Consider the following 57,671-nt stretch of genomic DNA (forward strand, 5'->3'; position numbering starts at 1 on the left):
CACGGCTCACCGACGCAGAAGCCGCTCATGTTGCCTATCTTCATGTTCATCACCATCTGCGGCGGTGGCACAACCACAGTGCGTACCTCCTCAAACGGGTTGATGCCGGCATTGGCCAGCCAGTAATAGAGCCACATGGCGTGGGTGCTGGTGGGAAAAGTGTGGGCGAAGGTGAAGTGGCCTTTGGCCTGGCTGTCGACCGCCTTTTTCAGGCTGGCCGCATCTGTCACGCCGCTGGCTTTTAGCTGGTTCGACAGAGTGATCGCCTGGCCGTTATGGTTGAGCGTCATCAGATTAGCCATGTCGTGCTGCGGACCGGCCACCCCGAGTTGCAGGGCGTAGATCATGCCGTACAACACGTGCGCGGCATCCAGCTCGCCAGAGGTCAGTTTGTCGCGTACCGCCGCCCAGCTCGCCTCTTTACTGACCTGTAGCGTCAGGCCATATTTTTTATCAAATCCTTTAACTGACGCCATCACCACGGGTGCACAGTCGGTGAGCGGAATAAAGCCGACCCGCACGGTGTTTTTCTCAGGCGCATCCGATCCCGCCGCCCATACGGCATTGCGTAATCCCGGAACAACCCAGGCCCCGCCCAGCGCGGCACCGGACAGCAGTAACTGACGTCGTGAAAGGGAAAATGGCGTTTTGCTCATCATATTGCCCCTGAACAGGAATAAAAAAAGGCGTCCTCCGACATGCCGAAGCATGCGGATGGACGCCTTTATCCAAAGCACTGGCCCCACCGCCGTTGGCGGGAACAATGCGCACTGTCTGTACTATCAAGCAAGCAGCGTGCCAGAATTACTGACCGCTTTAACGCCGGGTTTTCGCCCTGCTCCGGGTGAAAAAGCAACCGTTTTTGCACTTCTCTGACGCAGGCTGCGCACAAGCGTTGTGCAGCTAACGCTTTCGGGTTAAGTGTTGAGGGTCGCGGCGACGGCCAGCACCGCCTGCGCGATCTCCAGTACCCGTTTGTTCTGGTTCATGGCGCTTTTACGCAGTGCCTGCCAGGCCGCCTGCTCGCTGAAACCGTGCTGCTGCATCAGCCAGTGCTTGGCCTGTTCAATGATCCGGCGCTCATCCAGTGAAGCGCGCATGGCGGCCAGTTCATCGGCTTGTTGCTGCAAGCGCTGCGACTGTTCACCAATCAGCGACAGTACTGAGCGCCCAAGCTGCGGCGCCAGGCCGTCGCTGTCCAGCGTGGCCGCGCCGGGCAGCCAGTCGGCACCCGAAACATAGAGCGCAAAACTGCTCTCTCCCTGCACCGGGGTCAATGGCAGCGCCGCCTGCTGTTCGGCCAGTTCAATCGCGGTCCGGCAACGCAGCATCAGCGTGGCGGAGAGACCGTCTTCGACCTGTTTCATCTGATCGAGCCGTGCGGAAAGCAGTGAAAACCAGTGCAGCGCGCCGGACGCTTCGCCGCTGCCGCCGGTGCAGGCGATGCGCCGCAACCGCTCGATATCCCGGCTGGCCTGCGCCAGCGGCTGCCATCGGGCACGCGCCTGGTCATCGGCAAACTGGTGAAAGGTGGTGAAACTCTGCTCCTGGGCCGCAATCAGCGCGACCATCTGGCTGCGCTGATCGGTGCTGAACTGCCCGGCCGCAAAGCCAGCGGAACCAATGGCGCGCTCCTGTCCGGCCAGCTCTTTGCCCTGCATAAAGCTGAACAGCGCAATCAGGGCGCGGGAGATATCGGGATGGCTGGCGGTGTCAGCGGCTTCAAATACCAGGTTGAGTAAGGTGCGTATCACCTGGTTAAACGCCGCCATCGCCGCTGGCTGATTAAGCGTCCCCTCCGCGATCTGCTGTCGCAGTGCGGGCAGTTCACTCAGCGCCTGTAATGCGGCGGCGATCAGGTGACAGAAGCGGCTGTAGCCCGGTTGCGCTACCGCTGGCGGTAGCGCCTGATAAACCTGCTGCAGGCAGGCGCTGACCTCCTGCTGACGGGCGACCCGCTCAGCGCTGAACAGCCGGCCGTGGGAACAGATCCAGATATTGCTGGCACCGCGCTCCCGCTGCAGTTGGTGGACCAGCTCACTGACCGCCGTTAGCAGTTGTCCGGTCTGCAGTAGCCGTTGCAGGCTGGCAATATCGCTTTCCCGTGATGCCTGCAACCAGCTCAGGGCGTCCCTCATGGTTCACCTCTCATCGGCGTAAAACCATTATTAAGCAAAAGCCGTGCCGTTTTGACAGTAAAAAGCGTGGCCGGCGCGCCCGGAAATTCCGATTTTGATGAGTTTCTTAAGGCAAATGGATAAAAATTTCTGACAATGAGTGATTAGAAAAACTTAATAGTTTCCCATTGAATCCTTTGCGTGGCAGAATGCGCGACAACGTTCTCAACCAGTTTGCCGTCGCGATAATTCAGTTAGCTTTAACTATCGTAAAGCATGGCGCTTTTCCCGCGCCCTGGCTTGCCAGAAAAGCGCCTGCTATCACGCATCGGCAGCCGGTGCAATGGTTTGAATTCTCAAAAGTCTTAGGTAGACTGAACGCATTACTATCCTGATGTAATCTGACCTTTTTTTGAATGTCAGAACTTTGGCCTGCTGCGGCGCCCTTGTCGGCGCCCTCCTGCGTTGGGCCAGGTAATATGCAGATACTTTGATGAGATCACGAGGAACATGGTGAAAAAGAGTCTTGCGTTAACACTGCTGGCGGTCCTTACCCTGGCAGGCTGTAAGGCCCCGCCGCCGCCCGTCACTGATGACACGCTGGTGACCAGCGAAATCAACGGCGTCAAGCTGGTTCATCGGCATGCCGTTGCGGCGCCGACCGAATTCGAACCGGTCAATCAGACCTGGCGAGCGTTGTATGGCGCGTCAGTGATGACGACGCCCGATTACGGCGGCAAAGTGGTTCGCTATCTCGAAACGGGTAAACCGTTTGAAGTATTAGGCAATGTGGAAAATCACTGGCTGGCGATTGCCGATCAGGCTGACGGCCCGATGATTGGTTACGTTCCGCTAAAAGCGGGTGTGGAAAGCAGCCGCTATGACGCCACTGTCCAGAGCGATCGCCCCCGTCCTCGCAAGACGAAACAGGTCTGTGTCGCCGTTGGCGGTGCCAGTAAAGCGTGCCGCACTAACGATACCGCGACCTGGATCTTAGACTAAACATGAAATCCGGCGCATATTGCCCGCAGCACCGTCCTGGGCTGCGGGTTCAGGGATTTGCCATTGGCTGGAAGATCACGAATTAATGACTGTGGAATCCCCTGCGCGTGAGGTCACCCCCTCAGGCAATGAGAATCTATTACTTCAGGCTGCAGCGCCACTGCTGAACGCGGTGGTGCAAATTCGTCAGTCAGCCACCCATGACGACCCCGCGGGCTTACGCCAGTCGCTTATTGATGAGATCCGCCAGTTCGAACAGCGTTGTAAACAGGCCGGCCTGCCGTTTGAGATGATTATCGGCGCGCGTTACTGCGTCTGTAGCGCGCTGGATGAAGCGGCGGCGCAAACGCCCTGGGGCACGCGCGGCGTCTGGTCTGGCAACGGTATGCTGGTGACCTTTCACAATGAAAGCTGGGGCGGTGAAAAATTCTTTCAGTTGCTGTCACGTATTTCACAGAGCCCGCAACAGCACCTCTGGTTACTGGAGGTGGTGCATTACTGTCTGCTGCTCGGCTATGAAGGCCGTTATCGCGGCAGTGAACAGGGCCACGCCCAGTGCGACGGTATCCGTAAACGACTGAAAAAGCTGATTGAAGAGACGCGTGCTCAGCGTCAGACGCCACAACCGCCGCTGGTGGAAGTGCATCCGCTGGTCAGCACCCTGGCGCGGCCGATGGTCCCGCTGTGGGCCTGCGCGATGCTGGTGGCGCTGATCGGCTGCCTGATTTACAGCGGCCTGAACTGGCGGCTGGGCAATGCGGCCGAACCGCTGCTGCGCGCTATCTATCAGACGCCGCTGCCGCAGATAACCGCCGGTCGTCGTCCCTCTTCTCCTCAGGCGCTGCTCGACCTGCGACAGCGGCTGAATGATGTGATTGCCGCAGGCCAGCTTGAAGTCAGTGACGGTGCCTTCGGCAGCAAAGTTATTATCCCGGCGGATAAGCTGTTCGCCGAACAGGGCACGGTCATCAACCCGGTGGGGCGCGCCCTGCTGGCTCGCGTCTCGACCGCCATGAAAAATGTCAAAGGCACGATTCTGGTGTCGGTGTTTACCGACGATCACCCGGTTGATAACAGCCGGTTCGCCTCCAGCTACGAATTCTCGTTCGCCCGCGCCCGCGCGGTGACGCAGTTGTTGCAGGTCCAGCTGGCCGACGGCCATACCGTACGTTCTGAAGGCCGCGGTGACAGCGACCCGCTGCTGCCGAACGACAGTAGCGAAAACCGTACCCGCAACCGCCGCGTTGAAATCACCCTGTTTGCCGCGCCCGAAACGCTCAGTAATCATCAAGGAGCACAATAATAATGCGCGCTTCCCTTCGACTGCTTCTGACACATCGATTGTTATGGAGTTTTATCGGCGTTACGGCGCTGAGCTGTCTGGTGTGGATGCTCGGTCCGCTCTGGACGTGGGGCGAATCGCGACCGCTGGAGCCGATCCTGCCGCGCCAGCTCACCGTCAGCGCCTTCTATTTTTTATGGGTCCTGTTCCAGCTGATGCCGTCGCTCTATCGTGCCTGGTTTAATAGCCGGTTACTGAATCAGCTACAGGCCGCAGGCAGCGACGATCCCGCCGAACGTCAGGTGACCGAAGAACTGCTCAACCAGCGCTTCAGCGATGCGGCGATGCAGCTCAGGCGCACCCAGTTTGGTCGCCGCCATTCCGGTGGTCTGCTGTCGCGCTTTAATTCCAATTACCTTTATCAGCTGCCGTGGTATCTGGTGATGGGCGCGCCGGGAGCCGGTAAAACCACGGCGCTGTTGAATGCCGGACTGAATTTTCCCCTGACCGATACGCTGGGCAAAAATGCGATTCGCGGCGTGGGCGGCACCCGCAACTGCGACTGGTGGTTCACCGACAGCGCGGTGCTGATTGATACCGCCGGCCGCTACGCGCTGCAGGAGAGCCAGCGCGCGCGCGACGCCGCTGAATGGCACAGCTTCATCAACCTGCTTAAACGCTACCGCACCCGCCAGCCGATTAACGGCGTGATCATGACCATTAGCATCGCCGATCTGCTGAGTGACTCCGCCGAGGCGCGGTTTGCGCAGGCCAGCGCGCTGCGTGAGCGTATGGCGGAACTGCACCAGCAGACCGGCATCCATTTTCCGGTCTATGTCATGGTGACCAAAACCGACTTGCTGAAAGGTTTTATGAGCTATTTCGGCTCGGTCGACAAAGCGAAGCGTGATGCTATCTGGGGCTTTACCTTTAACTGGGACCTCGGTAAGCCACATAAAGGCGACTGGCATCGCCATTTCGGCCAGCAGTTTCAGCGGCTGGAGCTGGAGTTACAGCAGAAGCTGGCTGACCAGATGACTCAGGAGCGCGATCTTAATGAGCGCGCCGAATGTTTCCTGTTCCCGCAGGAGTTTGCCTCGCTGCGTCCGCTGCTGAATGAATACCTCGATATCGTCTTCTCTGACCATCAGGATGCGGTTGCCTGGAGTCCGCGCGGCCTATTCTTCACCAGCGGCACCCAGGAAGGTCTGCCTTTTGACCGGGTGATGGGCGAGCTGAGCCGTAAACTGCAGCTGCGCCAGGCCGGTGATCATTCGATCGCCGCGTGGGACAGCGTTAACCGCAACAGCCCGATTCCGGGTAACAAAGGTCAGAGCTTTTTTATTCGCGACCTGCTCAACGATCTGATCTTTAAAGAGAGCGGCCTGGCCGGCAGCAACCGGCGCTGGGAATACCGCAATCAGCTGTTTCACTGGATCGGTTACGGCGTGCTGGCTGGCGGCCTGCTGATTATGTCAAGCCTGTGGGGCCTCAGTTATTACCAGAATCAGCACTATCTGCATCAGGTTGAAGCGCGGGTACCGGCTATTCGTGAGCAGAGTCAGCAGGTGATTCATCAGCCTGCTGATAATATTTTTGATCTGCTACCCTTTCTCAATAGCCTGGTGAAATTGCCGCTGTCCGATCGTTTTTCTCTCGATAATCCGCCGCTTACTATGCGGGTGGGCTTATATCGCGGGACGCAGGTCAGCGATGCGGCCTGGGCGCTTTATCAAAATGCGCTTAAGTCTTTACTGCTGCCGCGCGTCGCCCAGCAGATCACCAATATTCTGCGCAATGACCCGGGCGATGATAACGCGTACAGCCGCAATGCCCTGCGCGCCTATCAGATGCTGTATCAACCGCGTAATTACGATGGCGAATTTCTGCGTGCCTGGCTGCTGCAAAACCTGCAGCGCTCGCTGCCCGACTCGGTCAGCACCCGCGATCTTCAGCAGCTCGACTGGCACCTGAGCCAGCTGCTGGATCAGCAAATTCAGTCATCGCCCTATGCACGTGATAATGCGCTGATGATGCGTAAGCTTGCGGAAAATCTGAAAATTGCAGGGCAGTCCGGCCCTATGCTGGCGGTGACGCCCTCCCGCTCTGCACAACGATTGACCCTGCATAGCGAGTAATGGTGAGGTGTACATGGCTGCTTATACTGCCCCCGGCTGGTATGGCAAGCTGCCGTCAACCGGCGACTTTCTGCATCACCGGCTGAGCGAGCAACAGATCACCCCCTGGAATCACTGGTTCCAGCAGGGTTTGATGCACTGGCATCAGCAGGATGATGCGGTAACCGCGAACTTTTTACGCGCACCGGTATGGAATTTTGTCCTGCCGATTACCCCAACCCGACAGCAGGTGCAGATGGGCTGTTTACTGCCCTCCTGTGACCGCGTCGGCCGTGCCTGGCCGCTGCTGGCGCTGCACAGTTTTCCGCTCAGCCAGTGGCATCCGGCTCAGTTGACCATTTCAGGCGACTGGTTTCAGGATCTCGGTGCGACGCTGCTGCGGGCGGTACAGACGCCGCTTAACGGCGCGCAACTGGAGCAGCAGATTCAGACGCTGCCGCCGCTGCTGGTGCCGGCCCGACAGCCTTCCGAAATCATGGAGGTGATCGGTTATCAGGATTTGCCCTGCACGCTGAGCTGGCGTGAAGTGGCTGAACGCTTCGATCCCCAGCAGCATATGAGCTACTGGTGGAGTAACCGCAGTGATGGTTTTGCCCATGCCACCCACAAGCACAGCGGCAACCTCACGGCACAACTGTTTTCGTTACTGTTTAACCCGGCGGCAGGTGCACAGCCGGGACGTAATGGCCTTTACCCACCGATGTTTGAGTAAGGCCGGTTGCGTTTGCCGTTCAATCTGGGATAACTCATGCAATTTACCATTGTGCAATGCACTACGGATGTTCCGGTTAAAACCGTTGCGTTTCAACCGCCTGGCGGCACCATTGGCCGTAGTCAGGATAACGATCTGGTGCTGCCAGATGAGTCGCGCGCGATTTCGCGCCTGCAGGCGCTGGTTCATCTGTCGCATGACGGCGAATGCCGCCTGACCAATCAGGGCAGCGTGACGCCGGTTGAGCATAACGGCATCGCGCTCGGTCGCGGCATGCAGGTGTTGCTAAAGCATGGTGACGCGTTGCGTATCGGCGATTATGCGCTGGAAGTGCGCGATCCCGCCTGTCAGAGCGACCAGAACGATCCCCTCGCGCTGTTTGCCGGCAACAGCGATCAGCCTGCCAATCCGTTAGGCATTCATGAACACCACGAGCACGAGGTTGAAGACCGCCTGCTGGTAAACGATGCGTCTCCGGTGCGCCACGAACGCCATAATGATGCGCGGCTGGCGATTGAGCCTCAGGCGGACGAGCCGCGCCGCGCCCTGTCGTCCCAGCCGCAGGATCAGGACAAGCTGATCGCCGCGCTGCTGGACGGGATGGGGCTGAGCAACGGCCACGCAACGCCGATTGATGAAGAGCAGATGCGCATCACCGGTCGGATGCTTAGCCTGTTTTCGCAGGGTACGGTGGCGCTATTGTCGTCGCGCTCCATCCTCAAGCGCGGCGTGAAAGCGGACATGACGATGATCCTGAATGAGGCCAACAACCCTTTTAAGATCCTGCCGTCCGGTAAAACCGTGCTGATGCAGATGTATCAGAGCCAGATGCCCGGCTTTATGCCACCTGAGCAGGCGGTACGCGATGCGCTGGTTGATCTGCAGGCGCATCAGCTGGGGATGATTGCCGGTATCCGCGCCATCATTGCAGCGATGCTGCAGTCGTTTAATCCGGCGCGACTGGAAGAGCAGGCACGCGCCGACGGCGTGCTGCCGAAGCTGCCGTTCTCCAGCACCAAAAAGGCGGCGCTGTGGGATTACTTTACCCGCAACTATCAGCGCACCGCCGGCGAAATTGAAGATGATTTCCATACCCTGTTTGGCGAAGCGTTCCTGCATGCCTATGACATGGAGGTTAATCAGTACAAAGATTCCCAGACGCGGGTAGATGAAGCATGAAAATCGTTTTTGCCAGCCGCTGCCAGCAAGGCCTGCGCGATGATAATCAGGACCGCACCGGTGCCGCGCTGGACGATCGCCGGGCCTGTTTCGTGGTCTGTGACGGCGTCGCCGGTCTGCCAGGTGGCGAGATGGCGGCGCAGCTGGTGCGTGACAGTCTGCTGAGCCAGCTGGAGAACTGTGAACACTTTACGCCCGACTTTACCCGTCAGGCGATCGAACAGTGCCGTTTTGCGCTGCATGAGGCACAGGGAAAGAATCCGAAATTTGCACGGATGAGTACCACCCTTGCGGCGCTGTTTATTGACCGTCAAAAACAGCGTGCATGGTGGGCCCACGCAGGTGATAGCCGGGTTTATCACTTCCGGCGCGGGGTGCTGCATGAGGTCACCCGCGACCACAGCCTGGCCCAGCAGTTGAAAGAAGCGGGCTATGAAAATACCGGCATTAACAGTAATTTACTCTATAATGCGCTCGGCGCTGAACCGCCGCGTGCAGTCAGTTTTTCGCACCAGATTGCGCTGGAAGATGGCGACGCGTTTCTGGTCTGTACCGATGGATTCTGGCTCAACCTGACCACCGGTGAAATGGAACAGGCGCTGCGCATGGTGAACGCCTGCGAAGAGTGGCTGGCACTGATGGAACAGGCAGTGAGCCGCAACGTGAAAAAAGATAATCTCAGCGCACTGGCGGTCTGGATTGGTGAGCCGGAAGAAGCGACATTGCTCTATTCACTGGCTGATTCGGCGCGCTTTCTGCCGCCTCGTTTTTGATTCCAAGGATCCTTATGAAACTGTGGTTGCCCGGCATCGCCACCTTACTGATAGCCTTTTACGCCCAGGCCGAAAATTATCGTGTGGTCTATTCCCCCAGCCTGGCGCTGGAGGTCTACATCGATAACGTGGTGAGCAAAGCGCCCGACGACTGGTGCAAAGAGACGTTGCCGCTGCGCATTGTCTCCGGAAAAAGTAAGGATTCGGCGGTGCTGACCACCTTTTTACCGCGCGTCGGTACCCTGCTCGCCAACCAGTGTGGTTTGCTGGATGTCATGCCGTGGCAGATGACCGACAAAGACGGCGGCGTACTAGCCAGCGGCAGCGCCAGCAAGCTACAGAACTGGCGGCCGATTGTGATGGCGGACGCCACGGCCAGCGCCAGCGAAAGTAACGCCGCGCCGCTGGATCTGTCGCGCCCGGCCAACAGCACACCGCTGCAGCACTTTGATCTGCCGAGCGGCTGCCATTTTCGTACCGCCTGGGATGAGAATGCCCGGACGATGTTTATCCCGGACGTCAGCAAGCAGCAGTGCTCACCCGACGGCTGGGCCGAAGGCAAAAGTGAACTGACGCTGGCGACACCGGATCATCCGACGCCGGTGGCGGTGACCTTTTATCAGGGTTATCCGATCGCTAACCTGACCATCCCGGACAGCAAACTGGAAGTCATTGCGGCGAACAATCAGCGCATGATTGTGACCCGCGCCGATACCGCCGATAGCTGGCTGGTTCTGCCGTTCGATAGCCAGCAACACGTCTGGCGTTTTAATGGAACCCTGTTGATTAAGATGGATAAGAATGCTGCGCAGCAGGATGCTGACGCTGTGAAATCGCGAGTTGATACTTTGCGCGGCCAATGGGCGCCGCATTTCATGCCACAGCAAAAAGTGAATGTGTTACTCATCGACACCCTGCACGCGGATCTGGTTGATCCTGCCATTGGTGCCTGGCGTAACATCAATTAATTACCGCGCAGCCTGGCGAGCAGGCCGTGTTCAGAGAGTTCACTATGTCGGCAAATGATAATCAGAAAACGGTTCCGAATGCCCTGCCGGACGGATACCGCTTCAACGAGTTTGAGATCAAGGAAGTGATTGGCGGTGGCGGTTTCGGCATTGTCTATCGCGCATGGGATCACCAGCTGGAACGCACTATCGCCATCAAAGAGTACATGCCGGTTTCGCTGGCGGTACGCGCGGCGGACTTGACGCTGGAACTGCGTGGCGAACGCTTCCAGAAACTGTTTAACGCCGGCCTGAATAGTTTTATTCAGGAAGCGCGGCTGCTGGCCCGCTTTAACCATCCGGGCCTGCTGCACGTGCTGCGCTTCTGGGAGCAGAACGGCACCGCCTATATGGGTACGCTCTACTACAGCGGCATGACGCTAAAAGAGTGGCAGATCACCAGCCCGGAGTCGATTTCCGAAGCCTGGATCCGTCGTCTGCTGCCGCCGCTGCTGGGAGCCATCAGTACCATTCATCAGGCCGGTTATCTGCATCGCGATATCTCGCTGGATAATATTCAGATTCAGGAAAACCAGCTGCCGGTGCTGCTGGATTTCGGCTCTGCGCGTAAGGAGATCGGCAATCTCTCCGATGAAACCGAAATCATGCTCAAGCCGGGCTTTGCGCCGATTGAGCAGTACAGCGAAGAGGGTGAGGTCGAACAGGGTCCGTGGACCGATATCTACGCCCTGGGTGCCGTGCTGCATAGCCTGATCACCGGCAACCCGCCGCCGGTCAGCGTGGTGCGCTGCATTGAAGATAATTACCAGCCGCTGGCCGAGCGTCAGCCGGCAGGCTATTCCCTGCCGCTGCTGCATGCGATTGACCGCGCGCTGGCGATGAAACCCGGCGATCGTCCGCAATCGATTGATGCGTTTGCTGCGTTAATCGACCTGCCGGTGAGCGATGTTGAAGCGGTGGTGAATAGTTTTCCGGTGCCGGGCGAGAGTGTCGCCGCAGTGGAAGAGGAGCCGGTCGACGCAGCGGCTCCAATCATGATGGCGGTGAATCACGGTGCTGCCGCCGCCGAGCCGGTTACACCGCGTACCGTGCGTCGGCTGTCGCCGGGACTGATCGGTGCCTCTGCCGTGGCTCTGCTGGCGGTGGTTGCTGCGGTATGGCTGGCGAATCGTCACAGCGCCGCGCCGGAGCAGGTGACGCAATCACCGGTAGCGGCCAGCGCGCCCGCTCCGACAACCCCAGTGGCGGCTGCGCCAGCCATGCTGGCAACGGTCTATCTCAAGCTGGAAAGCGGTGAGAATGTGGTGCTCAATGGACAGCCGCTGGAGGTCAAACCGGGCAGCAGCGGTTTCGCTGCACTGAATCTGGCGGCCGGACAGTATCGTATTGAAGTCCACAATGGCAGCGTGACGCACGCGCAATCGTTGACGATTGACAAACCTGGCACCTGGCTGATTAATCCGGATAACTGACTGGCGAGGTAACGGGCTGGAGCAGTCTCCGACTGTGCTGCCCGACTGGCTGACCTCACCGCCGGGCGGTGGTGAGGGTTGTTGTTCCTGAGAGAGATCAGGCCTGCTTCAGGCAGTGACTCTGCTGTAAAGTCCGCACCTGATGCGCCAGCCGGCTCAGGCTCTCCTCTTCCATGCCGCGTTTAGTCAGTTCCTCTTCGAGTGAAAAAAGATACTGGGCATTCGAGCCAAGCGGGCCGCTGGCGGCGGCAATCAGTGGGGCGATCGCTTCCGGGCAGGAATCTGACTCATACAGCGGATGACGCGGGTCCATGATAAAAGTCAGCGCCGTTACGCTGCGACCATCATCCAGTTGCAGTTCACACCAGGTCGGCAGATAGCAGCCGGTAATCATCTCGCGTTTCCACAGCAGTGCCAGCTCTTCATGCAGCCGCGCCTCGGGCAGACGAAAAGCCAGACCGCTGGTCCGGCCGCCCTGTTTCAGCGCCAGCATCCGGCCAGGATGGGTGGCGGTACCCCGTCCGGCAATCAGCCGCAGACAGAAAGCGCGATGCCAGCCTTCCAGCGAGCCGGACGCTACCTCATCCGCTTCAAAGATCGGGTTCCACATCAGAGAGCCGTAACCAAAGATCCATACCGGGCTGTGATCGGGACGGCAGGCCAGCGTAGCAGCCAGCGACGCCGCGCGCTGCTCGCAACTCCAGAGCAGCGTCTCTTCGATATCACCAAACGACGTTTTACAATCCGCTTTTAAAAGAAATTCCCGGGTAAGCAATGCGACCTCCTCGACTTTCACGGCGTCCTGTCCAGATGGCTCCTCTGTAGCGATCACCAAAACGGCTTCGCGTTTCGTTCACAAAATTGACATTAATCCATTTACTGGTGGGGTTTCAAGCGTGAGGCGGGTCGCAGGATAAAAAAAACCAGATAAACCTGATAGCAGAGGCAGAAAAAAGGGCCGGATATTTCTGGCCCTTTGATGAAAGCAGGCTACGCAAATAGATTAGCGCTTAGGATGCCACTTATCGTCATCGCCTTTTTCATACTCTTTTTTCACCGCCGCCCAGGCCACTTTATGTGCCACCTCTTCGCGGGAATCATCGCCGCGGCGATCTTCGGCCTCTTTATACTGCGACCAGGCACTGTTAAACGCCTGCTGGTAAATATCCTGCGCGTGCGCCGGGAGTACGTGTTTAACGTTGTCAGGTAAATCGGCTCGGCTATCGTAAGGCATACTTCCTCCTCGGTTTACAGGGTCATAATAAGTCTGGCTCAGGACAGCAAAAATACAAATAACGATTTATGCTCAGTTTAGACAAAAATCCTTATAATCACCCTGTAAATTCATTTAATCCAACCATTTTATCGTTATAAACAGCGAAGTCATCGGGGATTAACGATTCTTTATTACCTGATTATTAATGCAATATTCTGGATAACACCCGGTTAACCGGCTTCCGATATTTTATAGTACTTAAGTAAAAAGCAGTAAATTTTTCCCGCTCAGGCGGTTGAAAAGATAAACTGCGCGCTGCCCTAAAACTGATTATATTTTAACAGCAGCGCCGCTGCCCTTATGATCATTAACCAGAGAGGATGGTGAATGCCTTCACATGAAAAAACACGTCACAAGGAATTCTCGCTGATATTTCCCATCGTTACGCTGGGTGTACTCTATTTTTTTGGCGCACAAACCTCGTTTCCGATCGTCGTCGGTATCAACATACTGGCGCTGATTGCCATTCTTAGCAGCGCGTTCAGCGTGGTGCGCCATGCCGATGTGCTGGCACACCGGCTGGGCGAGCCCTACGGATCGCTGATACTGAGTTTATCGGTAGTGATCCTTGAAGTGAGCCTGATCTCGGCGCTGATGGCCACCGGCGATGCCGCGCCCGGCCTGATGCGTGACACGCTCTACTCGATTGTGATGATTGTCACTGGCGGGCTGGTCGGTTTCGCCCTGCTGCTCGGCGGCAATAAGTTCGCCACGCAGTACGTTAATCTGGCGGGCGTGAAGCAATATCTGATCGCTATCTTTCCGCTGGCGATTCTGGTGCTGGTGTTTCCTAACGCCCTGCCCGGCGGCAACTTTTCTACCGAGCAGGCGCTGTTGATTGCCGCGATTTCAGCCGCCATGTATGGCGTTTTCCTGCTGATCCAGACCAAAACCCACCAGAGCCTGTTTGTCTATGAGCATGAGGATGAGAGCGATGATGGCGATCCCCATCACGGTAAGCCCTCGGCACACAGCAGCGTCTGGCACACCGTCTGGTTGATTGTGCATCTGGTGGCGGTGATTGCGGTGACCAAAATGAATGCCAACACGCTGGAAAGCTTGTTGACCGAATTGAATGCACCGGTACAGTTCACCGGCTTCCTGGTGGCGCTGCTGATCCTGTCGCCGGAAGGATTGGGGGCAATTAAAGCGGTGCTGATGAACCAGGTGCAGCGCGCGATGAACCTGTTCTTCGGTTCGGTGCTGGCGACGATTTCGTTAACCGTACCGGCCGTGACCCTGATCGCTACCCTGACTGGTCAGGAGCTGATCTTTGGCCTTGAGCCGCCGCAGATGGTGATTATGATGGCGTCGCTGATCCTGTGTCAGCTCTCCTTCTCTACCGGCCGCACCAATGTGCTGAACGGTGCGGCACATCTGGCGTTGTTTGCCGGTTATCTGGTCACCATTATGCTGTAAGGCCCGCCGCCTGCAGACGAAAAAAAAGAGCGATTTCTCGCTCTTTTTTTTTGCCTTGCTGCAGCAGAATTACTTGCTGGTATCCAGCTCAGGGAAGCTTTTAACCAGATCGTCAATCGCCTTCATCTGCACCAGGAACGGCTCCAGCTTGTCGAGCGGCAGCGCCGAAGGACCATCACACAGCGCGTGATCCGGGTCCGGATGCGCTTCAATGAACAGGCCCGCAATGCCCACTGCCATACCGGCACGTGCCAGTTCGCCCACCTGCGCACGACGACCGCCAGAAGCCGCGCCAAACGGATCGCGGGTTTGCAGCGCATGGGTGACGTCGAAAATCACCGGGCTGTTGTGGGTGACCTTCTTCATCACGTTAAAGCCGAGCATGTCGACCACCAGGTTGTCATAACCGAAGTTGCTGCCACGGTCGCACAGGATCACCTGCTCGTTGCCGCCTTCAGCGAACTTATCAACGATGTTGCCCATCTGGCCAGGACTGACGAACTGTGGCTTCTTGACGTTGATCACCGCGCCGGTTTTCGCCATCGCTTCCACCAGGTCGGTCTGACGCGCCAGGAAGGCTGGCAGCTGGATGACGTCAACCACATCCGCCACCGGCTGCGCCTGTGACGCTTCGTGCACGTCAGTGATAATTTTCACGCCGAAAGCCTGCTTCAGCTCCTGGAAAATCTTCATGCCCTCTTCCAGGCCCGGACCGCGATAGGAGTGAATAGATGAACGGTTAGCTTTATCAAACGACGCTTTAAACACGTAAGGGATACCGAGCTTGTCGGTCACTCTGACGTAATGTTCGCAGATGCGCATCGCCAGGTCGCGCGACTCCAGCACGTTCATCCCGCCGAACAGTACAAACGGCAGATCGTTTGCTACCTTGATGTCACCAATACTCACGACTTTCTGTGTCATGCCCTTTCCTTTTCAGTGGGTACGCTTAGTGCAGCGTGACCTGTTTTTGTTCGATTGCGTGAATCTGAACTTTGATCATCTCGCTGACCGGGTCCTCAGGACACTGCTCAACGAAATAAGTGAGATCATTCAGCGCGATATGTTCGCACTCCAGCTGCGCATAGATCAAACCGCGATCGCGGATTTCGTACGGATCGTCAGGATCGATTCGCAACAGCACCTGGCTGACGTTCAGCGCCAGTTCCATCTTCTTCTCTTCCATCAACGCCGCTTTTAACGTGTCGAGCATTTTACGCATCACGGTGACGGTTTTGGCTTCATCAAGATCGTCATCGTACAGACGCGCGGTCGGGCTGATGTTGCCCTTGAGCCACACTTCCAGCGTATGCATGTCGAGCGTTTCGCCATTGAACGGATTAATCAGCCATTTCTCGCCGTCAATCCAGTCGGCGCGCAGGATCAGCTGAGTCGGGAAGATGACCGGCATCAGCGGCAACTCCAGCTCGGCAGCAATGTGCAGCAGGATCACGCCCAGTGAGACGGCCGTGCCCTGGCGGGTTCTCAAAACGTTGTCGAGCCAGAGCGCGTCAGAAAGATTATATACCCCGCTGGCGCCGCCAAATCCCCATTGGCGATAGAACAGCTCCAGCAGTTTTTCGAGTTTCAGATCGGCATCGCCGGCCTGGCTGACATAATCACGCGCTTCGGCCACCAGGGCCGCAAGTTGTGCTTCCACCGACACGGCCGGAAAATCGGCGCGGATGGCAAGCGTAGCGCCAATCACCGCTTCACATAACGGTGTCTGGCTAAAATCTAATTGTTCGGTAGAGGTCATACTATCCCCATAACGGCATTTTGCTCAGCGCCAGCTTAATGACCATCACCAGCGCGATTAACGCCACCAGAAACGCGATCCAGCGGGTACGGTCAGTGCGTGGTCGGCGGCTCAATGCCACAAATCCTAAGGCGATGTAGATAATAACCCCTAATAGCTTCTCAGTCAGCCAGCTTCCTTGCGGAGTGAAGGGATAGAAGTGAGTAATCATCACCAATGAGATACCGGTCAACAGTAACAGCGTGTCGTTGGCGTGCGGCAGAATGCGCACCCAGCGCCGCGATAGCATCGCCGATCCGGTGCGCAGCCAGAAAAAGCGCAGCACAAACATCGAAATGGTGACGATGACCGTTAACAGGTGGAGATTTTTGATCAGTGGATACCAGGCGTACATAGTGAGTCCTTTTTCGTCCGCTTTCAGGTTGAAGATTGCCCGAGGGTAACGCGGGGATTGCCACCGTAGTCATTGACGGTTTCTACCGCGCGGTAGCCGTGCTGGCGCATCATGTCACGCACCGCCTGATCCTGCTGCCAGCCGTGCTCCAGCAGCAACCAGCCGCCGGGCTGCAGCCAGTCAGCCGCCTGTTCAATCAGCGTGCGCAAATCTGCCAGGCCCGCGTCTGCTGCCACCAGCGCGCTGCGCGGCTCAAACCGCACGTCGCCCTGCTCCAGGTGGTGATCGCTGGCGTCAATATAAGGCGGGTTGCTGACGATAATGTCAAAACGCTGCGGAGTGAGTTGCTGAAACCAGTGGCTGAGCGCAAAACGGGCATTCGGCAGATTGAGCTGCTGCGCATTGCTGCGTGCCAGTTCCACCGCCTCAGCGATACGATCCACGCCGATGACCTGACAGTCGGGCCGTTCGCTGGCCAGCGCCAGCGCAATCGCGCCGGTGCCGGTACCGAGATCAAGAATGGTGGCTGCGGACACCGGCAGATGCGCCAGCGCCTGCTCAACCAGCAGTTCGGTGTCCGGTCGCGGGATCAGCGTGGCATCCGTGACGCGCAGCGGCAGCGACCAGAATTCACGTTCGCCGACCAGATGCGCCACCGGCTCACCGCGGGCGCGACGGCTCAGTAAAGCATCAAGCTGGCTAAGCTGCTGATCGCTGAGCAGGGTTTCATCAAAAGCGATTAACCAGCTGCGCGACTTGCCGGTCACGAAGCTCAACAGGATTTCGGCGTCGCGCTTCGGGCTGTCGCCGCCATTCAGGATCGCAATGGCCTGTTTCAGCCAGTGACGAATATCCATTAATCCTGGCCAGCCAGCGCCGCCAGCTGATCCGCCTGATATTCCTGCACAATCGGCTCAATCAGGCTGTCGATTTTCCCTTCCATCGTTTCATCCAGACGGTAAAGCGTCAGGTTGATGCGATGGTCGGTGACGCGGCCCTGCGGGAAGTTATAGGTACGGATACGGTCAGAACGATCGCCGCTGCCTAGCAGGTTACGACGGGTGCTGGCTTCGGCGGCGTGACGACGGGCCATTTCGGCGGCGTGAATACGCGCGCCCAGCACCGCCAGCGCTTTGGCTTTGTTTTTATGCTGCGAACGCTCGTCCTGACACTCCACCACAATGCCGGTTGGCAGGTGGGTAATACGGATCGCGGAGTCGGTGGTGTTAACGTGCTGACCGCCGGCACCTGATGAACGGAAAGTATCGATTTTCAAATCACCGGCGTTGATTTCCGGCAATTCTGCCTCCGGTATTTCCGGCATTACCGCCACGGTGCAGGCGGAAGTGTGGATTCGTCCCTGAGATTCGGTCTCGGGCACGCGCTGAACCCGGTGTCCGCCCGATTCAAACTTCAGGCGGCCATAGGCACCCTCACCGGTCACCCTTGCGATCACCTCTTTATAACCGCCATGCTCGCCTTCGTTGGCGCTGACGATCTCAACCCGCCAGCGGCGCGCTTCGGCATAACGGCTGTACATGCGGAACAGATCACCGGCAAAAATTGCGGCCTCATCACCGCCGGTACCGGCGCGCACTTCAATGAAGCAGGCACGCTCATCATCGGGATCTTTTGGTAACAGCAGCACCTGTAACTGTTGCTCCAGCGCTTCGCTCTGCTCGCGTGCCGCCTGCAGCTCTTCCTGCGCCATGTCGCGCATCTCAGGGTCGTCGAGCATCTGCTGCGCCGTCTCAATATCTTCCTGAACCTGCTGCCAGTCGCGGAAGCAACGGGTGACATCGGTCAGCTGGGCATATTCGCGCGACAGCGCACGGAAGCGTTCCTGGTCGGCGATCACGCCGGCATCGCCCAGCATCGCTTCCACTTCTTCGTGGCGCTCCTGCAGGGCTTCCAGTTTGGCAACAATAGAGGTTTTCATTTAAATGTGGGATTCCCGTAACAGGTAGCAGCAGCCTGGTGCCTACTCGAGACCCAGGCTGTCGCGTAGAATCTGCAGGCGTTCATTATCGCCGTCGCGGGCGGCCTGCTGAAGCGATTTGGTTGGAGCGTGAATTAAACGGTTGGTCAGCTTGTGCGCCAGTTCCTGCATCACTTTCTGCGGATCGGCACCCTGTTGCAGCGCCTGTAGCGCGCGGCCTTCCAGCTCAGCACGGATTTCATCCGCCTGAGAACGGTATTCACGGATGGTGTTAACTGCGCCCTGAGAACGCAACCATGCCATGAACTCACCGCTTTCCTGCACCACGATGCTCTCGGCCTGCACTGCCGCCGCTTTGCGCTGCGCCAGGTTCTGCTCGATAATCGCCTGCAGGTCATCGACGCTGTAGAGATAAGCATTGGGCAGTTTGCCGACTTCCGGCTCGACATCGCGTGGAACCGCAATATCCACCAGCAGCATCGGCTTATTACGACGCGCTTTCAGTGCGCGCTCCATCATGCCTTTGCCAATAATCGGCAGCGGACTGGCGGTAGAAGAGATGATAATGTCGGCTTCCGCCAGCCGGGCATCGATCTCCGCCAGGCTGATCACCTCAGCACCAACTTCGGTGGCCAGCGCTTCAGCACGCTCACGGGTGCGGTTGGCAATAATGAGTTTTTTAACCTGATGCTCGCGCAGATGGCGCGCCACCAGCTCAATGGTTTCACCGGCACCGACCAGCAGCACGTTGACGGAAGAGAGCGATTCAAAAATCTGACGCGCCAGGGTACAGGCAGCAAACGCCACCGAAACGGCATTGGCACCGATATCAGTTTCGGTACGGACCCGTTTGGCGACGGAGAAGGTTTTCTGGAACATGCGTTCCAGTTCGCTGCTCAGCGCCTGGCTACGCGAGGAGTCGGCGAAGGCTTTCTTCACCTGTCCAAGAATCTGTGGTTCACCCAGCACCAGCGAATCCAGACCGCTGGCAACCCGCATCAGGTGGCTGACCGCCTCATTATCCTGATGCCAGTAAAGGCTGTTGCGCACATCCTCTTCATCGAGCTGATGATAGTCGCACAACCAGCGTACCAGACGCGCCTGCAAATCGGCCTGCTGCTCTACACTGAGGTAGAGTTCGGTCCGGTTACAGGTCGACAGCACCACGCCGCTCTGCACCATTGGCTGTGATAACAGGCTGTTCAGCGCCTGCTCAAGCGTCTCCGGCCCGAACGATACACGTTCGCGCAGAGCAATGGGGGCAGTTTTGTGATTGATTCCGAGAGCGAGCAGCGTCATGGTGGTTTCGGTTGGGATGTCCCAATAATGTCAGGGTTTTGTGAGGCGCATTCTACAAGATGCGGCAGATCAAGAAAAGCCATACAAAGCCTATGACTGTAATAAGATTAACCTGATCGTGCTCAATTTGCTGCATAACAGCATTGACGGCTTAAATACGGATGGTTAGCGTTATCCGTTACGAATTATAAACGTGTCTGAGGAGATGACCACTTGATGCTTTATTCACCACGCACTCTGTTGCGCATTTTGCCCCTGGCCAGCGTATTGCTGGCCGCCTGTAGCGTTAACAAACCGCAAGGCCCGGGCCCCAGCGTGACCGCGCCACAGTGGCAACAGCATCAGCAGGCGGTCTCACACGTCACCCACTATCAGACGCGCGGCGCTTTTGCTTACCTGTCTGATAAACAGAAGGTCTACGCGCGCTTTAACTGGCAGCAAACTGCCCCTGACCGCTATCGCCTGTTACTGACCAATCCGCTTGGCAGCACCGAACTGCAGCTGGATGCGCAGGGTTCAGTGGTGCAGATCGTTGACAACAAGGGCAAACGCTACGTCAGCAATGATGCGCAGAAAATGATTTCGCAACTGACCGGTATGAACATTCCGCTGGCGAATCTGCGTCAGTGGATGATGGGCCTGCCCGGCGATGCCACCGATTTTCAGCTTAATGAGAACTATCAGCTGCGCAGCCTGAATTACAGCCGTGACGGCCAGAACTGGCAGGTGTCGATTGCCGGTTACGACAGCAACGTCACGCCGCCGCTGCCTGCCAGCCTGGAGCTGAAAGAAGGCGATCAGCGGATTAAACTGCGCATGGACAGCTGGACCGTTCAATGATAAGTCACTGGCCGTCACCGGCAAAACTGAACCTCTTTCTCTACATCACCGGCCGTCGTCCTGACGGCTATCACAACCTGCAGACGCTGTTTCAGTTTCTGGATTATGGCGATACGTTGCAGATCAGCACCGATCACAGCGATCGCATCCAGCTGCTGACGCCGGTGGCGGGCGTCGCGGAGGCGGATAACCTGATTGTGCGCGCCGCCGAACGGTTAAAACAGGCGGCACTGGCGAAGCAGACCCTGCCGCCAAAGGCAGGCGCGCAGATTGCCATCGACAAGCGGCTGCCGATGGGTGGCGGTCTCGGAGGCGGCTCATCCAACGCGGCGACCGTGCTGGTGGCGCTGAATCACCTGTGGCAAACCGGCCTGACGCCGGACGAGCTGGCGGCGATCGGCGTGCAGCTCGGTGCTGACGTTCCGGTGTTCGTAAAAGGCTTCGCCGCCTTTGCTCAGGGTGTAGGTGAACAACTTCAGCCCGCAGAGCCGGAAGAAAAGTGGTATCTTGTCGCCCATCCCGGCGTGAGTATCAGCACCCCGGCAGTCTTCAACGACCCCGCGCTAACGCGAGATACGCCGGTGCGCACTTTAGCGACGCTTTTATCCTCACCCTTCGCTAATGATTGTGAAGCAGTGGTAAGAAAACGTTTTCGCGAGGTTGATGAGCTTGTTTCCTGGCTGCTAGAATACGCGCCGTCGCGCCTGACTGGCACTGGCGCTTGTGTGTTTGCTGAATTTGACACCGAGTCTGCTGCTCGTCAGGTGCTGGAACTTGCCCCGAATGGGGTGCGCGGATTTGTAGCCCGAGGCGTAAATGTTTCGCCGTTACAGCGTGCCCTGCGAGGCGATTAGCGATTGCGTGACAGTGTCACCCCGTTCCAGACACTGCACGTTTCGCATCAACACACCCGTGTGAACGCCCATGACCGTATTCGCCGGTTACTGTCGTGCCGTTCATTCTCTGGACGCAAAGCCTGAGGTTCTTCTCGTGCCTGATATGAAGCTATTTGCTGGTAACGCCACCCCGGAACTAGCACAACGTATTGCCAACCGCCTTTACACCAGTCTGGGAGACGCCGCCGTTGGGCGTTTCAGTGATGGTGAAGTGAGCGTACAGATTAACGAAAATGTACGCGGTGGTGATATTTTCATCATCCAGTCCACCTGTGCTCCCACCAACGATAATCTGATGGAACTGGTTGTGATGGTCGACGCGCTGCGTCGTGCTTCTGCTGGTCGTATTACCGCAGTCATCCCCTACTTTGGTTATGCCCGTCAGGATCGCCGCGTGCGCTCCGCGCGTGTACCGATTACCGCTAAAGTAGTGGCAGACTTCCTTTCCAGCGTCGGTGTTGACCGTGTTCTGACGGTTGACCTGCACGCCGAGCAGATCCAGGGCTTCTTCGACGTCCCGGTTGATAACGTATTTGGCAGCCCGATTCTGCTGGAAGACATGCTGCAGATCGGTCTGGAAAACCCGATTGTTGTTTCTCCCGATATTGGTGGCGTAGTACGTGCCCGTGCTATCGCTAAACTGCTGAACGACACCGATATGGCCATCATTGATAAACGCCGCCCGCGCGCGAACGTTTCTCAGGTGATGCACATTATTGGTGACGTTGCTGGCCGCGACTGCGTGCTGGTCGACGACATGATCGACACCGGCGGCACGCTGTGCAAAGCGGCTGAAGCGTTGAAAGAACGGGGCGCCAAGCGCGTATTTGCTTACGCAACCCATCCGATCTTCTCTGGTAACGCCGTTGAAAATCTGCGTAAGTCAGTGATCGATCAGGTGATTGTCTGCGATACCATTCCGCTGTCTGAAGAGATGAAGTCACTGCCGAACGTGCGCACCCTGACCTTGTCTGGCATGCTGGCTGAAGCGATTCGCCGCATCAGTAACGAAGAGTCAATCTCGGCCATGTTCGAGCATTAATCTTCGCCAAACCGGGCCACGCGCCCGGTTTTTTTCATGCCGCTGATGATCCGATTAACTCGCTTCCTTTTCTGATATTCCCGCGATAAATTTCCCCAAAATCGACTATTTTCAACGCCACCCACTCTTTTAGTAAAACGCCGCGTTCCGCACTTCTGCCCCAGACGCTTAAGTGATAATTTGCTGCGCACTTTTCATAACAATCCCAACCACCATGACTCTGGATATCTATACCTTATTTATTTGTGAGCTTTACGTGTTGGGATTTTTAAGCATCATCATGGTATTTGCCTGGATGGGATCGCAATACGATCGCGTGCTGGGTTTTACCTGTCTGTCGCTGATTTTCACCCTGGTGGCGGTATTTTTCAGCAGCCTGCGCAGCAGCGGCCTGCAGTTTTTGCCGGTTGCTGCCGGCAATGTACTGGTGATGCTGGCCTACGGCGGATTACTGAATGCTTTTCGATTATTTTGCGGCAAAAAGATCGGCACCGGCTGGCTACTCGGCGCTTTACTGTGGGCGATCCTCTGCTGTTTCCCGAGCTTCTATCACAGCTTGCCCAGGCGGGTACTGGTGCTGTGCATCGCCTGTATTGCCTACACTGCGGCGCTGATCCAGCTGTTATGGCTGGCGCGCGACGCGCTGAAAGTCACCTTCTGGCCCGCGCAGCTGCTGCTGTGGATCCATCTGCTGTTTCATCTGGTGCGCATCTGGCTGGACAATGCGATACCGACCCGGCTGCACGGTGCGATTGGCGGTTCAGGCTTTTCGGTGTTCGTAATTCTGGAGTCGATTCTGTTTGTCATCGGCCTGACCTTCACTATTCTGGCGATGGTCAATGAACGTACCCAGATTGCCTATAAATACGCATCGCTGCACGATCCGCTGACCAGCGTCTGGAACCGGCGGGCACTGTTTAGTGAGGCGGAAAAAATGGTGGTGCATTGCCGTCGTCATAACCGCCCTTTCAGCGCCGTGCTGTTCGATCTGGACCACTTCAAAACGATTAATGACCGGTTTGGCCATCATCAGGGCGACCTGGTTCTGATCGACTTTTGCCGCCTGGTCAGTGGATTGATGCCGCCTGAGGGACGTTTTGCCCGGCTGGGCGGAGAGGAGTTTGCCGCGATTGTTGCGCTCGGTGAGCAGGATGCGCAAGCGTGGTGTGAAGCGATCCGCATGGCGGTCTGTCAGTCACAGCCCAGTGCTGTTGGCTACACGGTCAGCATTGGATTTGCTACTGCCAGCCACCGCCATCAGAACTTCGAGGATTTACTGGCGCTGGCAGATGAGGCGCTTTATCGCGCCAAAGCCAGCGGCAGAAACCGCACGGAACAGCAGCCGGTACCGGCGCTGATCATTTAGTGGTGGGTGTGATGCGACCGGCGGCAGCGTTTGTCGTAATGACGCAGCCAGTAATAACGGTCTTCCACTTTTTCTCGCCCGCTAACGCGTGCACCCACTAACCACAGCAGCGCGCCAATAAAAATGCTGAACATCGCGCCGTGCGCCAGAAACTGTGGCAGATGAAGCGAAGGCAGCTGATTAATAATGGAATAGCCGACGCCCAGCACCATGGTGAGTAATCCCAGTACCATCAAACTATTACCCGCTACGCGACAATGTTGATGTTTCATCCTGCACCTCCATCCTTATGAGCCAATGTAAAACCGCACACAATGTTAAGTTGCCATAAGTTTAGGCAATGGCTGACGGCGACGTTGCGGGACGGATCACACAACCGGTATAAACTTCAGGCTGGATCTGTGGGCAGCTTGTTGATTTAGATGAAAAATGATTAATCACCGGCCTGAATCAATTTAGTCCTATGCGCTTTGTCATCTCGCCTGAGCCGAAGTAAACTAACGCCCTTTGGCAATAACAGCAGGATATTCATTGTGAGCAGCATTAAACTGATTGTGGGCCTTGCCAATCCAGGCGCTGAATATGCCGCCACGCGCCACAATGCCGGTGCCTGGTATCTGGATTTACTGGCCGAGCGCCACAATCAGTCACTGAAAGAAGAAGGCAAATTCTTCGGCTATACCGCCCGACTGGCGATCGCCGGAGAAGATGTGCGCTTGCTGGTGCCGACCACCTTTATGAACCTGAGCGGTAAAGCAGTGGCCGCAATGGCGACCTTCTATCGCATTGCGCCGGAAGAGATTCTGGTGGCGCACGATGAACTCGATTTGCCGCCGGGCGTGGCGAAGTTTAAGCAAGGCGGCGGACACGGTGGCCACAACGGGCTGAAGGACATCATCAGTAAACTGGGCAACAACAACAATTTTCACCGTCTGCGCATCGGAATCGGCCATCCTGGCGATCGCAATAAGGTGACCCGTTTTGTGCTGGGTAAACCGCCCGCCAGCGAGCAGAAGCTGATTGATGATGCCATTGATGAAGCGGCGCGCTGCACTGAACTGTGGCTGAAAGAGGATCGCATCAAGGCGATGAACCGGCTGCACGCTTTCAAGCCTGCTTAATCGCCCGAATCGTCGCGATTCTGTGTATAATGCGCGAAATTTTTCATTTCGTCTCCGACAGTCCGCCGCCGGGCGAGCTGTCCATCCAGTTATAAAGGGTATCAAACCATGGGATTCAAATGCGGTATCGTGGGCCTGCCGAACGTCGGTAAATCCACTCTGTTCAACGCGCTGACTAAAGCGGGTATCGAAGCGGCTAACTTCCCCTTCTGCACCATTGAGCCCAACACTGGCGTGGTGCCGATGCCTGACCTGCGTCTCGACCAGCTGTCTGAGATTGTTAAACCGCAGCGCGTGGTGCCGACTACCATGGAATTTGTCGACATCGCCGGTCTGGTAAAGGGCGCGTCAAAAGGTGAAGGTCTGGGTAACCAGTTCCTGACCAACATCCGTGAAACCGAAGCGATCGGCCATGTGGTCCGCTGCTTTGAGAACGACAACATCATTCACGTTGCGGGCAAAGTTAACCCGGCTGAAGATATTGACGTGATCAACACCGAACTGGCGCTGTCCGATCTCGATACCTGTGAACGTGCGATTCAGCGCGTGCAGAAGAAAGCCAAAGGCGGCGATAAAGACGCTAAAGCCGAGCTGGCCGCGCTGGAGAAGTGCCTGCCGCATCTGTCTGAAGCCGGTATGCTGCGTTCGCTGGATCTGGATGCTGATGAGAAAGCGGCGATTCGCTATCTGAGCTTCCTGACGCTGAAGCCGACCATGTACATCGCCAACGTCAATGAAGACGGTTTTGAGAACAACCCATATCTGGATCAGGTGCGTGCCATTGCCGAAGCAGAAGGTTCTGTGGTGGTACCCGTGTGCGCCGCCGTTGAATCAGATATCGCTGAGCTGGAAGATGAAGATCGTGACGAGTTCATGGCGGAACTGGGACTGGAAGAGCCGGGCCTGAACCGCGTGATCCGTGCCGGTTACTCCCTGCTGAACCTGCAGACCTACTTCACCGCAGGCGTAAAAGAAGTGCGTGCCTGGACCATCCCGGTTGGCGCGACTGCTCCACAGGCAGCCGGTAAGATTCATACCGACTTCGAGAAAGGCTTTATCCGCGCCCAGACTATCGCCTTTGAAGACTTTATCGCCTACAAAGGTGAGCAAGGTGCGAAAGAAGCCGGCAAGATGCGTTCAGAAGGGAAAGAGTACATCGTGAAAGATGGCGATGTGATGAACTTCCTGTTTAACGTCTGATTTGCTTGCCTCATGAGATTTTACTTAATCTCATGACACCTGAATAACATATAAAACCCACGCAATTGCGTGGGTTTTTTCATTTCATGGCTTATCAAACAATATCGTGAGAATGCAGCTAAAAGTGCAGCTGAAATTGAGTACACAGATGATAACGTCTCTTTTCCGTCTTCAAGTAAACTTATTATGATTAAGGTATAAGAAAGGGAGGATGGAAAAGTTTATCTCCCTGCTATTCCCTGATGTAATAATACCCGCTTCTTAAATCCTCCCGCCTATAAATCGCTGTCCCCTAAGCCACGTCCCGCATCCTTTTCAAAAAATCCTCAATCGCCGCCTCAATAACAGGCACACTCAGCGCCTCTGCATTAACAACCATCCGTAACCCATGCCCATAAGCGAAGCCCGGCAGCAACTGATAACCACAACACACTTCCGGCGGTTCATCTTGCGCTATTTCCCGCTCACGCTTCTCAATAAACTGCCAAAACGTTAGCCCGCTAAAAATCGCATAGGCCTGTTTTTCCTGGTGCACCAAGGTATGGCTAACGATTTTGCCTTTGCTATTCACATTGGGGGTTGTTTCATATCGCACCTCTTCTTCCTGTTGCTGCTGACTGAGCATCGCCCAGGCTTCATTGAATGCGCGATGATGCACCGCATCCTGAAACATCAACTTAGCCGTGATGATTTCAGCATTCCAGAGATCGGCAGGATCGCGGCCGACAAAATAGATATCACTCCATGCCCAAATAGAGTCGGGGTTATTCTGGTAGTGTTGGATATCGCAATCATCATAGAACATTCCGCCACAGCGATGACGTTCTCGATAGATACGGTTTTTAAGCTCGATGACTTTTTTACGGCGCTGACGACGAGAAAGAGAAATGAAGGGACGATGTTTGTTGAAAGGCGACATGGAAACTCCTTAACCGGCAATGCTAATGCGGCTGGAAGCAGTCCAGCCGCATAGACTAGCAAAAGCCGGGCTTGAGGAACAAGTGGTGAGGAACAGAAAATATTAACTGCGCGCCACCACATTACCTGATTAGCATGCGGTGAGACAAAGTCACGGCTGCATCGGTCGCTGCAGACTCGTAAGATCGTCTACGGCAGTTTACTGCCAAAAGCGGAAGTTGCTCATTCAGTCATCGTGATAATGCAGCTAAAAGTGCAGCTAAAATTGAGTACAAAGATGATTACGACTCTTTTCTGTCTTCATTTAAATTTATTACGATTAGGGTATAACAAATATACCAAGGCACTTATGTTCAACGCCGCGCGGCAACACCTGAATAAAAGCTTTAATGGCTCAATAATTTCAATAACCTTTATCCCGAAGTAAAACCCAATAGCAGAAAGACGTGGCGTGATCGATTTTAGCTCAACGGTAAAACAGATCTGTTGCGTTGGGTGAGTATACAGCGGTAAAGCTCGCCGAGAGACGATGGAAAAGTTCACGTTCAGTCAGAGATGCGAAATTTGACCAGCCCGGGCAGGCAAACCTGAACGAGATGTTATCTTTCAGCTGTCCTCCAGCAGCCTGAACAGCGCCTTTCTTATAGAGATATTTTCAAGTTAGCAGTTTGTATCATCCCTGTAGGCGTATGCTATTCTGGCTGTCCCATTCCGATGTCACGGACCGATACGGTGCAGCTAACATAATGAACGACACCTCTAAAAACATCCTTTCTGCATGGCAAGACTATTTACGACTTGGCGGTGCAGAAAAAAGCAAGATTCCCGCTAGCCAGGTGCACGAATATCAACAAATCATGTTGAGCGAAACGAACTGCTCAGAAAGTCAAAATGGTGTAATGCTGACGATCCCCACAGAGATGAGGCAAAACTGGCTCAAACGCTTCGTTAAGCATGACGAGGGGGGCAAGATAACCCATATTGAACGCGTCAATTTGCTTTTCCCGGTGATCCGTTGTGTAGAAAAAGAACGCGGCAAAACTAACGCAAAATACCTCCCGCTGTTCTCGTTTCCGCTTCCCAAATCATTTTTTGAAAGTGAGAGTTCGTCTTTATCGATTCCGGTTAAAGATGGGCAACTGGTTAGCGCCTTTCCTTTTGCGTTTCGTGAATTGTTTGGTATTCAGCTGGATGAACTAGGCGAAAACCGACACATGATGAGCATTGTCAGCGCGCTGACAGGTTGCAAGTATGAAACGTTCATTGACGCTTTTATGGCTCTTCAGGTCTGGATCAGCGAGCGACCAAACCGCCAGCAACGCGTGCTGGAAACTGCCTTCAACGCCCTTGTCGCTCCACTTCATAATGAAGATTACAACCTCAAGCGAGACGAGGAAGATTTTGCCTGGCTTAGCGATCATGCTGGCGACGATTTTCCTTTACTGGAGCGCTACCTTAATCATGTTCACGATGAGGAGAATGCACCAGATGTCTATGATGTCGTCACCAGCGGTTTATTCGAATCACAATACCCACTTGGCCATGGGCAGATGATGGCAATCCAGGCCATCAATCAGGATGAACGTCTTATTGCCGTTCAGGGCGCGCCAGGGACCGGGAAAACAACCTTATTTAAATCACTGATTGCTCAACAACTGGTTTCCCGGGCGCTGGCGATTGCCGATGGAAACGATCAGAATCTCGGTATGCTGGTCACCTCTACCGCCATCAAGGCTGTAGAAAACATCATTGATGATCTACGCGGCGATCCCGTAACCCAGGATCTGGACTGGCTCTGGTTCCATAGCGGTTCGAACGAGCAGGTACAGCGGGAGCTTACGCGTGCAGAACGCCTTATAAGCCAATGGCGGCAGCAAAGCTACGATGAGCAGGTTCAGAAAAATTACTTAGCCATTCTGCTTAACCATCGCAGCACGCTGGATTCATGCTATCGAGCCTATCTGCGCAGCAACGCTGCTGCGCTACAGGCCATCACCGACTGCGCGCTGGGTACCACAAACGCTGACGCGCTTACCCCGCTTTTGCTGGACAAACTTCCTCCTCTCGCCGCTGATGCGCAGAGGCTGGGCATTGAAATTTCATTGCATAGCCCTGACGCACTGAACAAGCTGGCTCACCTTATTACGCTACGTCTGCAGGAAATTCGCGAGATAAAAGCGCAGCGTCAGCAGGCAACACGTCTTCATCAGACCTTAAAAGCCACGTGGCCCCACCAGCAAGAGCTGGAGCAGATACTGAGCTGGATAGATTCTCCCCTGCGTCCGGCACTGGAAAAGCATTACCGCGACTATCCGCGCAAAGGTTTAATGCGGCACTTCGCCCGCTTCTTTGAGGGCAGATATACAGCACGATTAGCGCAAATGAATCAGGCAGTCCCGGAAGACTTTCACTCTTTTGGACTTTCTTCTCTCACTCATCCACAACGGGCAGCACTCGCAGATGCCGGTGAGTTACTGGCACAACAAACGGATAATCTGGCCCTTCTGCAACAACTACTGCATGACGAACCTGACGCTGAACAGGAAACCGGACTTGAAACTCTCGCGGCTGAGATCTCAGGGTGTCAGGCACAATGGCAACAGGTCCTTCACGCGCAACAGGTTATGGCGCAGCACCAGCGACAGTATCCGGAGGGGAACTGGTGTGACATTTTGCGTCAGCGTTTTATCCGTGAACATCGGCAAATGTTTGAAGCCGCTATCGGTTATCTGTGGCAGGAGCAACTCAAGCGGAAAAGTGAACTTGAAGAGGTGTTGACCCACTGGCGCGCACTGCTTAGCGGTCAACAAAGCGCGGGCTATTATCGCTGGCTCGATAAACTGGATGACTTCTATCGAGCCCTCTCTCTGGTATATCCGGTCATGGCCACCACGCTGGTTTCTGCCTGGAAAGTTGCCGGCTATCGCAAACTCAGTGAACTTAAAGGCCACAAACCCTGGCATCTGGCCCTGTGTGATGAAGCAGGAATGATATCGCTGGAGTCGCTGGTGCCTTTGCTCAGCCGTAGCGAAAAAGCGATGATCGTTGGCGATCCGCTACAAATAGAGCCAATCCGCAACTTATCAGAGAACATTCAATTGCAGCTTCGGCAACAGCACTTTGCCGGTGATAATTCACTCTACGAACGAGTCTCCCCTGCGACCGTGACTGGCTGGCACCGTGCGGCAGGTACGCTGTCAGGCAGAGGTGAGGACACCGGCAACGGCATCATTCTTGATGAACATCGTCGCTGCCAGAAACCTATCGCTGACCTCTTTATCAGGCTGGCGGGCTATCACGGCGTCAGCGTGGAAACCGCCCCTCCTTCTGAACGCATCGCCAGCGCCTTTGAGAAATCTGGCGGCCACCCTCTCATGTTCTATAGCGTCGAAGGGCAAAAAGGGGACATGGTTAACACCAACCTCAATGAAGTTGATGCTATTGAGCAACTGCTGAATAAGCTGGAAGAAGCGGGATACAATCTCTCTGCCGATATAGGTATTGTGACTCCCTACGCTAACCAAAAGTCATTACTGATTAAACGTCTTGCCGAACGCATGGGCCACTGGGAAAAAAACTGTATCGGTACCGTACATCAATTTCAGGGTGTGGGTTTTGAAGTGATTATTTATAGCCCGGTTATTTTCCATCCTCTTGATAACCCAGGTTTTCAGAACAACAAACCAAATATGCTGAATGTCGTCGTTTCCCGCGCGAAGCAACAATTTATCGTGGTCGGCAACTTTCATCGATTACGGCAGGCCGGTGGCTATCTGAAAGTGCTTGCCGACAGTGTTGCTGAAGATTTTCTGCTTGAACAGGGTAGCCAGCATCCGGATTTTGCCAACCTGAGTCAGACACCCCGATTGAATCGTTATTATCGTGATTGTGAACATATTGCCGCGTTTAGTGCCCTGGCAGCACAGAGTGAACAAGAGATGATTATCATAACCCCGTGGATCCGTCGTGGGGGCAAGCGTTATCAGCGACCAGAGCTGGCACAGCTGGTGGCAACGCAGCAACGGGGGGTCAAGGTGAAAGTCTACTACGGCTATTATCATCAGCGCCTCGAACGTCCTGATGATAATGACGAAACGCTGGTTGCTGAATACCGGGAACAGCTTGGCCGGGACAATGTCATACGCTTGCCTGAAGGAACACACGAAAAAGTGCTGATGATCGACGGCCGCTATATTGTGCTGGGTAGCTGGAACTGGCTCTCACACGGTTATCATGATGGCTGTGAGCGTAGCGAGCAGTTCAGTAACGCTATTCGCCATGAAATCAGCGCGGAGCTGGATGATTCGGCGCTGGTGTGTGAGCTCAGGGAGCGGTTAAAAATCGGGTGATATCTATTAGGGAATCAGAAACTTACATGCCCTCGCCTGTAACAGAAAAGCCTGCCCCCGAGCAGGCTTTTTACTTCAGCGTCCTGATACCACGATACGACTACCCTAACGTCAGGGCTCAATATCGCATTTAGCCTGGCCAGAACCTGATTGACCATTATTTCAGAGATACACTCCGGCCTTTAATACAATGACTCTGGGTGAGTGCCCGTGAATAACACCCTGTTGTTTTGATGCATATACTTTCCGGCGAAACGGTACAACCCGCGATATCATCAATCTTTCCGCTGTGGGTAACGGGAGTAACAACCGGTAGCCGGGTGAACGGGTTCAGTTGCAGAAGTGGCAGCATATCAACACCTCTTCGCTGCAGTTAACCAGCGGATTCAACCTTTATGCTCGTTGTTTAGATACTTCAATTTCATAACGGCGACTGGCCAGCAAGTAACCCCTTCCGTTTGCCTCCTTTCACCCGGCCCGCCCCCCCTCTCCGGCTCAGGTTTTCTCCGCCGTTGCCGATAATGCTGTCAGGCTCTGTCGATGAGCCGTGACCCGTTCCCTCATGTTTTCACAACAGGAGTGCAAGATGGATGTATCGCAAATTACCTCGCTGGCTAGCGGTCTCGCCAGCATGGATCTGCACAGTCAGGTGAACACCGTATTACTGAAGAAGACGCTGGATAATCAACAGGCAGCCGCCGCCAGCATTCTCCAGGCCATCCCCGCGTTACCGGCGAATCCGGCAATTGGCCGCAACATTAATACCACGGCCTGATAGCTCAGAGGCAGGCGTGGCGTCTCTGTTTTGGCACTGCGCTTGTCCTCTTTTATTCTATCCCGGCCCGCCGCTTGTGGCACCGGTTCCGCCGCGACGGGTTTTTCACGTTTCCCGACACCGGCCTTCAGGCGCAAAATTTTTGATAAAAGTGAAAGCCGCAAATAACAAAAAGGCCCGCGCAGAATGGCGGGCCTTTAGGCGATTAAAGTACAACAGGGATTATTTTTCATGGTAGCGATGCAGCGCCGGATAATATTCCATGCCGTAAAGCTGGCTGAGGGGAAACAGCAATTCAATGTTGATATCGCGTTCCGCCGCAACCGGCGCCGATCCGCTCAGCAGTTGTTCAAACCAGGCTTTCAGTTTCTGTTTCATGGTATGCGCTCCGTCAGGGTTGATGAGACGAGTAAACCCGCTCTGGCGCGTAAACTGAACCAAAAATTTCTGCGCTGCTATGCCAGAAATTAACTATACCTTCCGCCCGGCCGTCGCTTTAGCCGGCAATTAAGGTGACCCAGTTAGCCCCTTTGCCGACGGGCGCTTCCGCCACCCGCCTGAGTTCGCCAGTGGCCGCATCGATGGCATAACTGCCGATCACCGCACTCTTCTCGCCGCTGGCAATCAGCCATTTTCCGCTGGCATCAATCGCAATACTGCGTGGCTGCTTTTCAACCCGCCAGCTGCCGATCAGCGTCAGTGCCCCGGACGCCGGATCGACCTGATAGCCGCTCACCGTGCTGGAAGTCCGCTCGGTGACATACAGAAACCGGCCGTCGGGCGTGATTTTAATGTCCGCTGCCCAGATGCGCGGCGTCGGATCGCTGTAGCCCGCCGGACGCTGTTCGCCATGCTGCAGGCCATATTTCCCGGCAACCGCATTCGGCCAGCGCTTCAGCTCACTCAGTGATCCATCGGCCGCGCGCCTGTACTGGGTAATGGTGCCGCTCATCTCAGCCAGGTTATACAGGAAGCGGTTATCCGGGGAGATCACCGAATGGCGCGCGCCGCTGTTTTTCTCGCCCTGAACATAGCCGGTACCGATTGGGGTGATAGCGCCATTGTCTGCGAAGCGATATTGCAGCACCCGATCGGCGCCGAGGTTACCGACGTAAAGCGAATGGTTGCTGACATCAGTGATCACCGAATGGGCATGCGGTCCGGTCTTAACCCGGCCGGTCACCTGCGGTGTCACCACGCCCTGTGCATCGATTCGGTTGCTGGTAACGATATCACTGTCATACGAGGCGGCGAGCAGGTAGTGCCCGCTTTTTTCGGTGGTGATCCACGGAAAACTGGCTTCAACCGGCGTTACCGCCAGCCGCTGCAGGTCGCCCTGCCGTGACATCACCCGCCAGCTGATGATCGAATAAGGCGGGCTGCGCAGCGCGCCATACAGCCGCTTGCCATCCGGGCTGGCAGCCAGCGGCATAATCTTTTTACCGGCTGGCGTATCGCCGCGCCACTGCAGGCTGCCGGTGGTGTCGTTGAGGTGATAGCGGGAAACGGTGCCGGAGTCGGCGTTCGAAACATAAACATAGCTTGTCGCCCACAGCGGACTACTGCACAGCAGCGGCAGCAAGGCCAGCGCCGGTTTGAGACAGATCATAGGGTCACCTTTAGCATCGTTATTATTATCTGCTTCAGTCGGCAGGAGAGTAACGCTAACGGCGGAAATGCCGGCTGGCTTTGTGCAATTGACTGAAGATTGACTCAGAAGCCTGGAGATGTGACGGGGATGGGGTTTTTGACGATGGGGCAGCTCGCCGTAACGCCTTCCCCGGCTCAAGGGAAGGCGTTATCGGCTGCACTATCCTGATTTGGCGATCATCCGGCGGTAGTTATTCAGCCATTTGCCGCTGTTGAGTCGCCACCAGAAAAAGACGCCGCGTACCGTCCAGTCGAGAAACATCCCCAGCCAGACGCCGATGACGCCCATTCCCAGCTCAATGCCGAGCAGATAACCGGCCACCACGCGCGCGCCCCACATGCTGAACATCGAAACGTACATGGTGTAGCGTGCATCGCGCGCGCCCTTCAGACCGGCAGGCAGCACCCACGAGGCGGCCCACAGCGGCATAAACAGCGCGTTAAGCCAGATCAGCTGTTTCGTGACGTTAATCACTTCCGGATCGCTGGTGTAAAAGCGCGCCAGCAAACCGGCCAGCGGCACCGTCAGCAACGCCATCGCGGTCAGACAAATCGTCGCCAGCCAGAACACGTGCCGCACCTGCCGCTCCGCCTGAAACACCTGATTCTTACCCAGTCGGGTGCCGGTAATGATGGTCGACGACGAACCGAGCGCATTGCCCGGCAGGTTAATCAGTGAGGCGATGGAAAAGGCGATGAAGTTACCGGCGATCTCACTGGTACCCATTCCGGCGACGAACACCTGGGTCAGCAATTTCCCGCCGTTGAACAGCACCGACTCGATACTGGCAGGCACGCCGATGCCCAGTACCTCCATCAGAATGCTGCTGTTCCAGCGCCGGAAATAGCTCGACAGGGTAATCTTCAGCGAGGCATTGAAGCCAATCATCAGCACGTAGATCACCGCAATCGCCCCGATATAGCGGGTGATGGTCAGCCCCAGTCCGGCCCCGATAAAGCCTAAGCCATCCCAGGAGAAGCAGCCGTAAATCAACACGCTACTGATGATGATGTTGAGGATGTTCATCCCGCCGTTAATCAGCATCGGAATTTTGGTATTGCCTGCACCCCGCAGCGCGCCGCTGCCGATCAGGGTGATGGCCGCCGCCGGATAGCTCCAGGCCGAGGTCTGCAGATAGCTCAGCGCCAGCTCTTTCACTTTGGGATCGGCGGCACCGGCTATCGCATCGATGATCAGATGCCCCCAGAACTCGATAGCGATGACCAGCACAAACGACAGCACCGTCATCATCCCCAGCGACTGTCGCGTGGCGGCACGGGCGCGTTTGCCGTTGCGTTTTGCCAGGCTGAACGCCACCACCACCGTGGTGCCGAGGTCGATGGCGGCAAAAAAGGAGATGATCACCATATTGAAGCTGTCTGCCAGGCCTACGCCCGCCATCGCCTCTTTCCCCAGCCAACTGACCAGGAAGGTGCTCAACACGCCCATCAGTAACACACAGGCGTTCTCGAAAAAGATAGGCACTGCTAATGGCGATATCTCACGCCAGTAGAGCGTGCGGTAAGCGCGACGTTTCGGATACCACGCCGTGCGCTTGATCGCCTGCATCACTGCTACGCCGGGATTTTGCAAAGGATTACCAAATCAGAAGAGTCGGGACAGGAGATCTAATGATGATAGTGGGCAGAGAAATATGCAAAGTCTTTCCTGCCCAAATTAATCATCGTTACAAACTTTTTATTCCGCCGACGGCAGGCGCTGCTGCGCCGCCCAGATAAGCACTACGAACCTCTTCATTGTTCAGCAGTTCTGCCCCGCTGCCGCTTAAGCGAATTTCGCCATTCACCATCACATAACCGCGATTGGCCAGCTTCAGCGCATGGCGCGCATTCTGCTCCACCAGAAACAGCGTCATCCCCTGCGCCGTCAGCTCGCGCAGAATAGTGAAGATTTGCTTAACCACAATCGGCGCCAGGCCGAGGCTGGGTTCGTCCAGCAGCAGCAGCGCTGGCCGGCTCATCAGCGCGCGGGCAATCGCCAGCATCTGCTGCTCACCGCCGGAGAGCGTCATCGCACGCTGCCGACGCCGCTCCAGCAGGCGCGGAAACAGGCTGTACATCCGCGCCAGATCCTCTTTCTGATAACGATTGCCGATGGCAATGGTGCCCATCTGCAAATTCTCCTCCACGGTCATGTCGGCGAAGATACGGCGTCCCTCCGGTGCCTGAGCGATGCCACTGGCTGCAATAAAATGGGTCGACTTCTGGCTGATCGGCTGACCGCGAAAATAGATTTCCCCGCTGGCGATGCGCGGCTGACCAAAAATCGACATCAGCAGGCTCGATTTACCCGCGCCGTTGGCCCCAATCAGCGCCACTGTCTCACCCGCATTGACCGTCAGCGAGACGCTTTTCAGCGCCTGTAACGGGCCATAAAACAGATCGACTGCCTCGAACTGCAACAGCGGCTCAGCCATGGTTTTGCTCCTCCTCGTCATCGCTGCCGAGATACGCAGCAATCACCCGTGGATCGTGGCGAATTTGCTGCGGCGTGCCCTCGGCAATAACTTCGCCGTGGTCCAGCACCACAATGTGATCGGAGATACTCATCACCATCGGCATATCGTGCTCAATCAGCAGTACGCTGATGCGGTGATCGGCGCGCAGACGATGCAGAATGGCACTGAGCGCCTCGGTTTCCACCGGATTCAGCCCGGCTGCGGGCTCATCCAGACAGATCAATTCCGGCTGGGTACACATGGCTCGCGCAATTTCCAGTCGCCGCTGCTGGCCGTAAGAGAGCGTCCCGGCCAGCCGGTTGGCGCTGGTCGCCAGGTCCACCGTTTCCAGCCAGTAGAAAGCGCGATCGAGCGCGCGGTTTTCCGCTGCCCGGTAGCTGCGGGTATTGAACACCCCCGCCAGCAGGTTACGGTTCACCAGCATGTGCTGCGCCACCAGCAGGTTCTCAATCACCGACATCTCACGAAACAGCCGGATATTCTGGAAGGTGCGCGCCAGTCCGGCACGGTTAACCAGGTGCGCACCGCCAAACATTTTGTACCAGAGGCGGGACCCGAGCTGAGCCGGATTAAGCCAGTCAGCGGCGTGAATTTTTTCGCCCAGCACCTGAATCACATCGGTCGACCGCTGGTTGGCGTTGAGCTGTATTCGCCCCCCGCTGGCGCGATAAAAGCCGGTCAGACAGTTAAACACGGTAGTTTTACCGGCACCGTTCGGCCCGATTAAGGCGGTGACCGATCCGCGTTCAACCTTAAGGCTGACCTCGTTTAGCGCCCGGATACCGCCGAAGCGCATCATCAGCTTTTCGACCTGCAAAATGGCATCACTCATGGCGGGCTCCCTGACGCAGCGGGACACCGACCCGGCTGGTGCGCACCAGTCCACGCGGTCGCCAGATCATCATCAGCACCATCAGCATGCCATACAGCAGCACGCGATATTCGGCAAAACTGCGCAGCAGTTCCGGTGCCACGGTCAGCACAAAGGCCGCCAGTACCACCCCCAGCGTCGATCCCATGCCACCCAGCACCACAATCGCCAGGATCAGCGCGGACTCAAAGAAGGTGAACGAAGTAGGATTGACGAATCCCTGATAGCTGGCGAAGAAGACGCCGGCGATACCGGCCGTCGATGCCCCCAGCATAAAGGCCGACAGCTTGACCAGCACGTGATTCAGCCCCATCGCCCGACAGGCGATCTCATCTTCACGTAACGCTTCCCAGGCCCGGCCGATCGGCATACGCGTCAGGCGATGCTTGATATACAGCACCAGCAGCACCACCAATACCAGCACCGTGTAGATGAAGATAAACTTCATGTTGGGGTTATAGCTAAGGTGGAAAAACTCGTGGAACGGCACGCCGCCTTCGCGCGCACGGCGGCCAAACTCCAGCCCGAGAAAGGTCGGTGCCGGCACCGATACGCCATTCGGTCCACCGGTAAACGACAGCCAGTTATTCAGCACCAGCCGGATAATCTCACCAAAGCCAAGCGTCACAATGGCCAGGTAGTCGCCGTGCATTCGCAGTACCGGAAATCCCAGCAGCGCCCCGGCACAGGCCGCCATCAGCGCCGCAATCGGCAGCATGCTCCAGAATCCCAGTCCAAGATATTGATAGCCTAACGCCAGGCCATAAGCACCGATGGCATAAAACGCCACGTAACCCAGGTCCAGCAATCCGGCCAGTCCGACCACGATGTTCAGCCCGAGGCCGAGCAGCACATAAATCAGCCCGAGTATGGCCACCGTCAGCAGATATTTGGTTGAAAACAGCGGGAACAGACAGGCGGCGATCAGCAGCAGCGGGAGGATCCAGCGCAGCCGGGAGCGATAACCGGGTTCACGAACGTACACCCCGCCACCTTCGCCGTCAAACTTGCGCAGCAGTGCTTTACCACTGCGGGTTTGCAGAAACAGGCTGAACAGCAGGCGACCCGCCATCACAATGCCCACCAGCACCGCCACCCGCAGCGGTTGTAAGCGGAACTGGTAGCCCTCCAGCACAATGCCAACGATCGGGCCAAATACCACCAGTGCGATTAACCCGGCCAGCACCGTTTCCCGCAGCGCCTCGGCCACATTCACTCCCTGATTGGTTTGATTCATCTCAGCGTCCTCACACTTTTGCCACCAGCGGGCGACCCAGTAATCCCTGCGGGCGGAAGATTAAGATCACCACCAGTAACGCGAAGGAGAACACATCTTTGTAATCGGAATTCACCAGCCCGGCGAACTGCGCCTCCGCCACGCCGAGCAGCAGGCCGCCCAGCATCGCGCCCGGCAGCGAACCGATACCACCCAGCACCGCCGCGGTGAACGCTTTGATGCCAATAATGAATCCGGCGTAAAAATCGAAGGTGCCGTAGTTCATCGTCACCAGCACGCCGGCCAGACCAGCCATCGACGCGCCAATCATAAACACCAGGGAAATAACCCGATCGGTATTAATCCCGAGGATCGCCGCCATCCGCCGATCCTGCTGCACCGCCCGACAAATGCGTCCCAGCCGGGTGTACTGGATAATCCAGGTCAGCAGCGCCATGCCGCAGGCCGCCGCCAGCAGGATGAATACTTTGGTCCAGGTAATCTGCACCACGCCGCTTGCCAGCTCCAGCCGCAATACGCCGCTCAGCAGCGTGGGCACGCCCTGCTGGTTGGGCCCCTGGCTGAGCTGCACATAGTTTTGCAGGATCAGTGACATGCCGATGGCGGAGATCAGCGGTGCCAGCCGGGTGGAGTTGCGCAGCGGACGATAGGCGATGCGCTCAATGGTCCAGCCATAAACGGCGGTAATAACGATGGTGAACAGCAGCGTTCCGAAGATCAGCAGTGGAAAAGAGTGAATACCGAACGCGGAGAGCAGCGCCAGACCGATGGCGCACAGATAGGCGGACAGCATATAAACCTCGCCGTGGGCGAAGTTGATCATGCCGATAATGCCGTAAACCATGGTATAGCCAATGGCGATCAGGCCGTAAACTGCACCCAGCGTCAGGCCATTCACCATTTGCTGTAAAAAGAAGGCATCCATAGCAAAAGTCTCACTGCGGGAGCCCGTCGCACCGGCTCCGGAAAAGGTATGCCTGAGTGACGCGTTGCCGCGTCCCCCGGCTGTCGCCCGACTGTTTCAGGCTGTAATCGCGGGGGATTACAGCCTGGCGGTTTACTCAGAGCTGATGATATTTTCCTTTGTCATCCCACTGATACACCACGTAGTCAGAGACTTTTAAATCCCCTTTGCTATCCCAGGACTTTTTGCTCATCACGGTATCAACGCTATTGGCTTTGAGCCATTCGCTGGCTTTTTCGTTATCCTTGCCGGCGCCTTTGTAGGCAGCGGCAATCGCCTGAATCGAGGCATAGGCGTAAAGGGTATAGCCTTCAGGTTCGAAGCCGCCGGCACGGAATTTTTCAATCACCGCTTTGCCATCGGCAATCTGGCGTGGATCGTTGCCAAAGGTCATATAAACCCCTTTGGTGTATTGCGGCCCGCCGGCGGCGGTCACCATCTCTTCGGTCACGATGCAGTCACCGGAGAAGAAGTCCGCTTTCACTCCCTGCTCACGCATCTGACGCACCAGCGGCCCTGCTTCCGGGTGGCAGCCGCCGAAGTAGACCACGTCGGGTTTTAACTGGCCGATTTTGGTCACCAGCGCGTTAAAATCTTTCTCGCCGCGCGATAAACCTTCATACATCGCCTCCTTGACGCCGCGTTTCTCCAGTGCGGCTTTGGTGGCATCTGCCAGCCCCTGGCCGTAGGTATCTTTGTCGTGGATCACCACGACTTTCTTCGCCTTCAGTTTGTCGAGGATGAAATCCGCGGCAATCGCACCCTGCTGGTCATCACGTCCACACATGCGGAACAGAGTTTTCATGCCCCGCTCGGTAATTTTAGGATTGGTGGAGCCTGGCGTAATCGCCAGTACGCCTGCTTCGTCATACACCTCTGAGGCAGGCATAGTGGAGGAAGAACAGAAGTGACCGACCACCGCATTCACTTTGTCCTGATCCACCAGTCGGTTCGCGACTGACACCGCCTGCTTCGGTTCACAGGCATCATCGCCCTGAACCAGCACAATTTTCTCGCCGTTAATGCCGCCCGCCGCGTTGATATCCGCCGCAGCCTGCGAGGCACCTTTCCAGTACTGCGCACCATAGGTGGCATTCGGACCGGAGAAAGGTCCGGCGACGCCAATTTTAATATCGGCGTGTGCCGATAACGCGGTCATTAAACATCCGGCCATGACGAGCTTGATAGGGAACTTGATCACTTTCACAGACATGCGGTCATCCTCAACAGGGTTAAGAGCCAATGCCAATCAGGAGAAATCAGTTTCTGAACAGAGAGTGGAGAGTGGTATTACCGGGTGCGGCCAGCCGCGCCACGGAAGATTTAAGCAATAATCTCGCCATAAAACCTGCGGCTGTGAAAATAATCCGCACGGCGGGTGAAGGCGACCTGCCACGTTAGTGAGGGTCACCGATCACTAACAATAGAGCGACGCGGCCAACACACCAGCACCAGGTTGGTGCAAAATGCGGTCGATCACAGATTCTTCACCAATCTCTGCAACAAACCCGCTAAGCTTGGGCAAAACGCGGTAACAAATGGAAGGAGAAACCATGCCGACACAACGGAAAAACCTGACCAGCCAGCAAGCGCTGGATGAACTTGAGCGCCTGTATGAGGGCGCGGTCGATGCGCTGCGCACGGCAATCAAAGCCTTCACCGAGGATGGCTCGCTGCCGGATGCGGCCGAACGCGCACAGGGATTGTTTGTTTACCCTGAGTTGCGTATTAGCTGGCACGGCGAAGGGCCTCAGCAGAACCGCACCCGTGCATGGGGACGTTTTACCCACACCGGCAGCTACAGCACTACCATTACCCGCCCTGCGCTGCTGCGGCACTATATTGCTGAACAACTGGCGATGCTGGAGAAAGAGTATCGGCTGGAGATCGAAGTCGGGCCTTCCAGCCAGGAGATCCCCTATCCTTACGTGATTGACGGTTCCGATCTGTCGCTGGATCGCACCATGAGCGCCGGTATCGCCCGTCACTTCCCGACCACCGAACTGTCGCAGATTGGCGATGAGACCGCTGATGGCCTGTTCCATGCCGACGCGCGCTTTCCGCTGTCGCACTTCGACGCGCTGAGAACCGACTTCTCACTGGCCCGTCTGCGTCACTACACCGGCACTGCCGTCGATCATTTCCAGCCGTTTGTGCTGTTCACCAACTACACCCGGTATGTTGACGAGTTCGTGCGCTGGGCGATTGAGCAGGTACGCGATCCCAACACGCCGTATGACAGCCTGGCCTGCGCCGGTGACGTGGTGCTGACGGCCGATACCGCCAACAGCGAGTCGATGCTTTCCGACCTCGCCTGGAAGAAGCATCAGATGCCCGCCTGGCATCTCACCTCGCCTGACCGCCGCGGCATTACGCTGATCAATATCGGCGTCGGCCCGTCGAATGCCAAAACCATCTGCGATCATCTGGCGGTGATGCGCCCGCACGCCTGGCTGATGATTGGTCACTGTGGTGGCTTGCGCGAGAGCCAGCGGATTGGTGACTATGTGCTGGCGCACGCTTATCTGCGCGACGATCACGTTCTCGACAGCGTGCTGCCGCCGGATATCCCGGTGCCGAGCATTGCGGAAGTGCAGCGCGCCTTGTATGACGCCACCAAGACGGTGAGCGGCATGCCGGGTGAAGAGGTAAAACAGCGCCTGCGTACCGGCACCGTCGTCACCACCGACGACCGCAACTGGGAGTTGCGCTATTCAGCCTCGGCACTGCGCTTCAACCTGAGTCGCGCGGTGGCGGTCGATATGGAGAGCGCCACCATCGCGGCGCAGGGTTATCGCTTCCGCGTCCCTTACGGCACCCTGCTCTGCGTCTCGGATAAGCCACTGCACGGTGAGATTAAGCTGCCGGGCCAGGCCAACCGTTTCTATGAAGGTGCTATTTCGGAGCATCTGCAGATCGGTATTCACGCGGTTGAGTTGCTGCGTGCCGAAGGCGATAAGCTGCATTCGCGTAAATTGCGGACGTTTAATGAGCCGCCTTTCCGGTAGGGGTTTGAGGTTCGCTGCGCGAACGGGGCTGGGAGAAGGTTTCGTTCGCTGGCCGATGAGGTTTGGGGGTTCGCTGCGCGAACGGGGGCTGAGAAGGTTTCGTTCGCTGGCCGGTGAGGTTTTGGGGTTCGCTGCGCGAACGGGGGCTGAGAAGGTTTCGTTCGCCGGCTGGTGAGGTTTTGAGGTTCGCTGCGCGAACGGGGCTGAGAGGGTTTCGTTCGCTGGCCGGTGAGGTTTTGAGATTCGCTGTGCGAACGGGGCTGAGAAGGTTTCGTTCGCCAGCCGGTGAGGTTTTGAGGTTCGCTGCGCGAACGGGGCTGAGAGGGTTTCGTTCGCTGGCCGGTGAGGTTTGGGGGTTCGCTGCGCGAACGGGGCTGAGAGGGTTTCGTTCGCTGGCTGGCTGTGGCAGTTTCAGTTTCGCCGCTGCCGGCGACCGACAAGGGGCCGCCAGTCGCCGCGCCCCCTTGACCCCGGGCTCCGGCCTGCTTCACCGCCGCTTCGCGGTCCCTTCGCCTCTTCCGGATTTCTCACGGACCGGCGGGACGCGCCATCCCTGGCACGATCCCGCCTCTTCGCGACCTCCCTGTCGCTCGTCCTGAAATCCCTCATCGGCTCAGCGCTTCAGATGGCCTCCCAACCCCTCGCTGTTATTTCTTTTTTTCCTTTGTTTGGTACTTCGTCGCTGTAATGCCCGAGTAACATTACTTTCAGCGTTTTTCTGCGTTCAGGACCGTTAGCCGTCAGAAAAGGAAAGTATCCATACAGCCACCAGATGTAATCCCTGCCATCAGACAACACTTATCCTGCCAGAATTTAAGAAACCACAGACGGGTTTGCCAAAGGTGTTCGCTGCGCGAGCGGGCTGTGAGCAGATGTCGTTCGCCAGCCGGCTGTGGCAGTTTCAGCTTCGCCGCTGCCGGCGACCGACAAGAGGGCGCCAGTCGCCGCGCCCCCTTGACCCCGGGCTCCGGCCTGCTTCACCGCCGTTTCGCGGTCCCTTCGCCTCTTCCGGATTTCTAACGGACCGGCGGGACGCGCCATCCCTGGCACGATCCCGCCTCTTCGCGACCTCCCTGTCGCTCGTCCTGAAATCCCTCATCGGCTCAGCGCTTCAGATGGCCTCCCAACCCCTCGCTGTTATTTCTTTTTTTATGACGGGTACTTTATCGCTGTCGGTTTTTGGGATTGCCTCTGGCTTTCGGCTCAGCAGACAAAATGTTATTCAACCCACCCGCTGTTATCTCTTTTTTTATGTTAGGTATTTTATCGCTGTGGGTTTTTGGAATTATCTTTTCTATCGGGTCGGCAGACAGCGCGGCTTTGTAAATTGCAGCGGTTGTTTCGTCTTTTTCAAGTTGGGTTCGTCATCCCGGTAAATATTGAGGTTTGTCTTTGCAACGGGCCATCAGACAGCACGGCAACAGCGAAATGAAAAAATAATTACAGGTGGAGGTTTGTGAGAGGCGTCCGCAGCGCTGAGGAACAACCGGAGGCCAGGAGAGCCGACAGGAGGTCGGCGAAAGGACGGATCGTGCCAGGGATGGCGCGTCCGGCCGGTCCGTCGGCCGCAGGGAGTGACGAAGGGACCGCGCGGAGCGTGGCGCGCAGGCCGCCGGACGCCGGGATTGTTAAGGGGCGGGCGTCCGCCCCTTGACGCGACCGCCTGCTCAGGCAACCTGAAACTCCCCATCGCCCGGCGGGCGTAACCTGCTCAGTGTCAGCCCACAGCCATGTGAAACCCTGCTTTATGCCAGACCAGCCTGATGTCACTCTGCACAGCGCGCCCCCTGCTACAAAGCGCACCGCCGCCAGGCGTAATCCACCAGCCACCAGACGACACTAAGCCCTGTAACAAGAAAGAGAGACTACAGACAAGGGTTTTACCAGAGGCGTCCGCAGCGCTGAGGAATGAACGGAGGCCAGGAGAGCCGACAGGAAGTCGGCGAAAGGACGGATCGCGCCACGGAAGGCGCGTCCGGCCGGTCCGTCGGCCGCAGGGAGTGACGAAGGGACCCCGCTATGCGGGGCGCGCAGGCCGCCGGACGCCGGGATTGTTAAGGGGCGGGCGTCCGCCCCTTAACGCGTCCGCCTGCTCAGGCAACCTGAAACTCCCTACCGCCCGGCGGGCGTAACCTTACTCAATGTCAGTCCGCAGCAAGCGCAACATTACTCTATGTCAGCCCGCAGCAAACGTAACCCGCCCATACCGAGGGCGACTACCCTGCCCCGGCAGCCCCCTGCTAAGCGCACTCACGAAACCTCACTGGCTCGCTCCCGCTTCATCAGCGTCGGGAATATAAACAGCGACTGTCCCAATCCGCGGTTGGTCAGCGACCAGAGCGCCACCGAGCAGAGCGAACAGATCCCGACAATCGCCACCGGATAGAAACAGGCCCAGAGGAACGAAAACCACGCCTGATTAAACAGATGGTGACGCTGGGCAAACAGAATCGCTGACATGCCGAAAAACTCAATGAAAATGCGGTGTATCACATAAATCTGCAACGTATTGCGGCCGATCCAGTTCATATAGCGCATACTGAAATGCTGATTCAGCCAGCGACAGGCCGCGATACTGAACAGCACCGCCAGAATGCACATGAACAGGCTATTATCCAGCCCGAAAATAACGTGAATGCCCGCCAGCGCCGCCAGTACGGCCCACGGCATCAGGTTTTCACGCCGCCATTCGCTGAGGCGCAGCATAGTCTGACTCCAGAAAGCGCCCAGCAGGAAGAACAGGAAATATTGCGCCAGGCTTTGTGGTCCCCAGTAGGGAATAATTTTCTCCACCGCCAGATAGTTCAGCACAATCGCCGCCACCATCAGCACCAGTTTATATTGGCGAAAAACTTTGGCGCAGAGGAAATAGAGACCAAGCCCGTACAGATACCATGAGGTGCTCATGGCCATAAACGTTAGCTTAAGAAATTCTAATAGCGAACCCGCATAGGCTGCATTCAGATTCTGGGAAATACGCTGACCGGTAATTTCGGTGGAGATGCCGAGAATCGACCACCACTGAATAAAGCCCCACAAAATATAGAGATAAAAGAGATTGGTGATCCGGCTGGTAAATACCTGCTTCCATGGTCGATTAATAATACCGTTGGTCGCCAGCAGGCCTGAAACAAAGAAAAACGCCGGCATACGTAACGGTGACAGGACCGTATTAAACTGCACCCATATTTCAGCGGGTAGCCATCCGGCAGAAAGATATTTCAGCGTCCCTTCAAAACCCGGCAGCACCGTGTGGTACAGGACCACCAGTAATATACAGCCCCCTTTCAGGGTATTCACCCACATTATTTGCTCTGGCTTGGTGTTGTTCATTCAATGACTCCTGCTGTGTAGGTCAGAATGCTGAAAAGTAAAAGCGAGGAAATCAGTATTGCTTTTATGGTTATCCAGCGATTATTCGTCATTGAACCGGTGGTGAATGTAGCGAAAGTCTTAAAAAATGCGGCGTGGTCCTGATGCTACAGTTATTTACCGAGTTGAACGTTTCCTTACACTTATCAATAAATAGCCAGGCAGCGGCTTTATTTACCCTTATTGCGGTGAAAAAGATAATATTACTGGAGAGTCACCACGGTTTAAATAAGAGAAAGTGGCAACTCTAAAAGCCATGTAATAAACGATGAACAGAAAAGTTTTGTCAGATGTGCCAAAAGGTTTAACGGAGATTTTAAAATATATGATAGCGATGACTTTCAGCGCGAATATCCCCTTAGCAGCAGGGTTATTTTACGGAAAAACAGCGTTATTTAAACAGGTTAACGCAGCCTTCCCGAAGGAAGGCTGCGGCGTTACTGACTCAGAAATTTGTCGAGGAACTGACGGGTTCGCGGCTGTTGCGGGTTACTGAACAACGCTTTCGCCTCGCCCTGCTCCACAATGCGGCCCTGGTCCATAAAAATAGCGCGGTCAGCCACGTCGCGGGCAAAGCTCATCTCATGCGTGACGATAACCATGGTGCGTTTCTCTTCGGCCAGGGCGCGGATGGTGTTAAGCACCTCGCCAACCAGTTCCGGATCCAGCGCCGAGGTCGGTTCATCAAACAGAATCACCTCCGGCCGCATTGCCAGCGCCCGGGCGATGGCCACCCGCTGCTGCTGACCGCCTGACAAACGGCGCGGGTAACTCTGCTCTTTGCCATGCAGTCCGACTTTCTCCATCAACTCACGGGCACGTGCCACCGCGTCCGCTTTGGCTTCGCGCTTGACGATTACCGGCCCTTCAATAATGTTCTCCATCACCGAACGGTGGGGAAACAGATTGAAGTTCTGGAAGACAAAGCCAACCTGCTGGCGCAGACGACGCACCTGCTCTTTCTGTTTACTCTGCGCCAGCGCCGCATCAACGGTAATATCCCCCACCCGGATGGTGCCGCTGTCCGGCACTTCCAGCAGGTTGATACTGCGCAGCAGCGTGGTTTTACCCGAACCGCTGGGACCGATAATCGCCACCACTTCGCCTGCCGCTACGTCGAGATCGATGCCATGCAGCACCGTCTGGCCATTGAAGGATTTCACCAGCTTTCTGACTTCGATGGCACTCATTTCGACTCCTGATCCTGACGATTAACATGCTGCTCCAGCCGGTTCTGCAGGGCGGACAGCACCGTCGCCATCACCCAGTAAATCAGCGAGGCAGCAAGATACATGGTGAACACTTCCAGCGTACGCGAGGTGATCAGCTGCGCCTGACGGAACAGCTCCGGCACCTGGATGGTCGCCGCCAGCGAGGTATCTTTTACCAGACTGATAAAGCTGTTACCCAGCGGCGGCAGCGCGGTCCGTGCCGCCTGCGGCAGTATCACCCGGCGCAGCGTTTGCCAGCGCGTCATGCCAATACTGGCCGCCGCTTCCCATTGGCCGCGCTCAATCGCCGAGATCGCGCCACGCAGTGATTCCGACGCATAAGCCGCGGTATTCAGCGACAGGCCAATCATGGCGGAGGGAATCGGATCCAGCTCGATACCAAACTGCGGTAAGCCGTAGTAGATCATAAACAGCTGGGCGATCAGCGGCGTACCGCGGAAGATCGAAACGTAGATCCGCGACAGCCAGCTAACCGGCCAGAAGCGTGACAGCCGCATCAGTGCCAGAATGAACCCCAGCACCAGGCCGAAGAACATTCCGCCGATGCTGAGTTGCAGCGTAAACAGCGCGCCTTTTAATAAAAATGGTGCTGAATCCAGCACCAGTTGAAGACTTTCCTGCATTATTTAGTCACGTCCGCGCCAAACCATTTTTCAGACAGCTTGCTCAGTGAGCCATCTTTCTGCATCTCTGCAATAGCCTGGTCAATCGCTTTCAGCAGATCGTCATTGCCTTTACGCACCGCCACGCCAGACTCCTGACGGGAGAAAGCGTTGCCTGCTACGGCCATGGTATCGCCGGTTTTCTTCACCAGATCCAGTGCTGCCAGGCGGTCCACCAGAATGGCGTTCAGACGGCCAGAACGCAGATCCTGATATTTGGTCGGGTCATCATCATAGGTACGGACATCAACGCCCTTCACGTTCTCACGCAGCCACTGTTCGTAGTTGGTACCCAGACCGACGCCGACCTTTTTACCTGCCAGATCCTCCGGTTTGGTGATGCTACCGGCGTTGGCTTTCATGGTCAGCGCCTGAATGCCCGAGATGGTATACGGCGTAGAGAAGTCATACTTCTTCTTGCGCTCGTCAGAGATGGTGACCTGGTTAATCACCACATCAATCCGTTTCGCATCCAGCGAGGCCAGCATGCCGTCCCACTTGGTTGGTTTCAGGCTGGCCTTAACGCCCATGTGCTGCGCCAGTTGTTGCGCGAACTCCGCTTCAAAGCCGGTCAGCTTGCCGTTCTCATCCTGGAAGCTGAACGGCGGATAGGTACCTTCCAGTCCCACCAGCAGCGTGCCGCGCTCTTTAATTTTATTCAGCAGATTTTCAGCTGCGAAGGTTTTAACGTTGACGCCCGCGACCAGCGCCACGGCCATCACGCCCATCACCAACTGGCGACGTACAAGAGAAAAGGTCATATTCACCCCATTATTGATTGTGTTGTGTGTATTTTATAACGGCAACGCCGCTACATTGCTGCCGGTCCATCGTGATAACGGCAAGATTATAAACTGTTTTTTTTGCTTGTCTCAGACCGAAGGATGATAAGCAAATAACGCCGGCGCGCCGCCAGTATGAATAAACAGCAGCGGGCCTTCCCGGCGGAAACGGTTCTGGCTGATGCCATCCAGCAACCCCGCCATCGCCTTACCGGTATAGACCGGATCCAGCAGAATGCCTTCCAGCTGCGCCAGCAGTTTCACCGCCGCCATGCCCTCGTCGTTCGGTTCACCGTAGCGTGGTGCATAATACTCATCCCACAGCGTAATCGGCGCGGTAGCGGGCACTTCAAGCTGGGCTGCCAGTGGCTGGCGCAGACGCTCAACCAGCGGCAACTGAGCCTCAGCCTGACGGGAAACGGTCACCCCCACCAGCTCGGTATCCGGTAACAACTGTTCAAGGCCAACCGCCAGCCCGGCATGGGTGCCGGCGCTGCCAGAGGCGACGATAACGGCGGCGAAATCCACCACCTCTTCGCTCTGATGGGCAATCTCCTGCGCGCAGCCGACATAGCCTAACGCACCAAGTGTATTCGAGCCGCCGACCGGCACGATATAAGGCCGGAAACCCTGCGCCTCAAGCCGTGTTGCCTGTTCCGCCAGCTGCTCCGCCGGACGATCCAACGCATCAACCATAATCACCTCGGCGTCCATCAGATCCAGCAGCAGCCGGTTACCGTTGCTCAGGTAGTTTTCTGCATGGGTGCCGATTGGGTTTTCCAGCAGGGCAACGCATTTCAGACCCAGACGGGCCGCGACGGCTGCGGTCTGGCGCACATGGTTGGACTGAATCGCTCCGGCAGTCAGCAGCACATCGGCCCCTTCGCGCAGCGCGTCGGCCGCCAGATACTCCAGCTTACGCAGCTTGTTGCCGCCCATCGCCACCGGCGTGACATCATCGCGCTTGATGAAAATATCGCGGCCGAGATAGTCGGAGAGTCGTGGCAGATGCTCTAACGGGGTTGGCGCGCCCAGCAGTTCAAGGCGGGGAAACTGGTGTAAAAGATGTAAAGACAATGCTGCCTCCATTCGGGCATTGGAAATTATCCTTACAGTGTTGCAGAAGATGCGAAAAGGATCACCCTGATTCAGGTGGCGGGAGATGCGGTGATGGGCAAAACAGGCGTGCTCCCCCGTCCCGCCCTTTTCAGCTGCGTGAAAATGGCGGGGACGTACCGGCGGTACGCGGGGGAGCAATGGGTGCACAGCGGAGCGTTAGCCCTGTTGCCACCCTAAGAACTGATCGTATTTGCGCAGGGCAATACGGTAATTATTATTGCCCGCATCCGGCAGGTCGCTTTCCAGACATTGATGCCAGCTATTGCCCTGCAGCCGATCGGCCGGGAAATTTTTCGCTTTCAGCATGTCGTCCAGCCGACGCAGCCGCACCACGTATTCCCGTATGGTGCTGGGGCTCATCTCTGTCTGTTCGAACAAATACTGTTTGAACGCCATAATGTCGAAGTAATTAGGATGGGTATTACAAAAAATATCGCTACAAAAGCGACAGAGCGCAGTCAGTTCTGGCTGAAGTTTCAGCCACAGTTGCTCATCAATCATCTGGTCCATCCGAGCGATGGCCTCTTTATTGATGATCTGGCCACGAAAAACGAGCGCCATTCGATCTAATACCTTGCCACAGTGTGAACAGTTGCTCTGGCTGTGTTTATAGTCTTTAAGATAACGACTTAACGGTCTGGCCTTGGTCTTGGCTCCCATTGCTGAGTCCCCGGTTTCTTATATTTTTGAATCGCCAGGAACTGATACTGCTAGCGCGCTCCCGTAAGTCGGGCCCGCAGACGTTTAATCGCCTGACTGTGCAGCTGGCTGACACGGGATTCCCCCACATCAAGCACCGCGCCAATCTCTTTCAGGTTCAGTTCTTCCTGGTAGTACAGTGTCAGCACCATCTTTTCACGATCGGGTAACGCTTCGATCGCTTCGATGACGCGCTCACGCAGACTCCCTTCCATCAACTGATGAAGCGGGTTGGCCTCTTCATGCCCTTCCGTCACCAGTTCCGCACTGTCGCCATGTTCTTCCCGATACTCGTCGTAGGAAAAGAGCTGACTATTGTTGGTGTCCAGCAGGATCTGCCGGTACTCCTCCATCGAAACATTCAACTGCTGCGCGACTTCCTGCTCGGAGGCAGCACGACCCAGCGTCTGTTCCACCTTATGCATTGCCCCGGCCACCTCGCGCGCGTTACGACGAACGCTGCGTGGTGCCCAGTCCCGGCTGCGAAGCTCATCCAGCATTGCGCCGCGAATACGCTGCACGGCATAGGTGGTAAAGGCTGTTCCCTGTAGCGCGTCATAGCGCTCCACGGCATTTAACAGACCGATACCTCCGGCTTGCAGCAAATCGTCCAGCTCAACGCTGGCTGGCAGACGAACCTGCAGGCGCAGCGCTTCATGGCGCACCAGCGGCACGTAGCGCTGCCAGAGCGAATGCTTTTCCATCACGCCTTCGGCGGTATAGAGATCGTTCACGTTGACTACCCTGCGTTAATGAAGTTATCGGCATGATTATCCAATTCTGTAGGGTTATTGATTGGGGGAATAGGCGGGGTAAAACGAGGTTATTTCATTTTTGTTATGTCAGGGGAGCCGATCCTTCGTTCCCCCTTCACATTGGCTAGCGTCGCGCCCGCAGCCGTTGGCGCGTCGCGGGTGGTACCGCCGACCACAGGCTACAGATACGGCCATTTAGCTCCTGATAATAAGGGCTTATGTTGGTCTGCGCTTCGTCGCTGGGGTGTACCTGGATCTGTCCCGACTCACCATCAATGCTTATCAGTCGGTTGAGGAAAAGCCGTTGCAGATCGCTACGCAGGAATAAGCCGTTGTCGACGCTGTTATCCGCCAGCCCCCCTTCATCATTCTCCTGCGTATCGATATGACAGGCTTCTACCCACGGCCAGTTGTGCCGATCGGTCAGCCGGGTGCCGGTCATCACGCAGGCGCCGTAGCGCGCTTTGACGCCGGCGCTGAACTCGGCCTGGCTGGCGCGCTGCAGTACTCTTGCCTTCACCCGCCGTCCCACTTCGGTGCCCGGCATCACTGCGGCAGGCACCTTGTGCTGCGGCGTACTCAGCACCACGATGAACTGAATGCGGCGTGACTGAGGAAAACAGGGATTAGCCTGCGGGTTGAACAGCTGCCAGTAAGCTTCTTCCTCATCCTGGTGCATCAGCACCAGTTTGTAGCCGCGGCTGTTGAGCAGGTTCTGGGCGGTAGCACAATGGGGATCGATCATCGCGAACACCTGACTGCTGCCCATCACCTTCCACAGATTATCGCGTTTCTCTTTCTCGCTACGGCGGAAATAGAGGAAAGAGAGGTTTTGCTTCAGGTAGTGCTCAAAGCGGCGCAGGTAATTTTTACGTTCATTATCATTGGCGATGAACAGCAGATCCTCCAGCGGACTGTTGCTCTCTTCCTGCGCAAACACCGCACGGATTTTCAGGATGCGAAAGCTGGTTGATGGGCTGAGCAGCGCGCGCGCCGTCAGCTCCTTCTCCTCAGGATATTGCTGGGCATAGCGCAGCGCGATCTCCTCAAAGGTCAGCCGCTCACCCGGTAACAAGTCATAATTGAAGCGCATAGACACTCCACAAAATAAGGAAAATGGATCAAAAGTGATGTTGTTCTGCAAGGAGTTATCGGCAGGCTGGAGGGGAACTGTAACCGGGGGGTGAATAAGCGCAGCGCAGTGTCTTTTTTCCTGACATTGCGCCGGCTCTGCTGTCAGGGATCTCAGCAACTGTGCCGGCATGGCTACCCCGTGGCGCGGGGGGTTAATTCTGCTGGAAAGCTATGCCTGCACCTCTGAATACCGGGTGTGTTACTGGCCCGACTCTTTTAGCCCGGCTTTGACATCAACAATCGGGTTCAGAAGCGGTACCACCGCCCGGCGATAACGCTGACGGATTTTTGCGCTGAGTGGCCGTTTCGCCATTATGCTGGTCCAGATCGCCCGTTTTTGTCTGTTGTGATTGTCAACATCATCAAACTGCTGAATGGTGGTATGTTGCGCCACGTCATGCAGTAACACCGGCGCAGGATAGACAGCCAATAACCGGAATGCGCCATGCTCCTCGAACAGACACCATTTATCAGCGGCCATCCAGACCGGGTAAAGCAGCTTCAGCAGTCGTCTGGCGGCTTCGAGATTAATCACATAGGCATGAGAGGTAGTGGCACTGTATACCGGATAAAGACCGGTGGTTGGCGTTATTGGCGCGACAACCTTATTAACAAATTTATTAACCTGCGATAACAGCACCACCACAGGCTTATCTACAGGAAGTTGCATTGCAGGGCTGGATAAGACTTCAGGTAACTGTTCGGTTAATAAGGCGTCGTCTTCCAGAATCAATGCCTGCGCAATATTCTCATTAACTATTTTTTGGTAAATTTTCAGATGACTCAACGCACAGCCTATTTCACCCGGTTTAAACGCATAGTTGACCGAGCGGGTATGCTGAGAAATTTCCTTTTGGCTCAACTGCTTACCATTTACGGCAGGAATAAACTGATAGGGAATTCCTGCAGTTTCACATTGTTTAGCAATCGTTGCGCGCCGTTCAGTTGAAGAATCGAGATTGATAATGAAAGTGTGCATGTAGATTCATTTCATCCAGGTAACAAAATATTTCCATGAATGAAATGATACCTTTTTCTTCATCATAAACTCAAATCAAAAGCGCAACACGGGCTGCACACCCAGGTGATAACCATGGGTTAAAGTTTGTCTTGTTTACTTTTAAACACTGCCTGGCAGAAACGGCTCATCGCGCTGTGGCTGAAAAAGTAACGAATGCTTAGCGCTGACTTAGCTATTCTTTGGCTGGATTCTTTGTAGATTGATTCAGACAAACTAACGGCAAAAAGGATATATGGCAGGCATAAAAAAACCCCGCCGAAGCGGGGTTTATGTTCAGAGGTAAGGCGATTAGCCCTGCAGCAGAGACAGAACCTGCTGTGGAACCTGGTTAGCTTTAGCCAACACTGAGTTACCCGCCTGCTGAATGATCTGCGCTTTAGACATGTTTGAAACTTCAGTTGCGTAGTCAGCATCCTGAATACGAGACTGTGCTTCAGACAGGTTAGTAGTGGTGTTGTTCAGGTTAGTGACCGCTGAATCCAGACGGTTCTGAATCGCACCCAGGCTTGAACGGAATTCATCAACGCCAGCGATTGCATCGTCAAGTTTAGATAATGGGTCAACGTTAACACCAGCAGGCAGAGTTGTAGCCGTGCCTTTTGCTACTGCTCCTGTGCCAGCATCAATAGTTGCCGCAGAATATGATTTAGCCCCTGTTGATGCGTTAGTAGTTTGAACCAAGAAAACGTTGTTACCACTGTTATCTTTGTAAGAAATTAATGAATCACCATCAGCTAAAGCAGATGTATCCAACTTAACATCTTTATTTACTGTTGTCAGTGCTGTTCCACCAGCGATAGCAGCATCAGCAGCAGGTACTACTGTGCTGCTAGCATCATATGAAATAGTACCTTTGGTATTATCAATCTGAGCAGCATGATAGTCTGTGCCATCAGTTGAGACGTAATAACTATCGCCATTTTTTACCAAATTAGTAATTGCCGTGGTATCTCCGCCCGCTTCATCAACTGTAGCATCTGCGAGAGCAACAGAAACCTGAGTTTTTGTTCCATTAGCAACTGAACTAGCCATTTTTGAGACATCAAAATCTTTCAGACCAAGTGTACTTGAAGTAATTTGTTTCAAATTAATAGAAATTGTCTGTCCGTCGTTCGCGCCGACCTGAATCTGCATAGTTCCATCTTTAGCCAAGACATTTACACCATTGAACTGGGTTTGGCTTGAAACACGATCAATTTCATCAAGACGTGAAGTAATTTCATCCTGAATTGAAGAAATGTCAGACTCAGAGTTAGTGCCGTTGGAGGCCTGAACAGTCAATTCACGAACACGTTGTAAGTTGTTGTTGATTTCTGACAGCGCGCCCTCTGTGGTCTGTGCCAAAGAGATACCGTCGTTGGCGTTACGCGCAGCCTGAGTTAGGCCGTTAATGTTAGAGGTGAAACGGTTGGCAATCGCCTGACCAGCAGCGTCATCTTTTGCGCTGTTGATACGTAAACCAGAAGACAGACGCTCGATAGAAGTAGACAGAGCTGACTGGTTCTTGTTGATGTTGTTCTGAGTGATCAGCGAGAGGCTGTTGGTATTAATGACTTGGGCCATGATAAATTTTCCTGTTAATCAAGTCTTTCGGTTAAGGTGTGGGCTTCAACCCGCCGGCTTCAGCGCCGTCAAAGTTGTTATCGTCTGCCGTTAAACAACCTTTAGAATTTTTTTAGTACCAGGCGAATTTTTTGCTTCAACCTGTCACGCTTTTGGTTATCGCCACCCTGCCGCAGTTCTTTAGACTTAATTGGTTAATTTTCTAGTCGTCGAAATACCCTTCTCTATAGTGCTTATTTACCTCATTACCCTAAGGCAAATAATCTTAAACTTTCTTTCATCAAGGCCGATAACTCAGGTATTCAAACTCCGTGTCGACCATTTAAAGGAAACAACATGGCTAGCGTCTCTAACCTGGGTGTCGGTTCAGGTCTGCAATTAAGTGATATTCTCGACAGTCTGCAAACGGCAGAAAAAGCCACCTTAAAACCGATCTCTGCGCAGCAGAGCGCCTATACCGCTAAGCTCAGCGCTTACGGTACGCTTTCCAGCGCATTGACGACCTTTCAGACTGCGAATACCGCACTGAACAGCGCCGATCTCTTTAGCTCCACCACCGCCACCAGTACTGGCAGCGCATTTAGCGCCACCACCACTGCCGGTGCCGTTGCTGGCAGCTACACTATTAGCGTGTCGAAACTGGCTCAGGCACAGACTCTGACCTCCGGCGTGCAAAGCAGCAATACTGCCATGCTCGGCGACAGCTCAGCGGCCAGCCGTACGCTCTCTATCAAGCTGGCAGATGGCACCAGTAAAGACATTACGCTGACCAGCGATCAGACCTCATTGACCGGTATGCGTGACGCAATTAACAAAGCGGGTGCCGGAGTAAACGCCAGCATCATTAAGTCGGGTGATGGTGAATATCGTCTCTCATTAACAGCGGCGAAGACCGGTGAGAAATATGCGGTCTCTTCAGTCACCGTAACCGGCGACGATACGCTGCAAAGCATTGTCGGCTTCGATGCCAGCAAAAGCGATGCAGACAATCCAATGGATCTGAGCGTGGCGGCACAGGATGCTCAACTGACGGTGAATAATGTTGCCATCACCAGCAGCAGCAACACCATCAGTGATGCATTAGAAGGCATTACCCTTAATCTCAAGGATGTCACCAGCAGCAGCCAGAACCTGACCGTCGCCAAAGACACCACCAAGGTCACAACGGCGCTGTCTGACTTTGTTGATGCGTACAATACTCTGCTCGACCAGTTCAACAGCCTGACCAAATATACCGCCGTTGATGCTGGTGCGGATGCGCAGGATTCCAGCAACGGCGCGCTGGTCGGCGACAGTACGCTGCGCACCATTCAGACACAGTTAAAAGGTCTGCTGACTAACGCAGCGAGTTCATCCAACTATAAAACGCTGTCGCAGATTGGTATCTCTTCTGATCCGACCACCGGTGCACTGAAACTTGACTCTGCGGTACTGAAAACCGCCCTGGATAAGGATCCGGAAGGCATTAAAGAGATGATGGTCGGTGACGGCAAGACCACCGGCATCACCACCAAAATCGCCACCAACCTGACCGGCTGGCTCTCATCAACCGGCATCATTCAGGCGGCGAAGGATGGCGTGAGCAAGACGCTCAACAACCTGACCGATCAGTACAACAAAATGAGCACCCGCATTGATAATCTGATTGCGCGCTACAAGGCACAGTTCACCCAGCTTGACGTGACGATGAGTTCACTCAACAGCACCAGCAGCTATCTGACCCAACAGTTTGACAATATGACGTCAAGCAGTTCGAAATAGTAAGGAGTGACCATGTACAGTGCTACCGGCACCAAAGCCTATGCAAAAATCGGCGTGGAAAGCGCCGTGATGAGCGCCAGCCAGCAGCAGCTGGTGGTGATGTTGTTCGACGGCGCGCTCAGCGCGCTGATTCGCGCTCGTCTGTTTATGCAGGATGGCAATATTGAAGGCAAAGGTAATTCCATCTCTAAAGCCATCAATATCATTGAAGGAGGTCTGAAACAGGGCCTCAGTGAAAACAGTGGTGATGAGCTGGCAGATAACCTGCTGGGTCTTTACAACTACATGACGCGCCGCCTGCTGCAGGCCAACCTGCACAATGATGTTGAAGCTGTCGAAGAAGTCGAAGGCTTACTGCGCAACATCGCGGACGCGTGGAAAGAAGTGGTTCAACCTAACCTGATTCAGGACGCCGTTTAATGATTATTGCACCGCATCTGATTGCCGTTTACCAACAGTTACTCGATCTCAGCCAGGGAATGCTGCGTCACGCGGCGCAGGGCGAATGGGATGAATTGATCAGCCGGGAGATGGAGTATGTCAGCGCGGTGCAATCATTAGCGCAATCGACAGAGGCTGCCGCCCCATCGGTTCAGGTTCAGGAGCAACTGCGCCCGGTATTGCGCCATATTCTGGATAACGAAAGTGAAGTGAAACGCCTGTTGCAGGCGCGCATGGATGAACTGGCTTCGCTGGTCGGCCAGAACAGCCGCCAGAAATCGGTGCTTTCCGCCTACGGTAATCAGGGCGGTGTGGTGATGGTGCCACGCGAAACTCTCTCCTGATAATCTGCCCTCTCTCGCCGCGTTGAGATTTATTTTTCAGCGCGGCGCCTCTTTTTTGCCGCTTACTCCATACTTGATTCTTATCATCCCCCTGGAGTGCAGTAGATGCAAAACCCGACGTTATTACAGTTTTTCCATTGGTATTACCCGGATGGCGGCAAACTGTGGCCGGAAATCGCCGATCGTGCCGCCTGGCTCAGTGAAATTGGCATCACCATGGCCTGGCTGCCGCCCAGCTATAAAGGGGAATCAGGTGGCTATTCTGTCGGTTACGACAGCTATGACCTGTTTGACCTCGGTGAATTCGATCAGAAAGGCAGCGTTGCCACCAAATATGGCG

At 55.6% G+C, this 57,671-nt stretch carries 52 protein-coding genes and 1 pseudogene (2 of these 53 cut by a window edge); 23 read left to right on the forward strand and 30 right to left on the reverse strand.

Going from position 1 to position 57,671, the window contains the following annotated elements; all coding sequences use genetic code 11:
* A protein-coding gene (locus ACLIBF_RS12475; protein ID WP_279809995.1) for a CmpA/NrtA family ABC transporter substrate-binding protein crosses the window boundary here: on the reverse strand, nt 1-656 show its 5' portion. It extends 595 nt beyond the left edge of the window; the window shows 656 of its 1,251 coding nt (coding positions 1-656); it begins with the start codon at nt 654-656; its stop codon lies off the left edge, out of view.
* Nucleotides 657-917: 261 nt separating this feature from the next.
* Nucleotides 918-2,138: a nitrate regulatory protein gene (locus ACLIBF_RS12480; protein ID WP_031377503.1), complete on the reverse strand. Its 1,221-nt coding sequence runs from the start codon at nt 2,136-2,138 to the stop codon at nt 918-920.
* Nucleotides 2,139-2,627: 489 nt separating this feature from the next.
* Here ACLIBF_RS12480 and ACLIBF_RS12485 point away from each other — a divergent pair, with 489 nt between their 5' ends.
* The 8 genes from ACLIBF_RS12485 (at nt 2,628) to ACLIBF_RS12520 (ending at nt 11,643) form a co-directional block, all read left to right on the forward strand.
* Nucleotides 2,628-3,119, forward strand: a complete 492-nt coding sequence (locus ACLIBF_RS12485) for a hypothetical protein (RefSeq protein WP_031377504.1) — start codon at nt 2,628-2,630, stop codon at nt 3,117-3,119.
* 85 nt (nt 3,120-3,204) lie between these two features.
* Entirely contained in the window at nt 3,205-4,422 is a 1,218-nt protein-coding gene (icmH, locus tag ACLIBF_RS12490) for a type IVB secretion system protein IcmH/DotU (RefSeq protein ID WP_448309899.1), read from the forward strand.
* Between the two features lie 2 nt (nt 4,423-4,424).
* Nucleotides 4,425-6,539 (forward strand): type VI secretion system membrane subunit TssM, encoded by a 2,115-nt coding sequence (tssM, locus tag ACLIBF_RS12495; protein WP_089561229.1) that lies wholly within the window; start codon nt 4,425-4,427, stop codon nt 6,537-6,539.
* A gap of 13 nt (nt 6,540-6,552) precedes the next feature.
* Nucleotides 6,553-7,251 (forward strand): type VI secretion system-associated protein TagF, encoded by a 699-nt coding sequence (gene tagF / locus ACLIBF_RS12500; protein ID WP_031377507.1) that lies wholly within the window; start codon nt 6,553-6,555, stop codon nt 7,249-7,251.
* Nucleotides 7,252-7,287: 36 nt separating this feature from the next.
* A complete protein-coding gene (tagH, locus tag ACLIBF_RS12505) occupies nt 7,288-8,430 on the forward strand; it encodes a type VI secretion system-associated FHA domain protein TagH (RefSeq protein WP_031377508.1) in 1,143 nt (380 codons plus the stop codon).
* Nucleotides 8,427-9,203, forward strand: a complete 777-nt coding sequence (locus tag ACLIBF_RS12510; RefSeq protein ID WP_031377509.1) for a PP2C family protein-serine/threonine phosphatase — start codon at nt 8,427-8,429, stop codon at nt 9,201-9,203. The genes tagH and ACLIBF_RS12510 overlap by 4 nt, the downstream gene beginning before the upstream one ends.
* Nucleotides 9,204-9,217: 14 nt before the next feature.
* Nucleotides 9,218-10,171 (forward strand): hypothetical protein, encoded by a 954-nt coding sequence (locus ACLIBF_RS12515; RefSeq protein ID WP_031377510.1) that lies wholly within the window; start codon nt 9,218-9,220, stop codon nt 10,169-10,171.
* Nucleotides 10,172-10,215: 44 nt separating this feature from the next.
* Entirely contained in the window at nt 10,216-11,643 is a 1,428-nt protein-coding gene (locus ACLIBF_RS12520) for a serine/threonine protein kinase (RefSeq protein WP_279809972.1), read from the forward strand.
* 97 nt (nt 11,644-11,740) lie between these two features.
* Here ACLIBF_RS12520 and ACLIBF_RS12525 read toward each other — a convergent pair whose 3' ends face one another.
* Nucleotides 11,741-12,418 carry a gamma-glutamylcyclotransferase gene (locus ACLIBF_RS12525; RefSeq protein ID WP_031377313.1) on the reverse strand — a complete coding sequence of 226 codons (678 nt, stop codon included), beginning with the start codon at nt 12,416-12,418 and terminating at the stop codon, nt 11,741-11,743.
* Nucleotides 12,419-12,646: 228 nt separating this feature from the next.
* The gene (gene chaB / locus ACLIBF_RS12530) at nt 12,647-12,877 is read right to left on the reverse strand and encodes a putative cation transport regulator ChaB (protein ID WP_031377314.1); all 231 of its coding nucleotides are present in this window, start codon (nt 12,875-12,877) and stop codon (nt 12,647-12,649) included.
* Nucleotides 12,878-13,246: 369 nt separating this feature from the next.
* On the opposite strand from chaB, the gene chaA reads away from it, so the two are divergent.
* The gene (chaA, locus tag ACLIBF_RS12535; RefSeq protein ID WP_448309903.1) at nt 13,247-14,338 is read left to right on the forward strand and encodes a sodium-potassium/proton antiporter ChaA; all 1,092 of its coding nucleotides are present in this window, start codon (nt 13,247-13,249) and stop codon (nt 14,336-14,338) included.
* A 69-nt stretch (nt 14,339-14,407) separates the two neighbouring features.
* On the opposite strand, the gene kdsA is transcribed toward chaA, so the two are convergent.
* The 6 genes from kdsA to hemA are packed head-to-tail and all read right to left on the reverse strand — an operon-like array spanning nt 14,408 to nt 19,729.
* Nucleotides 14,408-15,262 (reverse strand): 3-deoxy-8-phosphooctulonate synthase, encoded by an 855-nt coding sequence (gene kdsA, locus ACLIBF_RS12540; RefSeq protein WP_031377316.1) that lies wholly within the window; start codon nt 15,260-15,262, stop codon nt 14,408-14,410.
* A 25-nt stretch (nt 15,263-15,287) separates the two neighbouring features.
* Complete coding sequence (gene sirB1 / locus ACLIBF_RS12545) at nt 15,288-16,097, reverse strand: invasion regulator SirB1 (RefSeq protein WP_031377317.1); 810 nt, start codon at nt 16,095-16,097, stop codon at nt 15,288-15,290.
* Nucleotide 16,098: 1 nt separating this feature from the next.
* Nucleotides 16,099-16,491: a SirB2 family protein gene (locus ACLIBF_RS12550; RefSeq protein ID WP_031377318.1), complete on the reverse strand. Its 393-nt coding sequence runs from the start codon at nt 16,489-16,491 to the stop codon at nt 16,099-16,101.
* A gap of 23 nt (nt 16,492-16,514) precedes the next feature.
* Complete coding sequence (gene prmC / locus ACLIBF_RS12555) at nt 16,515-17,348, reverse strand: peptide chain release factor N(5)-glutamine methyltransferase (RefSeq protein WP_089561227.1); 834 nt, start codon at nt 17,346-17,348, stop codon at nt 16,515-16,517.
* A complete protein-coding gene (gene prfA, locus ACLIBF_RS12560) occupies nt 17,348-18,430 on the reverse strand; it encodes a peptide chain release factor 1 (protein ID WP_031377320.1) in 1,083 nt (360 codons plus the stop codon). Before prfA ends, prmC begins: the two co-directional genes overlap by 1 nt.
* 42 nt (nt 18,431-18,472) lie before the next feature.
* Nucleotides 18,473-19,729, reverse strand: coding sequence for a glutamyl-tRNA reductase (gene hemA / locus ACLIBF_RS12565; RefSeq protein ID WP_031377321.1), 1,257 nt, complete (start codon nt 19,727-19,729; stop codon nt 18,473-18,475).
* Nucleotides 19,730-19,945: 216 nt separating this feature from the next.
* Here hemA and lolB point away from each other — a divergent pair, with 216 nt between their 5' ends.
* The 4 genes from lolB (at nt 19,946) to ACLIBF_RS12585 (ending at nt 23,873) form a co-directional block, all read left to right on the forward strand.
* Nucleotides 19,946-20,569: a lipoprotein insertase outer membrane protein LolB gene (gene lolB / locus ACLIBF_RS12570; protein WP_279809971.1), complete on the forward strand. Its 624-nt coding sequence runs from the start codon at nt 19,946-19,948 to the stop codon at nt 20,567-20,569.
* Nucleotides 20,566-21,423, forward strand: coding sequence for a 4-(cytidine 5'-diphospho)-2-C-methyl-D-erythritol kinase (gene ispE, locus ACLIBF_RS12575; RefSeq protein WP_159223442.1), 858 nt, complete (start codon nt 20,566-20,568; stop codon nt 21,421-21,423). Before lolB ends, ispE begins: the two co-directional genes overlap by 4 nt.
* Nucleotides 21,424-21,559: 136 nt before the next feature.
* Complete coding sequence (gene prs / locus ACLIBF_RS12580; protein ID WP_006118899.1) at nt 21,560-22,507, forward strand: ribose-phosphate diphosphokinase; 948 nt, start codon at nt 21,560-21,562, stop codon at nt 22,505-22,507.
* 214 nt (nt 22,508-22,721) lie between these two features.
* Nucleotides 22,722-23,873, forward strand: coding sequence for a GGDEF domain-containing protein (locus ACLIBF_RS12585; RefSeq protein WP_069728196.1), 1,152 nt, complete (start codon nt 22,722-22,724; stop codon nt 23,871-23,873).
* Here the strand turns inward: ACLIBF_RS12585 and ychH are convergent.
* Nucleotides 23,870-24,145: a stress-induced protein YchH gene (gene ychH, locus ACLIBF_RS12590; protein ID WP_031375314.1), complete on the reverse strand. Its 276-nt coding sequence runs from the start codon at nt 24,143-24,145 to the stop codon at nt 23,870-23,872. The genes ACLIBF_RS12585 and ychH overlap by 4 nt on opposite strands.
* A 261-nt stretch (nt 24,146-24,406) precedes the next feature.
* Between ychH and pth the strand changes: the two genes are divergently transcribed.
* Nucleotides 24,407-24,994, forward strand: coding sequence for an aminoacyl-tRNA hydrolase (gene pth, locus ACLIBF_RS12595; protein WP_448309907.1), 588 nt, complete (start codon nt 24,407-24,409; stop codon nt 24,992-24,994).
* A gap of 108 nt (nt 24,995-25,102) precedes the next feature.
* On the forward strand, nt 25,103-26,194 hold the full coding sequence (ychF, locus tag ACLIBF_RS12600) for a redox-regulated ATPase YchF (RefSeq protein WP_031375312.1): 1,092 nt from the start codon (nt 25,103-25,105) through the stop codon (nt 26,192-26,194).
* A 292-nt stretch (nt 26,195-26,486) separates the two neighbouring features.
* On the opposite strand, the gene ACLIBF_RS12605 is transcribed toward ychF, so the two are convergent.
* A complete protein-coding gene (locus ACLIBF_RS12605; RefSeq protein WP_279809970.1) occupies nt 26,487-27,113 on the reverse strand; it encodes a hypothetical protein in 627 nt (208 codons plus the stop codon).
* Between the two features lie 392 nt (nt 27,114-27,505).
* On the opposite strand from ACLIBF_RS12605, the pseudogene ACLIBF_RS12610 reads away from it, so the two are divergent.
* The 3 genes and pseudogenes from ACLIBF_RS12610 to ACLIBF_RS12620 all read left to right on the forward strand — a co-directional run.
* Nucleotides 27,506-27,660, forward strand: a pseudogene (locus ACLIBF_RS12610) (tyrosine-type recombinase/integrase); the annotation flags it as partial.
* A 198-nt stretch (nt 27,661-27,858) separates the two neighbouring features.
* Nucleotides 27,859-31,461, forward strand: coding sequence for an AAA domain-containing protein (locus ACLIBF_RS12615; RefSeq protein ID WP_279809969.1), 3,603 nt, complete (start codon nt 27,859-27,861; stop codon nt 31,459-31,461).
* Between the two features lie 586 nt (nt 31,462-32,047).
* Nucleotides 32,048-32,236 (forward strand): YjfB family protein, encoded by a 189-nt coding sequence (locus ACLIBF_RS12620; protein WP_069728194.1) that lies wholly within the window; start codon nt 32,048-32,050, stop codon nt 32,234-32,236.
* 222 nt (nt 32,237-32,458) lie between these two features.
* Here the strand turns inward: ACLIBF_RS12620 and ACLIBF_RS12625 are convergent, their stop codons facing one another.
* The 8 genes from ACLIBF_RS12625 to ACLIBF_RS12660 form a co-directional block, all read right to left on the reverse strand.
* Nucleotides 32,459-32,614, reverse strand: a complete 156-nt coding sequence (locus ACLIBF_RS12625) for a hypothetical protein (RefSeq protein WP_162836813.1) — start codon at nt 32,612-32,614, stop codon at nt 32,459-32,461.
* Between the two features lie 118 nt (nt 32,615-32,732).
* Entirely contained in the window at nt 32,733-33,845 is a 1,113-nt protein-coding gene (locus tag ACLIBF_RS12630) for a lactonase family protein (RefSeq protein WP_279809968.1), read from the reverse strand.
* Between the two features lie 201 nt (nt 33,846-34,046).
* Nucleotides 34,047-35,456, reverse strand: a complete 1,410-nt coding sequence (locus tag ACLIBF_RS12635; RefSeq protein ID WP_031377882.1) for an EmmdR/YeeO family multidrug/toxin efflux MATE transporter — start codon at nt 35,454-35,456, stop codon at nt 34,047-34,049.
* 118 nt (nt 35,457-35,574) lie between these two features.
* A complete protein-coding gene (locus tag ACLIBF_RS12640) occupies nt 35,575-36,324 on the reverse strand; it encodes an ABC transporter ATP-binding protein (RefSeq protein WP_031377883.1) in 750 nt (249 codons plus the stop codon).
* Nucleotides 36,317-37,198 (reverse strand): ABC transporter ATP-binding protein, encoded by an 882-nt coding sequence (locus ACLIBF_RS12645; protein ID WP_069728192.1) that lies wholly within the window; start codon nt 37,196-37,198, stop codon nt 36,317-36,319. Before ACLIBF_RS12645 ends, ACLIBF_RS12640 begins: the two co-directional genes overlap by 8 nt.
* The gene (gene livM, locus ACLIBF_RS12650; protein ID WP_279809966.1) at nt 37,191-38,474 is read right to left on the reverse strand and encodes a high-affinity branched-chain amino acid ABC transporter permease LivM; all 1,284 of its coding nucleotides are present in this window, start codon (nt 38,472-38,474) and stop codon (nt 37,191-37,193) included. The genes ACLIBF_RS12645 and livM overlap by 8 nt, the downstream gene beginning before the upstream one ends.
* A gap of 10 nt (nt 38,475-38,484) precedes the next feature.
* Nucleotides 38,485-39,399 (reverse strand): ABC transporter permease subunit, encoded by a 915-nt coding sequence (locus ACLIBF_RS12655; RefSeq protein WP_046288247.1) that lies wholly within the window; start codon nt 39,397-39,399, stop codon nt 38,485-38,487.
* Between the two features lie 136 nt (nt 39,400-39,535).
* Nucleotides 39,536-40,651: a branched-chain amino acid ABC transporter substrate-binding protein gene (locus ACLIBF_RS12660; RefSeq protein WP_279809965.1), complete on the reverse strand. Its 1,116-nt coding sequence runs from the start codon at nt 40,649-40,651 to the stop codon at nt 39,536-39,538.
* 340 nt (nt 40,652-40,991) lie between these two features.
* Here ACLIBF_RS12660 and ACLIBF_RS12665 point away from each other — a divergent pair, with 340 nt between their 5' ends.
* Nucleotides 40,992-42,446, forward strand: coding sequence for an AMP nucleosidase (locus ACLIBF_RS12665; protein WP_089561221.1), 1,455 nt, complete (start codon nt 40,992-40,994; stop codon nt 42,444-42,446).
* Nucleotides 42,447-44,696: 2,250 nt separating this feature from the next.
* On the opposite strand, the gene ACLIBF_RS12670 is transcribed toward ACLIBF_RS12665, so the two are convergent.
* From ACLIBF_RS12670 to ACLIBF_RS12715, 10 genes are all read right to left on the reverse strand, one after another.
* Complete coding sequence (locus tag ACLIBF_RS12670) at nt 44,697-45,779, reverse strand: acyltransferase family protein (protein ID WP_279811170.1); 1,083 nt, start codon at nt 45,777-45,779, stop codon at nt 44,697-44,699.
* Nucleotides 45,780-46,255: 476 nt separating this feature from the next.
* Nucleotides 46,256-47,008 (reverse strand): L-cystine ABC transporter ATP-binding protein TcyN, encoded by a 753-nt coding sequence (tcyN, locus tag ACLIBF_RS12675; RefSeq protein WP_448309911.1) that lies wholly within the window; start codon nt 47,006-47,008, stop codon nt 46,256-46,258.
* Complete coding sequence (gene tcyL, locus ACLIBF_RS12680; RefSeq protein WP_031375100.1) at nt 47,005-47,673, reverse strand: cystine ABC transporter permease; 669 nt, start codon at nt 47,671-47,673, stop codon at nt 47,005-47,007. Before tcyL ends, tcyN begins: the two co-directional genes overlap by 4 nt.
* Nucleotides 47,673-48,473 carry a cystine ABC transporter substrate-binding protein gene (gene tcyJ / locus ACLIBF_RS12685; RefSeq protein ID WP_031375099.1) on the reverse strand — a complete coding sequence of 267 codons (801 nt, stop codon included), beginning with the start codon at nt 48,471-48,473 and terminating at the stop codon, nt 47,673-47,675. Before tcyJ ends, tcyL begins: the two co-directional genes overlap by 1 nt.
* Before the next feature lie 111 nt (nt 48,474-48,584).
* Complete coding sequence (locus tag ACLIBF_RS12690) at nt 48,585-49,571, reverse strand: D-cysteine desulfhydrase (protein WP_031375098.1); 987 nt, start codon at nt 49,569-49,571, stop codon at nt 48,585-48,587.
* Nucleotides 49,572-49,769: 198 nt separating this feature from the next.
* Nucleotides 49,770-50,273 carry a flagella biosynthesis regulatory protein FliZ gene (gene fliZ / locus ACLIBF_RS12695; RefSeq protein WP_031375097.1) on the reverse strand — a complete coding sequence of 168 codons (504 nt, stop codon included), beginning with the start codon at nt 50,271-50,273 and terminating at the stop codon, nt 49,770-49,772.
* Between the two features lie 50 nt (nt 50,274-50,323).
* The gene (locus ACLIBF_RS12700; RefSeq protein WP_448309913.1) at nt 50,324-51,046 is read right to left on the reverse strand and encodes an RNA polymerase sigma factor FliA; all 723 of its coding nucleotides are present in this window, start codon (nt 51,044-51,046) and stop codon (nt 50,324-50,326) included.
* Between the two features lie 145 nt (nt 51,047-51,191).
* Nucleotides 51,192-52,160, reverse strand: coding sequence for an HNH endonuclease signature motif containing protein (locus ACLIBF_RS12705; RefSeq protein ID WP_279811160.1), 969 nt, complete (start codon nt 52,158-52,160; stop codon nt 51,192-51,194).
* A 240-nt stretch (nt 52,161-52,400) separates the two neighbouring features.
* Entirely contained in the window at nt 52,401-53,180 is a 780-nt protein-coding gene (locus tag ACLIBF_RS12710) for a glycosyltransferase family 25 protein (protein ID WP_279811158.1), read from the reverse strand.
* A gap of 330 nt (nt 53,181-53,510) precedes the next feature.
* On the reverse strand, nt 53,511-54,785 hold the full coding sequence (locus tag ACLIBF_RS12715; RefSeq protein WP_448309914.1) for a FliC/FljB family flagellin: 1,275 nt from the start codon (nt 54,783-54,785) through the stop codon (nt 53,511-53,513).
* 336 nt (nt 54,786-55,121) lie between these two features.
* Here ACLIBF_RS12715 and fliD point away from each other — a divergent pair, with 336 nt between their 5' ends.
* The 4 genes from fliD to amyA all read left to right on the forward strand — a co-directional run.
* A complete protein-coding gene (fliD, locus tag ACLIBF_RS12720) occupies nt 55,122-56,546 on the forward strand; it encodes a flagellar filament capping protein FliD (protein WP_279811154.1) in 1,425 nt (474 codons plus the stop codon).
* A gap of 12 nt (nt 56,547-56,558) precedes the next feature.
* Nucleotides 56,559-56,966, forward strand: a complete 408-nt coding sequence (fliS, locus tag ACLIBF_RS12725; RefSeq protein ID WP_031375092.1) for a flagellar export chaperone FliS — start codon at nt 56,559-56,561, stop codon at nt 56,964-56,966.
* A complete protein-coding gene (fliT, locus tag ACLIBF_RS12730) occupies nt 56,966-57,331 on the forward strand; it encodes a flagella biosynthesis regulatory protein FliT (RefSeq protein ID WP_031375091.1) in 366 nt (121 codons plus the stop codon). The genes fliS and fliT overlap by 1 nt, the downstream gene beginning before the upstream one ends.
* Nucleotides 57,332-57,436: 105 nt before the next feature.
* Nucleotides 57,437-57,671: the 5' end (the start) of an alpha-amylase gene (gene amyA, locus ACLIBF_RS12735; protein WP_089562462.1), read on the forward strand. Its footprint extends 1,247 nt past the window's final position; the window shows 235 of its 1,482 coding nt (coding positions 1-235); its start codon is at nt 57,437-57,439; its stop codon lies off the right edge, out of view.

It is taken from the genome of Pantoea sp. PGP6 (genome assembly GCF_053474785.1).

Bases quoted from the DNA above. Each gene is read 5' to 3' on its own strand.
- ACLIBF_RS12480 (WP_031377503.1), bottom strand. From the start codon at position 2,138: ATGAGGGACGCCCTGAGCTGGTTGCAGGCATCACGGGAAAGCGATATT.
- ACLIBF_RS12485 (WP_031377504.1), top strand. From the start codon at position 2,628: ATGGTGAAAAAGAGTCTTGCGTTAACACTGCTGGCGGTCCTTACCCTG.
- icmH (WP_448309899.1), top strand. From the start codon at position 3,205: ATGACTGTGGAATCCCCTGCGCGTGAGGTCACCCCCTCAGGCAATGAG.
- tssM (WP_089561229.1), top strand. From the start codon at position 4,425: ATGCGCGCTTCCCTTCGACTGCTTCTGACACATCGATTGTTATGGAGT.
- tagF (WP_031377507.1), top strand. From the start codon at position 6,553: ATGGCTGCTTATACTGCCCCCGGCTGGTATGGCAAGCTGCCGTCAACC.
- tagH (WP_031377508.1), top strand. From the start codon at position 7,288: ATGCAATTTACCATTGTGCAATGCACTACGGATGTTCCGGTTAAAACC.
- ACLIBF_RS12510 (WP_031377509.1), top strand. From the start codon at position 8,427: ATGAAAATCGTTTTTGCCAGCCGCTGCCAGCAAGGCCTGCGCGATGAT.
- ACLIBF_RS12515 (WP_031377510.1), top strand. From the start codon at position 9,218: ATGAAACTGTGGTTGCCCGGCATCGCCACCTTACTGATAGCCTTTTAC.
- ACLIBF_RS12520 (WP_279809972.1), top strand. From the start codon at position 10,216: ATGTCGGCAAATGATAATCAGAAAACGGTTCCGAATGCCCTGCCGGAC.
- chaB (WP_031377314.1), bottom strand. From the start codon at position 12,877: ATGCCTTACGATAGCCGAGCCGATTTACCTGACAACGTTAAACACGTA.
- chaA (WP_448309903.1), top strand. From the start codon at position 13,247: ATGCCTTCACATGAAAAAACACGTCACAAGGAATTCTCGCTGATATTT.
- kdsA (WP_031377316.1), bottom strand. From the start codon at position 15,262: ATGACACAGAAAGTCGTGAGTATTGGTGACATCAAGGTAGCAAACGAT.
- sirB1 (WP_031377317.1), bottom strand. From the start codon at position 16,097: ATGACCTCTACCGAACAATTAGATTTTAGCCAGACACCGTTATGTGAA.
- ACLIBF_RS12550 (WP_031377318.1), bottom strand. From the start codon at position 16,491: ATGTACGCCTGGTATCCACTGATCAAAAATCTCCACCTGTTAACGGTC.
- prmC (WP_089561227.1), bottom strand. From the start codon at position 17,348: ATGGATATTCGTCACTGGCTGAAACAGGCCATTGCGATCCTGAATGGC.
- prfA (WP_031377320.1), bottom strand. From the start codon at position 18,430: ATGAAAACCTCTATTGTTGCCAAACTGGAAGCCCTGCAGGAGCGCCAC.
- hemA (WP_031377321.1), bottom strand. From the start codon at position 19,729: ATGACGCTGCTCGCTCTCGGAATCAATCACAAAACTGCCCCCATTGCT.
- lolB (WP_279809971.1), top strand. From the start codon at position 19,946: ATGCTTTATTCACCACGCACTCTGTTGCGCATTTTGCCCCTGGCCAGC.
- ispE (WP_159223442.1), top strand. From the start codon at position 20,566: ATGATAAGTCACTGGCCGTCACCGGCAAAACTGAACCTCTTTCTCTAC.
- ACLIBF_RS12585 (WP_069728196.1), top strand. From the start codon at position 22,722: ATGACTCTGGATATCTATACCTTATTTATTTGTGAGCTTTACGTGTTG.
- ychH (WP_031375314.1), bottom strand. From the start codon at position 24,145: ATGAAACATCAACATTGTCGCGTAGCGGGTAATAGTTTGATGGTACTG.
- ychF (WP_031375312.1), top strand. From the start codon at position 25,103: ATGGGATTCAAATGCGGTATCGTGGGCCTGCCGAACGTCGGTAAATCC.
- ACLIBF_RS12605 (WP_279809970.1), bottom strand. From the start codon at position 27,113: ATGTCGCCTTTCAACAAACATCGTCCCTTCATTTCTCTTTCTCGTCGT.
- ACLIBF_RS12615 (WP_279809969.1), top strand. From the start codon at position 27,859: ATGAACGACACCTCTAAAAACATCCTTTCTGCATGGCAAGACTATTTA.
- ACLIBF_RS12620 (WP_069728194.1), top strand. From the start codon at position 32,048: ATGGATGTATCGCAAATTACCTCGCTGGCTAGCGGTCTCGCCAGCATG.
- ACLIBF_RS12625 (WP_162836813.1), bottom strand. From the start codon at position 32,614: ATGAAACAGAAACTGAAAGCCTGGTTTGAACAACTGCTGAGCGGATCG.
- ACLIBF_RS12630 (WP_279809968.1), bottom strand. From the start codon at position 33,845: ATGATCTGTCTCAAACCGGCGCTGGCCTTGCTGCCGCTGCTGTGCAGT.
- ACLIBF_RS12635 (WP_031377882.1), bottom strand. From the start codon at position 35,456: ATGCAGGCGATCAAGCGCACGGCGTGGTATCCGAAACGTCGCGCTTAC.
- ACLIBF_RS12640 (WP_031377883.1), bottom strand. From the start codon at position 36,324: ATGGCTGAGCCGCTGTTGCAGTTCGAGGCAGTCGATCTGTTTTATGGC.
- ACLIBF_RS12645 (WP_069728192.1), bottom strand. From the start codon at position 37,198: ATGAGTGATGCCATTTTGCAGGTCGAAAAGCTGATGATGCGCTTCGGC.
- livM (WP_279809966.1), bottom strand. From the start codon at position 38,474: ATGAATCAAACCAATCAGGGAGTGAATGTGGCCGAGGCGCTGCGGGAA.
- ACLIBF_RS12655 (WP_046288247.1), bottom strand. From the start codon at position 39,399: ATGGATGCCTTCTTTTTACAGCAAATGGTGAATGGCCTGACGCTGGGT.
- ACLIBF_RS12660 (WP_279809965.1), bottom strand. From the start codon at position 40,651: ATGTCTGTGAAAGTGATCAAGTTCCCTATCAAGCTCGTCATGGCCGGA.
- ACLIBF_RS12665 (WP_089561221.1), top strand. From the start codon at position 40,992: ATGCCGACACAACGGAAAAACCTGACCAGCCAGCAAGCGCTGGATGAA.
- ACLIBF_RS12670 (WP_279811170.1), bottom strand. From the start codon at position 45,779: ATGAACAACACCAAGCCAGAGCAAATAATGTGGGTGAATACCCTGAAA.
- tcyN (WP_448309911.1), bottom strand. From the start codon at position 47,008: ATGAGTGCCATCGAAGTCAGAAAGCTGGTGAAATCCTTCAATGGCCAG.
- tcyL (WP_031375100.1), bottom strand. From the start codon at position 47,673: ATGCAGGAAAGTCTTCAACTGGTGCTGGATTCAGCACCATTTTTATTA.
- tcyJ (WP_031375099.1), bottom strand. From the start codon at position 48,473: ATGACCTTTTCTCTTGTACGTCGCCAGTTGGTGATGGGCGTGATGGCC.
- fliZ (WP_031375097.1), bottom strand. From the start codon at position 50,273: ATGGGAGCCAAGACCAAGGCCAGACCGTTAAGTCGTTATCTTAAAGAC.
- ACLIBF_RS12705 (WP_279811160.1), bottom strand. From the start codon at position 52,160: ATGCGCTTCAATTATGACTTGTTACCGGGTGAGCGGCTGACCTTTGAG.
- ACLIBF_RS12710 (WP_279811158.1), bottom strand. From the start codon at position 53,180: ATGCACACTTTCATTATCAATCTCGATTCTTCAACTGAACGGCGCGCA.
- ACLIBF_RS12715 (WP_448309914.1), bottom strand. From the start codon at position 54,785: ATGGCCCAAGTCATTAATACCAACAGCCTCTCGCTGATCACTCAGAAC.
- fliD (WP_279811154.1), top strand. From the start codon at position 55,122: ATGGCTAGCGTCTCTAACCTGGGTGTCGGTTCAGGTCTGCAATTAAGT.
- fliS (WP_031375092.1), top strand. From the start codon at position 56,559: ATGTACAGTGCTACCGGCACCAAAGCCTATGCAAAAATCGGCGTGGAA.
- fliT (WP_031375091.1), top strand. From the start codon at position 56,966: ATGATTATTGCACCGCATCTGATTGCCGTTTACCAACAGTTACTCGAT.